The sequence below is a fragment of the Paenibacillus vandeheii genome (assembly GCF_030433635.1).
Lineage (GTDB): Bacteria > Bacillota > Bacilli > Paenibacillales > Paenibacillaceae > Paenibacillus > Paenibacillus vandeheii.
Window position 1 is genome coordinate 288357 of record NZ_JAROCD010000010.1, and the last position, 53458, is coordinate 341814.

A 53458-nucleotide genomic window follows, 5' to 3' on the forward strand; every position below is an offset into this window, starting at 1 on the left:
ATATTACACGGTAACGTAGAGTGCAGAACCAATTGAAGAAATAAAGACGCATAACGTAGAGGGCAGAAATAACCTGAAGAAGCGGAGCGTGCGCCTTTATCACAGGATTTTCCCCATTAAAGGGAAATTAAAAAAATCCGGGGATAACAGCGATCGGAAGGTTGTTCTGTCATCGAAGTGGAAGTATGCATACGATCAGAAGATGGTACTGTAATTGGAGTGGCCTAGTGTAAAGCAGGGTTGGCTTATTATAACTGCCACTGTACTCACAAAACGAAGGAGTGAATGGTGATGGCAAAAGGCAATGAACAGCCAGGATCTGGCACAGCAGTAGCGGGCGTAGCGGCGACAGGTGCAACAGCACAGACGGAAAGCTCTCTTTTCCCAACGTACGCGCGTTATCCAATCAGCTTGGTCAAGGGCAAAGGCAGCTGGCTATGGGATGATCAGGGCAATCGTTATCTTGATTTCATGTGCGGGTTGGCTGTAACGAGTCTGGGCCATGCGCCGGAGAAAGTCGGAGCCAAGCTGAAAGCGCAGATTGATGAGCTGTGGCATGTATCCAACCTGTTCCAGATTCCGGGTCAGGAAAAAGCAGCGGCTTTGTTAACAGCAAATACATGCGCAGACGCGGTGTTCTTTTGTAACAGTGGTGCAGAAGCGAATGAAGCGGCAATTAAACTGGCTCGTCGCTACCATCAGAAAGTGAAAGGCACAGGGCGGTATGAAGTTATTACCTTTGCCCAATCCTTCCATGGACGGACACTCGCAACCTTAACCGCAACGGGACAGGATAAGGTAAAAGAAGGATTTTTGCCATTGCCCGCCGGCTTCGTAACTGTACCATTGCATGATACAGCGGCACTCGAAGCGGCGATCGGACCCAATACAGCAGCAATTATGCTGGAGATGGTGCAAGCCGAGGGTGGCGTGCATCCGGTCAAACCAGAGTTTGTCCACCACGTTCGGAAACTTTGTGAAGAGCACGGACTGCTGTTGATCGTAGACGAGGTTCAGACAGGAATGGGACGTACAGGCAAACTGTTCGCGCATGAGCATTATGGCATTGAGCCTGATATTTTCACAGTAGCCAAAGGTATTGGTAGTGGATTCCCTGTAGGTGCGATGCTGGGTAAAGGTTATTTGAAAGATGCGTTTACTGCGGGTAGCCATGCAACGACGTTTGGCGGTACACCACTCGCTTCCTCGGTTGTCATTGCAACGATTGAAACGATGCTCGAAGATCAATTGCCAGAGCGTGCAGCTGAAATGGGCGAGTACCTGATGAACTCATTGCGGGAACGTATGGCAGGCAACTCATTTGTGAAAGAAGTTCGGGGGATGGGTCTGCTTGTTGGGATCGAATGTGCTGAAGCGGTGGGAGACATCGTGCTCGCTGGTCAGAAGCGAGGTATTCTCTTTGTTTCCGCAGGACCGAATGTCATTCGTCTGCTTCCAAACTTGTATGTGAGCAAGGAAGAGATCGATGAGGCGGTATCCTTGGTAGCAGCGTTAATTGAAGAGCATGTGGCGGCGAAGAACGCTTAATAAGACTTTATAAAACCTTTCTGACTCGGGGCCTTCACTGGCCTCGAAGCCAGAACAAGATGATGAATCCCTGTAGCCGCGCGGTAAACTAGCAGAAGATGAAAGTGAGCAGCCGGATGGCAAGTGCTCAACCTTCTACACTCTTCTGCCCATGCGGGTGCAGGGAACCGGAAATAAGGAGGACAAAATGAACATGACACAAGCACAACAGACGGAGAAGATCCAGAAGGTCGATCTTAGAGGCCGTGATTTTATTGAATTTACAGATTATACAGCGGAGGAAATTCGCTATTTGCTGGACCTTGCGATTGAGATTAAAGGCAAACAAAAAAACGGCGTACCGTATCAGCCGCTCCAAGGCAAAACGATCGGACTCATTTTTGAAAAATCATCTACGCGTACCCGTGTATCCTTTGAAGTCGGCATGTTCCAACTAGGTGGTCACGCGCTCTTCTTGAGCAAAAACGATATTCAACTCGGTCGTGGGGAAACGACACATGATACAGCTAAAGTCTTGTCACGTTACCTGGATGGCATCATGATTCGGACCTTTGGACACCATAATGTGACTGAACTGGCAGAACATGCGGATGTTCCAGTTATTAACGGCCTGAGTGATGCAGCGCATCCATGCCAGGTACTCGCGGACTTCCAAACCGTGCTGGAGCACAAAGGCAAGCTGGAAGGTCTGAAAATGGCTTATGTCGGAGATGGCAATAACATGGCGCATTCCCTGATGCTTGGTGCAGCCAAGATGGGTATGCATGTAGCAGTAGCGACTCCGGAAGGTTATGAGCCTGACAGCGCAGTGGTAGAGCAGGCGCGCAGCATTGCACAGGAGAGCGGTTCACAAGTGACTGTAACTTACAGTGCACAGGAAGCTGTGAAAGATGCAGATATCGTGTATACAGATGTATGGGCGAGCATGGGTTTTGAAGAGGAGCAGAAGATTCGTGAACAAGCATTCGCCGCGTATCAGGTGGATGAGGAACTGATGAAAGGCGCGAAGCCGGATTATATGTTCCTGCACTGCCTGCCAGCTCACCGTGGAGAAGAAGTGAGTGCCGGAGTTATTGACGGTCCAAACTCTCTGATCTTTGATCAGGCGGAGAACCGGCTGCATGCGCAGAAAGCATTGATGGCTGCGTTAATGAGTGAATAGACGCTGTTTGCCTGAATGGGTTGATTTTAGGCACAGATTTCGCGATGATAGATTAAGCAACTGAACTTGGGGAGGACCATTGAACATGGCTAAGGAAAAAATCGTACTCGCTTATTCTGGCGGGTTGGACACATCTGTAATTTTGAAATGGTTGAAAGAAACATATGATGCGGAGATTATCGCATTTACGGCGGATATCGGACAAAAGGATGAACTGGACGGCCTTGAGGAAAAAGCTCTCGCTACAGGCGCTTCCAAAGTGTACATCGACGATCTGCGCGACGAGTTCGCCAAAGATTTCATCTATCCAATGTTCCAGGCAGGCGCCCTTTATGAAGGACAGTACCTGCTTGGTACAAGTATCGCACGTCCGCTGATCGCTAAACGTATGGTTGATATCGCTCGTGCAGAAGGTGCTACAGCGATTGCTCACGGCGCTACGGGTAAAGGGAATGACCAGGTTCGTTTTGAGTTGAACGCAGCTGCGTTGACACCAGACATTCAAGTCATCGCACCTTGGCGTCTGGAAGAATTCCGCAACCAGTTCCCGGGACGTGCTGAGATGATTGCTTATGCTGAAAAACACGGCATTCCGGTAACCGCATCGGCGGCTAAACCATACTCCACAGACCGTAACCTGCTGCATATCAGCTATGAGAGCGGTGTGCTCGAAGACCCTTGGTTCGATCCAAGTACGGACGAGAACAAGGACATGTTCCTACTAAGCAGTGCACCTGAAGATGCACCGGATCAAGCGGAATATGTTGTACTTGATTTTGAACAAGGTAATTGTGTTGCACTGAATGGTGAGCGTTTAAGCCCACTGCAAGTGATGGAGCAACTGAACGAACTTGGTGGTAAACATGGTATCGGTCGTGTGGACATGGTTGAGAACCGCTTTGTTGGCATGAAGAGCCGCGGCGTATATGAGACACCGGGTGGAACCATTCTGTTCACGGCACACCGCAAAATGGAATCCATCACGATGGACCGTGAAGTCATGAACCTGCGTGATAGCCTGATCACACGTTACAGCACTCTCGTTTATAACGGTTTCTGGTTCGCACCGGAACGTCTGGCGCTGCAAGCACTGGTAACGGAAAGCCAGAAAAATGTAACAGGTACCGTTCGTGTGAAACTGTATAAAGGCAACATCATTGGCGCAGGTGTGAAAAGCCCTGTCAGCCTGTACAACCCGGATATTGCCACAATGGAAGCTGATCCAACACAAGCATACGATCAAGGGGATGCAACGGGCTTTATCCGCCTGAATGCATTGCGTTTGAAAGTAAACTCCGGTGTGGAGCAAAACAAAAACTAATTTCATCTGCATATAGAGCATCACGATTATAACTGACAAGGCGGGCCGTTCTTGCACATCTGGCAGGAGCGGCTTTGTCCATGAGCGAAAGGGGAGCACTCACTGTGAGCAAGCTGTGGGGAGGACGTTTTACCAAACAAACCAATCACCTGGTTGAGGAATACACAGCGTCAATCAATTTTGATAAAGCGTTGGCCGAGGAAGATATTCAAGGAAGTCTGGCTCATGTAACGATGCTGGGCAAATGCGGCATTCTTCCGGCAGAGGATGTAGAAACGATCAAGGAAGGTTTGATCACCGTTCTGCACAAAATCCGCGCAGGCGAAGTGGAATTCTCCGTATCGGATGAAGACATCCACATGAACATTGAGAAAAACCTGATCGATACCATCGGCCCTGTAGGTGGCAAATTACATACAGGACGCAGCCGGAATGATCAGGTAGCAACGGATATGCATTTGTACTTGCGTGAGCGCGTGGTTGGATTTGTTGGCATGCTGCACTCGTTGCAGGAAGCGCTGATCGGACAAGCCAAAGATAATCTCGATACGATCGTACCGGGATATACGCATCTTCAACGTGCACAACCGATTCTGTTCGCCCATCACCTGATGGCGTATGTATCGATGTTCCAACGGGATGCGGAGCGTCTTATGGACAGCTACAAACGCATTAACATTTTGCCACTGGGTGCAGGTGCCCTTGCAGGCACAACGTTCCCGATTGATCGTCATTTTGTGGCGGAACAACTGGGCTTCGACGGTGTCTACGAGAACAGTCTGGACGCGGTCAGCGACCGTGACTTTATCGTGGAGTTCCTGGCAGCCGCTTCGCTGATCATGACTCATTTGTCCCGTCTGAGCGAAGAGTTGGTCCTGTGGAGCAGCACGGAGTTTGGTTTTGTTGAATTGGACGACGCATTCTGCACCGGCAGCAGCATTATGCCACAGAAGAAAAACCCGGACGTTCCCGAACTCGTTCGTGGTAAAACAGGACGTGTGTACGGCAACCTGATCGGTTTGCTGACCGTGCTGAAATCTCTGCCGCTTGCTTACAACAAGGACATGCAGGAAGACAAGGAAGGCATGTTTGACACTGTGGCGACGCTGGAGGGTGCGCTTCAATTGTTCGCACCGATGATCGCAACGATGACGGTCAACAAAGGACGGATGCGTCAAGCGGTCAATCAGGATTTCTCGAACGCTACGGATATTGCGGACTTCCTCGTGGGCGAAGGTTTGCCGTTCCGCCAAGCGCATGAGGTTATCGGTAAAACCGTATTGTACTGTATCCAGAACGGCAAGTATCTGCTGGATCTGACAATGGATGAATTCCGTCAATTCTCTCCGCTGTTCGATGAGCGTATCTATGACGTGCTGCAACCGGAAGCGGTTGTAAATGCCCGTAATGTGTATGGCGGCACAGCTTCGAACCAGGTAGCTGAGGCGATTGCACGTAGTGAGAAGGTGCTTGAAATGACAGAGCAATGGATTACCAATCGAGGTTAATTTCACACCTCCTAGAGTAAAAAAGAGTATAAAACGTAAAAGCAGGCCAGAGGATTTCTTCTCAAAGGGCCTGCTTTTTGTGTATTACAGAGATCAGAAGCTTGTTCTGGTCATTGGAGTGCTGGTGTAAATATTCATTAGTTGAACTTACAGGACTTTTATAGTTATTCCTGCACATATCCATGTAAAATGCAGTAGCTTCATTTTAAATTTCTCGGCTAGCCTCGTTCAGGCAGAGGCAACCATTTCAATACATTCTGAATCTTCTTGTCCCAGTAGCCCCACTCATGTTCACCGGGTTCCTCCTCATAGGTCAATTGGAGATCAGTCTCGGAACAGGCTTCACGGAAGGACTGGTTCTGCTCATACAGGAAGTCTTCCGTACCACAGCATTGATAGAGCAATGGCAGAGGTCCACTGCTTGCTTGGTTCTCCTTCAGTAGTTGCAGCAGATCGTTCTCCGAGCCTGCAATCTTCGGCCCAAAGATACGTTCCATTTCGGCCCGCCAGAGTGGGCTGGAATTCATATTATCCAAATGCGCTACCATGTCGAGCGCTCCCGACAAACTTGCCGCGGCAGCGTATTGATCCGGTTTCCGAAGCGCAAGCTTGAATGCCCCGTAGCCACCCATGGACAACCCGGCTACATAGTTGTCTTCACGTTGGTGAGATAGTGGGAAGAAGGAACGCGCGAGTGAAGGCAGCTCTTCGCTAATGAACGTCCAATAACGTCCACCTTCAGCCATATCCGTATAGAAGCTGCGATGAACCTGAGGCATCACAACGGCAATACCAAGGTCGGCAACATATCGTTCGATGGATGTACGGCGCAGCCAGATGGAGTCATCGTCCGATAGACCGTGCAGCAGATACAGTGTCGGATGCAGTCCTTGGCCCGCTACGTTCTCCATGCCAATCTGATTGTGGGTTTGTTGTGGCAGGATAACATGCATGCTGGTGCTTAGACCAAGCGTGTCCGAGTAAAAATTACATTGAATAAGTGCCATGTGTTAAAGTAACCCCTTTCATAATTCATTGATGAAGGTCCTGAATTGAAATGAGAGGATGGATCTGGAGTGGAAATGGCTCCAAAGTGTCTCCAAAGTGTCTCCAAAGTGTCTCTAGTAAACAGGTTATACGTAAATCTCTGTGGACGCAATAACAAGATCCACTGTAGGAACAAAGAAAATAAGCGCTTCCAAAAGCATATGGATTTTTATGTGGGAGCAGTAGATATGAACAGAAATCGGAGATTCCATTCACCATGTTGTTCGCTCTCTTTACAGCGTAACAATGTTATGTTACACTGTTTTCAACGTGAAGGGGGACCATATATGACGGATGATTTGATCTCCAAAAAAGAATTGCTGGACCTGACGGGCATCTCCTACGGCCAGTTATACCGCTGGAAGCGGAAGAATCTCATTCCAGAGGAATGGTTTATTCGGAAGTCGTCCTATACCGGACAAGAGACTTTTTTTCCAAAGCAACAGATATTACTGCGGATTGACAAGATTCTCAATATGAAGGACGGATTGTCTCTGGATGAACTGGCAGACGTGTTTTCACCAACTTTGGGTGAAGTGGAAATGTCCGCTGAGCAGCTATTGGAGCGAAACATTGTTTCGAACATTTCGCTCGAGCTGTTGAATGAAGCAGGCCGGGAGCGGCCGCTGTATGCATTGGATCAGATCATGATGCTCTATGTCCTTGATAAGCTGCTAATGAGCGGGGATATTACCCGCCAGGAGGGTACAATGCTCATCGACGTCATGTCGGAGCATTACTATCGTTTCACAGGCAAACCAAGCGAGCTGGTGCTTATTCGCAAGATGGGTGTCCCTTTATTCATGCTGGTAACGGCAGGGACGGAGCTTTATTTTGACAATGGTGTGAAGGTTGTTCTTAGACAGCCCATGGGAACGTTTATGGAAGAGCTGAAACTCAAATTGGGATAAGGAGTGGGTCATATATGGAGGAACGTAATTTGCGAAACGATCTGAACGTAGCAGGTTTGAGCCAAACGGCAGGCGGGGAATTTCACCGGGTATCCATTGATGGCATGGCTAAGGTAAACGGTAACCTGGACTGTACCTCCCTTAATGTGAATGGAACATTGAAGATGCATGGAGCTTTGAGTGCAGAAAGTGCAACGATTAACGGCATGTGCACGCTGAACGGCCCTTTGAACAGTTCTCGTGTTCGTGTGGATGGCTTGACTACGATTAATGGAGACCTCCATAGCCCTGAGCTTGAAGTTAACGGGAAATGTACCGTACGCGGACGAGTGAATGGGGAACGAATCGATATTGGTGGCGTGATTGATATTGAAGGTGACGTACAATGTGAGTCCCTGAACGTACAGGGCAATATTAAAGTCAGTGGCTTCCTGAATGCGGGAACGGTTGAGATCAGGTTGCATACCTCCTCTTCGGCCAAAGAGATTGGTGGGGAGCGCATTGATATTCGTCGTAAGGAACAGACTGGTTTTTGGAAAAGTATTGGACTGGGCGGTACACCTTCATTCAAGACATCCTTGATTGAGGGGGATGAAATCGTGCTGGAAGATACCGAGGCAGACATTGTTCGTGGCAACAAGGTTCATATCGGTCGCGGATGTAACGTCAGAGTGGTCGAATATTCGGGTGAACTAGAGGTTGATCCAGATGCCAAGGTGGGCAGCAGTCAGCGAATTTAATTTTGAGTTGGAGTGAAAGGGATGTGACCGACATGAATAATCATTTTGCCAGTTCAATGGATAAAAAACATGACATTAGCATCATCGGCGACGGCAGTTCTTCTGGTGGTGTATACGGAAAGATTAAGGTAGTAGGGGATGCCTCGTTTAATGATAAACTGATCTGTGATCAATTCAAATGTACCGGTACATCGGTCATATACGGATCTCTTGAATCGACAGATATCAAAATTACGGGAACCCTTTCCCTGAAAGACCAGGCTGCTGCTGATAATGAAGATCAGGAGGGGCATTATGCTTCTAACTTGTATGCAAAATCTGAACATATGAAAGTGGTAGGGGAGCTTCATGTGTCAGGCGATTGTCAGGTGGAGGATATGAAGCTGAACGGCCGTTTTACGATAGCGGGTATGCTCAGCGCTGAACAAATGACACTCAAAATCATGGGTCCATCCGAGGTCAGGGAAATGGGCGGATCCATCATTTCAGTGAAGAGCGGCAAGGGCAGACTGTTCGAAGGTCTATTTTCGGGGCAGAAGTCAGTACTTAAGGCAGGGATGATCGAAGGCGACGATATCGAATTGGAGTATACAGAGGCAGAAGTTGTTCGAGGGGATAAAATAAAAATTGGCCCCGGCTGCCGGATCGGCACGGTGGAATACCGCTCTTCTCTGCATATTCATCCGCTATCGGAAGTTTTGGTGCAAAGCAATCGGTCCTTGGACTGATTATCCACCGTAACTTTTCGGATATACTAATTCAGTCATATGAATCGGTTGTGAATGGGAGAGATTGAGTAGAATGGCTACACGTAAAAATAATATTGGATTGGTGCTGGCAGGGCTGCTGCTGAGCATACTGATGGCTTCGATGGACAATACCATCGTGGCAACAGCTATGGGCGACATTGTCGGGAAGCTGGGTGGGCTCGACAAGTTCGTTTGGGTTACTTCTGCGTATATGGTAGCTGAGATGGCGGGTATGCCAATCTTCGGTAAGTTATCCGACATGTATGGAAGGAAGAAGTTTTTTGTTTTCGGAATACTGGTATTTATGCTTGGCTCCGCATTATGTGGAACGGCAACAACAATCGTCGAGCTGACGATGTACAGAGCTATTCAAGGTATTGGTGCAGGTGCACTGGTGCCGATTGCCTTTACGATTATGTTTGATGTGGTCGCACCAGAATCACGAGGCAAATTGGGCGGTTTGTTTGGAGCCGTGTTCGGCTTGTCCAGCGTATTTGGCCCACTGCTGGGTGCTTACATTACACAGTATGCGACATGGGAATGGGTATTCTATATCAATCTGCCGCTTGGTCTGATCGCGTTTGTGTTTATTGCATTCTTCTATAAGGAATCGCATCAGCATCAATCCCAACAGATTGACTGGCTGGGTGCAATCACACTGATTGGTGCGGTGGTCTGTCTTATCTTCGGGCTTGAACTGGGTGGCAAAACGTATGCTTGGGGCTCGTGGCAGATCCTCGGTTTGTTTGCCGGATTTGTGGTGCTTGCACTGCTATTCCTGTTTGCAGAAACGAAAGCCAAGGAACCGATCATCTCGTTCAGCATGTTCCGCAACCGGGTGTACTGGTCCAGTAACGTCATTGGCATGTTCAGTGGTGCTGCGTTTATTACCGCATCCGTGTACATTCCGATCTTCATTCAGGGTGTTCTTGGTGGCAAGGCGACCAATTCTGGTCTTGTGCTATTGCCTATGATGCTGGGCTCCGTTGTGACGGCTTCCTTGGGTGGGGTCCTGATGACCAAAATCAAATATCGCAGCATTATGATTCCTACGCTGGCCTTGCTGGTGGTTGGTCTTGGCTTGCTGACAACGCTGGATGAAAGTTCATCTTTATGGACGATACGTATATATATGGTGATGGTTGGTCTTGGTGTCGGAGCTTCATTCTCGGTACTCAGCAATGCAGCCATGAACGCGTTTGAACCGCAAAGACGCGGAGCAGCGAGCTCCACGCTTAACTTCCTGCGTTCGCTGGGGATGACGATGGGCATTACCATCTTTGGTATCGTGCAGAGCCAGGTGTTTACACGCAAAATGAATGATGCCCTCGCCGGATCAGCGGCGGAAGCGGGTGCTCCTGCAGGCGGCGTGCCTCAGGGAGTGGATCTGAGCGATCCACATGCGTTGCTGTCACCAGAGCTGAGAAAGGCGATTCCGCCTCAGGTGTTGGACGCCATTACGCACGCGCTGTCTTCATCCATCGTGCAGCTCTTTGCCTGGGCTGCGATCCCGGCTGCACTCGCGTTGATTGCTGCATTCTTCATGGGTAAAGAGAAGATGGTTATAGGCGAAGAGCAGGGAGAGTACACAGGCGGACATTAAAAAGGTCTGGTCTGATCCATACACAATATGAATCTGTAGAACAATCTATAGAACTAATTAAGACACATCTCTTAGGAGCCCCAGTATGGGAACGGGAGATGTGTCTTTTTCTGTTTGTTATTATTTTGCTGAGTTGGACCTATCCATGTGTATGTGTAGTGGCCCTCCAGTGGGAGAAAGTTTAAGGCTGCTTCGTGTCGCTGATCCCATCCTCTACAACAGAAGGCTCCTTGGGATCAGGGAGGTTGGTATGACCAGAGCGGGCAATCAGGCGGTTCTGGGCTTTGTACGTATCACGTGTAATGGTTTTGGATTCGACGACTTTGCCATCCACCCTTTTGGTGCGCAGTGTCTCCACAATATATCCGGGCTGACCATTCTGGAGCACCTGCTGGGCACCGTCAGGCAGCACATTGCTCGATACATATTTCACGGGAACACTTAACGTCTCAATCGTACGGGATTCCAGTGCATAACTGACGTTTTCCGGGAAGGTGCCGAAAAATTTAACTGTTAACCTCCCGCCCTCTACTTTGGCAAGAATGAGCAGGGACTTACCGGTATTGTTTTTGAACCGAAAATTGATCGAACCTGAGGCGAACGTGGCATCGAGTCCCTTTGGCAAATATTTGACGGGCAGGGAGTGATTGCGACGCTCTACAATGTCCAGTCCGGTTAAGAGAGCTGCATTATAGACTGTACTCGACACCTGGCAGATGCCGCCTCCAATGCCAGGGGTCAGCTGCCCGTTTACGATGACCGGGGCTTCCCGGAAACCGTAGTCTTCTTCGGCTTTACGGATGACCTTCTCATAATCAAATGTACCATTTGGCGGTAGAATCAAGCCGTTAACCGCTTGCGCTGCTGCGCTAACGTTATGTATCCGGCCTTCACTACTGTTTCCGAGGCCAGTGGAGAACTGAATGATTTTTCGATCAATTCCCTCCTGGCGCAGCGATTTAAGGGTCACTTCAGGTTGCAGCGTATAAAGTGGCAGCTGAATCAGTAGAGGGTTCGGCTTCACATCATGATCCAGTGCAGCGAAATCCCGGTGCAGTTTAGCCTGCATCAGGTTCCCGAGTTCATCCCAGGCGATTCGGCGGACGCCCTTTTCCGGGATGTATTGAACTTGATCACTTGCGGTAATGCGGCGGATAGCGTCCGCAGGTGAACCGAAGGTTTCCTTTTCCCAGGCAGGATTAAGTTGTTCTTGCAGTGATTTTGAATTATACGTCAGCTTCAGGGACCATTCCTTGGTGAAATGATATCGGGCGTAAGCGCGCTCCCACAGATTGCCTTCGTCCAGCTGCTGTACGGCAGCCCGGAAGTCGTCAGCGCTGTAATTTGCACCCGTCTGGGCGGCGGTGAACGTCATCATTTTGGCTGCCGGATCGTCCACCTCAAGAGTAACTGGCCACTCCTTCAGTTGTTTCAATCGCGCATCCAGTGCTTGCTGCACCTCCTTGCGATTCATACCTTCCAACGACCATTCCCCAACACGCACATCTTTCGGTAGAGCAGGCTGGTTCACGTACATATACAGCAATCCATAGGACGCGGAACCGATCAAGAGGATAGAGAACAGAATAATGACCGTCAAATGTATTTTTTTCATATCCGTACACTCCTTTGTACTTCTGTTGTTCCGCAATTCGTAACACTTTCCATATATATGATCCTATGATGGAAAACTTTCGGGTACTCAATAGGTAACAAATTTGTTACAATAAAACTCATATGAATCCAAGCTTCACCATCGAAAATAGGGCGAAATGGATTTCTCCTGATGAAATTCAGGTCTTTTTAAAGGAAATGCCGGGATTGTGTCGAAATGATAATGGCTAACTATGCAACGGGAAGTGATGATGTGATAGAAATGCAGGACGTGTGGAAGACCTACGCCAATGGTACCCACGCATTACAAGGGGTGTCGGTGAAGATCGACCGCAATGAATTTGTCTATATCGTCGGTCCGTCCGGCGCAGGCAAATCGACATTTATGAAATTGATGTACCGTGAAGAAGTTCCGACCAAAGGACAAATATCCATTAACGGATTTAATATCGGGAAGTTAAAGCCACGCAAAATTCCTTATGTACGCCGGAATATCGGCGTTGTGTTCCAGGATTTCAGGTTGCTGCCACGCATGACCGCATTTGAGAATGTGGCATTTGCCATGGAAGTTATCGAAGCGCCGAAGCGTCACATCAAGAAGCGAGTGATGGAAGTGCTTGATCTGGTAGGACTGCGCAGCAAGGCGAACCGTGAACCTTCGCAGTTATCGGGTGGGGAACAGCAGCGTATTGCCATCGCACGTGCCATCGTGAACAATCCGTCTGTTATTATCGCGGACGAGCCTACGGGGAACCTTGATCCGGAGACGTCATGGGGCATCATGCAGCTGCTGGATGAAATTAATTTTCGCGGGACAACCATTGTGATGGCGACCCACAACAAAGATATCGTGAATACGATGCGTAAACGGGTTATTGCGATTGAGCGCGGACAGATTGTACGGGATCAGATGAGAGGGGAATACGGATATGAATTTTAGTACTCTCTTGCGCCATTTGCGGGAGGGATTCAAAAATGTATTCCGCAACGGCTGGATGTCCGTAGCCTCCATCATGTCCATTATCGTGTCACTGCTTATTCTGGGTGTGTTCATGCTGCTGGTGCTCAACGTGAATTCCATGGCCAACCAGGTGGACAGCCAGGTCGAGATCAGTACGTATCTCGAACTGAACGTGGATGAGAACCTGCGTAACACGCTCGAGCAGGAAATCAGTGCCATGCCTGAAGTCAGTGAAATTCGTTTTGTCTCCAAAGAAGAAGGACTCAAGGAGTTCCGTGAACGTCTGGGAGCAAGTGCAGACAACGTGCTGAGCGGTTTCGATGTGGATAACAATCCACTGCCGGAGACGATTGAAGTAGAGGTCATTGAACCGGAAACCGTCACTTTTGTGGCGCAAAAAATCGAAGCATTGAACGATAAACACCCGGAGAAGCCGATCATGAAAGTGAACTACGGCAAAGAAACGGTGGAAGTGTTGTTCAAATTTACGAAACTTGTTCGGAATATCGGATTTATTTTTGTCGGGGGACTGGGTTTGATGTCCATGTTCCTGATCTCGAATACGATTCGCGTAACGATTCTGGCCCGGCGCCGGGAGATTGGTATTATGAAACTGGTTGGAGCCACCAACACGTTCATTCGCTGGCCTTTCTTTGTTGAAGGGGCATTGATTGGATTGATCGGTTCGGCGATTACGGTAGCGGTACTATTCTTCGGCTACAGCCGACTGATGGCAACAATTGGTCAGGATGTATTCATGCAGATGCTTAATCTGATTCCACTCGGCGATATTTGGCTGCTGTTTGGAACACTCTTGATTGGACTTGGTGTGCTGGTTGGTATTTTGGGAAGTACATTGTCCATCCGCAAGTCTCTTAACGTTTAATCGAAAAAGAATGGCAAAGCAGGTTCACAACAGAACGCTGTTTGACGATATGTAGTAAAGACGGAGTCTTTAAGTGTAAAGAAAGCAAAGAACATGCTGTTCACCACCTGTGCAGGTTGCTTTCTTGTGAAATCATAGGATGGGGGATCACATTTTGAAAAAAACAGCTTCGCTGCTGGCTTTAACGTTATTGGCCAGTTTGACGCTTCAACCTTCTGACGGATATGCCAAGAGTAGCATTAGCGACATTGATCAGCAGATTCAGCAACTGGAGAGCAAGGCGGCTTCGGCCAAAAAGGAGCAGCAAAAGGCTGCCAGCAACAAAAAGGAAGCCCAACATTACAAGAACAAGACCAATGCTTACTTGAAAGTGGTCATGGAGCAGATCAATGTGGTTAGTGATGAGCTGGCAAACGTATCCTTGCAGATTGAAAATACGGAAGAGGATCTCCGGACAACGAAAAAAGATCTGCAAGCCGCAGAAGAACGTATCGTTGCAAGAGAGAAATTGCTTGAATCTCGTGTACGGCTGATGTATACAGACGGTGCCGTTTCATATCTCGATGTGTTGTTAACTTCAACAAGCTTCACTGATTTCCTGACTCGTGCCGATTCATTGAAAACGATTGTGGATCAGGATCAGCATCTGCTGGATGAACACAAAAAGGACAAGCAGCTCGTTGTGGACAAAAAGGCAGAACTGGACGTGCAATATGCAGAAGCTAAGAGTCTGTATGCGCAGAAGAAACAGCGCAAGTCCCAATTGAACGAGAAGGAACAGGAGAAGCAAGTGCTTCTCGCTTCCTATGATGCTAAAATTGAAGAATCGGAAGAGCTGACGCAAGAACAGGAAGACGTATTGATGCAGATTGCAAGCAAGCGTTCAGCCCTTCTCCAAGAGAAAAATAAATTGCGTGAACAGCAAGCGGCCGCGGCCGCCAAAGCAAAAGCTGCAGCAGCTGCACGTGCGGCGGCAGCTGCGAAGGCGCCGACCAAGGTCAGCACAGGCAGCAGTGAGACCAGTGAGACCACGTATTCAGCGGGTAATGGCATTTTCTCCAGACCTGTATCCGGTGGACGTATTTCTTCTCCATTCGGTCGCCGTACACACCCTATTACGGGGGAAGTGGGAAAAATGCATAATGGTGTTGATTTCGCTGTTCCTGTGGGTACCTCAGTTCATGCTGCATCAGGCGGTATCGTAATCATGGCTGAGTGGTACACTGGATACGGCTATACCGTTATTGTAGACCATGGTGGCGGTCTTTGGACATTGTATGGTCACCTGCGTGAAGGCGGATTTAAGGTGAGCAAGGGAGATACGGTCAGCAAAGGCGATCTTATTGCCGAATCAGGCAATACTGGCAACTCTACAGGACCTCACTTGCACTTTGAAGTTCGGGATAATGGTACGGCAGTCAACCCAATGAATTATCTATAATAGATGGACTGCAAGGGAATGGAATAAACATATTCCGTACAAGCTAGGCATATACTAAGCTGGCATGTTCAGGGAATGTTTTACGGAACAATTGAATTTGACACGCTTCAATACTAAAGGCGGTGACAAACGGATGATGAAGAAAAGATCGGCCCTGCTGCTTGTCATTGTAGCCCTTCTTGGAGGCAGCCTGCTTACGCTGGTGCTAATGAGTTCCCCAGGCCTAGCAAAGACGGCACCTGGTGAAGGATTGCTTGCCAGTGTAACTGGCACGGCACAGCAGAAGAACGATTTAAAGAAGATTGAAACCGCGATGGATTTGATCTCAAGCAACTATTATAAAGACGTGGATCGAACCAAACTCATTGATGGTGCGATCAACGGCATGATGGAATCCCTTGGTGATCCGTACTCCAACTATATGGGACAGGAAACAGCAGCCCAGTTCGAGGAGTCGATTGAAGGTTCGTTTACCGGAATCGGTGCAGAGGTATCCTCTCAAGACGGGAATGTCGTCGTGGTATCGCCGATCAAAGGATCACCTGCCGAAAAAGCGGGTATTCGTGCGAAAGACATGATCATGTCCGTGAATGGTGAATCCCTGCAAGGTTTGGAACTGAACAAAGCCGTTAACAAAATCAGAGGTCCAAAAGGCAGTGAAGCGAAGGTGCAGGTTAAACGTGCCGGATCTTCCGAGCTAATTGAATTTGTCATCGTGCGTGCTGATATTGATTTGGAAACGGTCTACGCCCACATGGAGGATAACGGTGTTGGTGTGATTAGCATCACTCAATTCTCGCTGAATACTGGCGATCGCTTTAAGGAAGAACTGGCGAAGCTGGAGAAGCAGAACATGAAGGGCCTGATCATTGATGTACGGAATGACCCGGGTGGTGTTTTGCAGGTCGTTATTGATATTGCAGAACAATTTGTTCCAAAAGGCAAGGTTATTGTTCAAGTCGAAGACAAGAACGGTAAAAAGGAACAAAGCAAATCAAACGGATCAGGTAAATCCTATCCAATTACGGTTTTGATGAACAAGGGCAGCGCGAGTGCGTCAGAAATTTTGGCTGGTGCATTGCAACAGTCGGCAGGCGCAACGTTGGTTGGAGAAAACTCCTTTGGTAAAGGAACCGTACAGACGAGTTATGATAAGCAGATGGGTGATGGCAGCTTGCTGAAAATCACCATCGCGAAATGGCTGACTCCGAATGGTGACTGGATTCATGAAAAAGGCATCAAACCGGATATTGCGGTGAACCAGCCGGATTACTTCTCGGTGGCACCAATCAATAAAGAAAAATTACCTTTGAAATACGACAGCAATAGCACGGATGTGAAAAGTGCGCAGACGATGCTGAGAGGACTTGACTTCAAGCCGGATCGTGTGGACGGATACTATGACCAGAAGACGGAAGAAGCGGTCAAAGCATTCCAGAAACAAAAAGGCATTCAGGCAACAGGCCAGATTGACGAGAAAACCGCGGAATCACTGGAAGCGGCTCTGATTGAACGCATTGCCAATCCTCAATATGATGCACAGCTGAAGCGCGCGATTGAAAATGTCTCAAAGGATATTTCATCCGCTGTGTCGAAACCATAAAGAAGGCTGATTTTCAGCCTTCTTTTTTTCTGAACCGGCTGAAGGAGAGGAGTGACCATCCACAATGGAATGGGCTTGGCCATGGTTAACTACATTAGGGGAAGCATTGTTGCAGTTGTTTATTCAGCCGTTTTATTATATTGCGGTAATCTTGATTGCGCTAGTTTATCATCGTCAACTATTGCAGGAACGTAAATTGTTTCACGTTCGTCTGCAAAGCTCGATAACACAGACTATTCGTGCAGTGCTTGGAGGTATTCTGATCGGTGTAATGGTCTCCATCGTGTCGCTGTTTCTCGGGGCACATCTTACACTGGGCAGCCTCATCTGTATATGGGCAGCAACGTTATTTCTGGCCTTATTCCGTATCCGATACTTATGTTTTGCTTATGCTGCAGGTTTGCTTGGTGTGTTGCAGTTTGGTTTAAATATGGCTTCGGGCTGGCAGCCCGTAGGATGGATAGGAACTATCACTGAAGCCTTACGTGAGCTGGATATGCCTGCACTTCTTGTGCTCGCAGCTGTATTACATATCGGTGAAGCACTGATGGTACGTATGCAAGGGGTATCCATGGCATCGCCTTTGCTCTTTGAAGGTAAACGCGGCAAGCTCGTTGGAGGATACCAGTTGCAGCATTTCTGGCCGATTCCGTTACTGATTCTTGTTCCGGTTACGGGCGGGGCAGCATTACCATGGACCGCCTTAATCAGCGGAGGAAATGGCTACATGCTGGTTGCACTGCCGATTATGCTTGGATTCGGAGAAGTTACTCAAAGTATGCTCCCGGGAAAAAAAGTTCAGATTTCCGCAAAGCGATTGCTGTTATATGGGACAGGGCTGCTTGTGCTCAGCCTTCTGGCTGCGTGGTGGTCTCCACTCATGATTGTTGCAGCCTTGGCTGCTTTCATTGGACATGAGTTCCTGGTGTGGTATAGTGGTTTCGAAGAACAAAACCGCAGCCCACTGTTTGTTCACCCTGAGCACGGCTTGAAGGTGCTGGGTGTCATTCCCGATAGTCCTGCAGAAGACCTGGGGATTGAAGCAGGGGAGACCCTGTACAAGGTGAATGGCGTGCTGGTACATTCGCCTGAGCAATTACATCGCGCCTTGCGCATGAATCCGGCTTTTTGCAAGCTGGAGGTACGCAATCATCAGGGAGAGAGCAAGTTCATGCAACGAGCGATCTATGAAGGCGAGCATCATCAACTTGGCGTCCTCATGGCTCCGGACAATCATGAAGCCTGGGCGCTCCGGTTGCGTCCGCTAACCCTGTTTCATATTGTAACTCTCAAGTTGTTTGCAAGACGTCGGAAAGACAAGCATGAGGTTGAAGCTCCACTGGCACTGCCGCCAGCTCCTGTGGGAGAGCAAAGGTCGATAGAGATGTAATAATTAAAGGGTATTTCCTCCGCCTAATCAGGCAGGGGAGATACCCTTTTTGCTACTTATTTTTCAACATGAAAATGGCGATTTGAGTCCGATCACGCAAACTAAGCTTGCCGAGAATATCAGTAACATAGTTTTTGACCGTACCTTCGCTCAGAAATAGCTTTGCAGCGATTTCTTTATTAGACAGTCCTTCCGAGATAGCCTCTGCAACAGCTAGTTCCATACGAGTTAGGCCGTAAGAGTCAATGGGTTCATGGGTCTGAGCCGACGCAGCAGGGCGGAGCAGAGTCGCGAGCTTACGAGCAATATCAGGATGAATCAACATATCCCCGTTATGTACAGTCTTGATGCCTTGAATGATTCGGTCAGGTGGCACATTTTTGAGCAAATAACCGCTGGCCCCGTTTTGCAAAGCCTGAATAATATACTCATCATCGTCAAACGTGGTAAGCATCAGTACACGCACGTCAGGGAAGCGTGTCTTAACGATTCGGGTACCTTCGACTCCGTCACCATCGGGCATGCGAATATCCATAAGTACAACGTCGGCAGGTGTTCCTGACTCCAGCAGTTCGAGAGCTTCTCGTCCGTTTGAAGCTGTACCTGTAACGATAATACCGGGATCGAGTCCGAGCAGGACTTTAAGACTTTCACGGATAAAGGAATCATCATCTGCAAGGATCAGCCGAATGGACTGAGGTTGGACAGAATGGCCCGAGTTATTTAATTCATTCAGGTCAGACATGAGCAAATCACTTCCTTTTTCAGATCAGTTCAGCTTTGTTCGTTATGGGCAGACGTGTAATCACCGTATAGGGATAGTCCGACTTGATTTCCAGTTTCCCTCCAACCAACTGCGTGCGTAGACGCATTCCTTCAAGCCCCATGCCGAGCCCTGTAAACGCTGCTTTTACACTCGGGTTAGCAAGAGATCCATGGCTTCCTTTTGTTTGTACCTTCGCGGAAAGGGGATTTCCCTTCCCATCATTGCTGATAGACATACAGATCTCTCCTTCTCCAAATTCCAATTCCACCGTAATCGTAGTGGCATTTCCATGACGGAGGGCATTGGTCAGGGTCTCTTTGGCATTTTTGTACAAGACGATCTGTATGCTGGGATAGAGTACATGTGAATGCCCACGCACTTCGTAACGCGTCTTCACACCCGTTTCCCGGCCAACGTCTTCCAGCAGACGATCTAGGGCGTAGGCATCGGATATATAAGAGTTTGGCCGCAATTTGTGGAGCGTGGTTCGCATGTCATCCATACTGGCGGCCAATTGATCCCGAATCTGTCTCACCATTTCCGTGCCCTGTTCCGGATGTATAGGGAGGGTCAGAAGGGCTGCGTCAGACATCATTTTGGTGCGAATCAGGCGGTGACCAATGTCATCATGAAGCTGCCGGGATATTCGGGTACGCTCCTCAACCTGTGCAGCTCCTTCAAGTTGCTTCGTGAATTGCAGCAATTGCTCTCGTGCGTCCTGAAGCTCGTAATGTTTACTGCGCAGCTCATCATACACCTGTTCAAGCTGTTCCCGGCTGCTCACAGTTCTAGACCCTTGCCAAGAGAGTGTTGCGGTGATGAGCAGGAGCAAGTTACCTGCAACCCGAGCCATTGTCTCTTGGGTGAAGGTAAAAGGAAAGGCAGTGTTTGTGTGAAGTATAAGCCATGCATGAAGCCCCTGTGGTGGAGCGTAATACCAATGTAACGCGATATTGCTGGCGATAAGCTGAATTACGAGCATTAACCAGCGCTGGGCCCCATCCAGTCTGTACATGTACACATAAAGCGCAGATAAGGAGAGGAAAAACATAAATGGGCCATATAGAGCAATCAGCCAGCAGCTGAAAAGGATTTCGGCCACAAGCAGCAAACGCTGCATACCTGAACGGGTGAAGTCCTTCCACACCGCGAGTCCAAGTGCAATGATAATATACAGCGTATAGATATCTTCTTGTTCCAGGGGCAGCACCAGAATATACAGGACCGAGGGAACTAGAAGTAAACCGTACTGCAACAACCGCATCGGCATATGTCAGAGACATCCTTTATTTTAGAAGTGAAGGTATACCTTCCGGTAATCTATGTCGATTATATCATAGGCAGTTTCCCCATCCGAAGATGACTTAAGTCACCTTTGTTTCATGACCTTTCGTACCTTCGCAGAAGATCACAATTCGTTACAATACAGATATATAATTCTTGGCAAGAAGCTGGACGGAAGAGGAGTGTATAATCTATGGCTATGCTTGAGGTGGATCATGTAGTAAAACGATACGGCAGCAAGCTCTCGGTGGATCATTTAAATCTGAGTGTCGGTAAAGGCGAAATTTTTGGATTGCTTGGACCCAATGGAGCAGGGAAAAGTACCACTATTAGCATGATTGCCGGTCTTTTAAAGATTGATCAAGGTGAAATTCGGTTGGATGGCATATCGTTCAAGGAACGGCCGCTTGAAGTGAAACGCAAAATCGGGCTGGTACCACAGGATCTGGCTTTATACGAAACGATGACCGCTGCGGAGAATGTAACATTTTTTGCCCGGTTGTACGGACTTCGTGGAAAGATGCTTAAAGAAAGAGTGCAGGAATCCCTCGAATTTGTAGGTTTGCAGGACAAAGCGAAGGATGCCCCATCCACGTTCTCTGGCGGGATGAAACGCAGGCTGAACATTGCGTGTGCCATTATGCATCGCCCGGATTTAATCATCATGGATGAACCGACAGTGGGTATTGACCCGCAATCGCGCAATCATATTTTGGAGTCTGTCCGCACGCTTAATCAGATGGGATCAACCATCATTTATACAAGTCATTACATGGAGGAAGTAGCTGCAATCAGCCACCGGGTAGCGATTATGGATCAGGGACATATCATTGCCTGCGGCACCGAAGCAGAGCTGAGAGAACGGGTTGCATCCGAGGAAAAAATCGTTCTGACCACTTTGGGCGTCGGTCCCGCTGTTGTGGAGGAGTTAAAGCTTCACCCCCGTGTGCGGGCGGTAGAAGTATCAGACAATATATTGACCATTACGCTGCCATCCGCCCAGCAGGATCTCCAGGATATGCTTTTCATTTGCAGCAAACATGAAATCTCCATCCAATCGCTCAAGGTCGAAGAGCCTGATCTGGAAACGTTGTTCCTCAATCTGACCGGACGTACGCTTCGGGACTAGGAGGATCTCAGATGAATATATGGCATATTTGCATCTTTGAGCTGAGACGGATTCTGAAAATCCGCTCGGTTCTGCTGAATCTGTTTATTCTGCCGCTGCTGCTAATCTTTATATTGGGTACTGCACTTTCCAGTACAATGGGCACGACAAAAGAAGCAATTCCTGACCCAGTGAGAGTAGGAATCATTCAGGCTGAAGAAAATTCCGGTTCCGGTGCGATCAGCGAAGCTTTGAATACATTTGTGACATCCCCGGCGGTAGCCGACATGATGAAGGTGCAGAACATTTCTACGGAAGAAGAGGCTGTAAGTGCACTGCGACGTGGTGACCTGGATTTTGCCGTAATAGTCCCATCCAATCTGGAGGAGCAGATCATGAATGGGGAAGAGGCGAGGTTGCAATGGATACTTGGGAGAGATGGCACGCTCAATGTCGTGGGTGAAACATTGTTTACCCGGTTTACGGATGAACTGAACAGGCAGGTCGCTATGGTAACCGTATTTGGTCCCGAAGTGGTCGCTGCCATGGCTTCCTCTTCTGAATCAGATGCTGCCAATTCCTCCTATATTGCTATAAGCAGCCCCGGAAAGGCCGGGACATCATACAGTGCCTCCCAATATTATGCAGCTTCTATGCTGGCTATGTTCATGCTATATTCTGGACTCACGACAAGCAACAGCCTCTTCGGCGAGCGTGATAAAAAAACGTTAACCCGTCTGCAGGCTGCCCCAATAGGCAATGGCGTTATCTTTGCAGGGAAAATTGCAGGCAACAGCCTGCTTGCCTTTATGCAGGCCGTTATTATTGTACTGATGACACACTGGTTATACGGCGTGAATTGGGGTACACATCCATGGCTGCTTGTTTTGATCTGTGTGCTGATCACGCTGGCTTCCATGACTCTCGGCGTGATTGTCGCCCTGGTCTGCAAAAATGCTGCATCGGCAAGTGCTGCTCTACAAGGCATAATCATTACGATGACGTTTATCAGTGGTGGCTTCACACCCATAGCGTCCGATTTTGTACAGCAGATCAGCGAATTTACGGTAAATCATTGGGCTCTTCAGAGTTTTTTGCAAATGATGCTTGATGCTTCACTAAGTCAGATTATGTACAATATCATGATGCTTGGTACGGTAGGTGCAGTATTATTGGTACTTGCGGCATTGATCTACAGAAAGGCGGGATACCGCTATGAATAGTCTGAATATTGCCTGGTTAATGATTAGACGCACACTTGGACGTAAGTGGGGCTTCATCACATTTCTCCTTCTTCCTTGTTTAGTCGTCACAGGGGCAGTTTCGATATTTGGGGGGCAGCATGAAACGCGTGTAATCATTCCCTATATAAACGAGGATCATGGTGCGGCAGGTGCGATGATTGTGGATGAACTTGCCCGCAAGGAGGAGTATCTGCTCAAGCCAATGGAAGATGTAGCGGAGCTTAAGGAAGCCATCGCCGAGCAAAAGGGGAGTTCCGGCATCATCATTCCGGCGCATTATACCGATGATCTGCTACAGGGCAAGCAAACGAAAGTACAACTGGTAGAACTCCGTGTAAGTGAAAGTTCCTATACATTACGAGCCGCGGTTGAAGGTTTGGCAGCAGGGCTGAAACAGTCTGCAACAGCAGTGTTGACTACAACAGGTAGTCCTGCTGGTGCGGCCCCTGATCCTGTATTAAACCAGGAGAAATTTGAACAGTTACTACAGGAAACGAGCAAACATCAAATTTCGGGTGAAGCAACCGATCTTCAAATTTATCCGAAACCGGGTCTGAACAATGTGACGGGATTTACAATCATGTTTATGATGGGTTTGCTTACAAGTGCAGTAGCCGTCATAATGGAGGACCGCAGGCAGCGTACGATGGCACGAGTCTACACAGCTCCGGTCCACGCCTATGAAATCGCGCTGGGTAATTTTCTGGGAAGTTTTGCGATCGGTTTGATCCAAATTGTCTTAGTGCTGGGGATTAGCCGATGGGTGCTTCATTACGATGCGGGAATTCCATTTGGTATCCATCTTCTCATCCTGGCCGCGTTTATGCTGGTTTCGATGGGGATTGCGAGTACGGTTGCCGGATTGATTCGTGAATCCAAAAATGCAAACATGCTGAATTCACTAATCATCACACCGACGTGTATGATTGGCGGCTGTTTCTGGCCACTGTCAATCATGCCGGATTATATGCAGAAACTCGCTAATTTTGTTCCTCAGAAATGGGCGATCCAGGCGGTTGAAACGATCTCCGCTGGCGGTACGTTATCGGATATTGCCCTGCCGCTGCTGATTCTGTTTGGGATGGCAGCCATCTTGCTGACGGTGGGTTCTGCGATTCTTCGTCCAAGTCAGCCAGGCGTGGATGCATAATGTATGAAATCGGTTGTACGTTGAAGGTGATCCATCAGGTGCCATTACCATAAAACGAAGAAAACAAATGATCTGCTGTTTAGTAATAGGAGATAGAAGTAAAAATAAAAGCACGTTCTGCTGAATCGAATTCAGTAAAACGTGCTTTTTATAATAGTGCTAGGATGTTTCATACGAAATGTTGGCGATTATGGCTGGAGTTGACGCAAGACGGTAATTTCCACACGTCTATTTTTTTGCCGTCCTGCTGCGGTGGTATTATCCCCAGTTGGGCGGGTGTCAGCGTATCCGGCATATTGAAAACCGTCAGGGTCAAGCTTTTCTTTGTCGATAAAAAATCGCAATACAGACAGTGCGCGTTCACCGGAAAGCTCCCAATTGTCTTTATAGGTAGCATTCGCCCCGACAGGAACGTTATCCGTATGGCCTTCAATGCTGACAACGGTGCTCAGATCACGGAACAGGCTTGCTAATTTGCTCAGCGTGGGGGCAGCATCGCTTTTGAGGGCTGCTTGTCCCTGATCAAACAGGAAGCGGTCACTGAGTGTAATGGAGATGCCTTGAGGCTTGTCCGCAACAAAAATCTGATTTTCCAGTTTGTTGTCCTCGATATACTGAGTAATTACATTGAAGAGATTTTGCAGTTCCAGTTCCTGTGATCTGAATTGCTCTTCCCGCTCCGTAAGTGGCTGATTATCATCTTCTGACGTACCTGTCTCGGAGCCGGAAGAAGATCCTTCGCCTTCTCCGGGTTCTTCTCCCTGAATCTGGGAAGGTGGATTTTTGGTAATAGCTTGTCCCGCTGTACCGGCAATCCCTTCACCTTGGTCAAGCAGGGAATTGGATTGGTTAAATGTATTTTGCAACGATTGAGTAACCACATCGTATTTACCAGAATCCAGATGGCTCATCGCATACATGATCACAAAAAAGATCAGCAGCAGGGTAATGAGATCGGCATAGGTAATCATCCAGCGATCTCGATGATCTCCAGGTTCACGTTTTCCGCGCCGTTTACTGCGCCGACTCATCCAATCCCTCCTTCACTAAAGGACGTGTAATCTGGCGGTGAGTGAGTGTGAAGGACTCCAGCCGTTTACGCACGAGTTGGGGGTTCTCCCCGTTCTGGATAGAAAGTACTCCTTCGAGCAGCATTTCCATCGTCTGAATTTCGTCTGCGCCACGGGATTTAATTTTGGACGCAATGGGTAAAAAGATAAGATTGGCACTGGCGACCCCGTACAGTGTTGCGGTAAAGGCAACAGCAATCGCTGGTCCGAGTCCTGTAGGATCGGTCAGACTGCCAAGTACCTGAATAAGTCCCATTACGGTACCAATGATCCCCATCGTTGGAGCATAGCCGCCTGCTGATTCAAAGATTTTGGCATATCCATCATATTTTTGTTCGACGGAATCAATCTCCATCTCCATGATCTGGCGAACAACATCCTGATCTGTGCCATCGACAACCATCTGAATACCATCTTGCAAAAATGGATGCGGATGGTCCATCACTTTTCGTTCCAGTGCAAGTACGCCTGAGCGGCGAGCAATTGAAGACATATCTACAAGTTCTTCAACCCACTGGCTTGAGTCATTGTTATTACGCCCAAAGGCCATGCGGAGGGCAGCAGGAATCGTACGCAGCCGATGTGAAGGGAAACTGGCAACGACTGCAGCAATCGTTCCACCAAATACAATTAGAGCAGCCGTCTTTTGCATCAGACCGGATAATTGGCCGCCTTCCCATAAAAAACCACTAATGACTGCGGCAATCCCGGCAATAATGCCGATAAGTGTCGCAATATCCATAAATTAACCCACTCCTATCTTTACTTCGCGATTGCATCACTTGCATAGACTTGGTATAATTAAACGGGAACAAATATTCCTATTACTATAAGTTTTCCCATATGTAAATTCGGGGAACTTCGACAATATATAGTGACTATTATTTTAGACGATAGGGTGAGATACGGCAATGAGCGATATTATAATGAGCGACAAAACGTTCGAAATCGAGTCAGAGTTTTCTCCCCAAGGTGATCAGCCTGTAGCCATTGAAGAGTTGGTGAAGGGTGTTCAGGAGGGGAAGAGATACCAGACGCTGCTGGGTGCAACCGGTACGGGTAAGACATTCACGATTGCACAGACGATTGCCAAGCTGCAACGTCCCACGCTGGTTATTGCCCACAATAAAACGCTGGCAGCACAGCTTGCAAGTGAGTTCAAAGACTTTTTTCCAAATAACATGGTTGAGTATTTTGTCAGTTACTACGATTACTTTCAGCCAGAGGCCTATATTCCTTCCTCGGATACGTATATCGAGAAGGATTCAAGTATTAATGAAGAGATCGATAAGTTGCGCCATGCGGCTACGAGTTCATTGTTTGAACGCAGGGATGTCATTATTGTAGCGAGTGTATCCTGCATCTATGGTTTGGGTTCGCCGCATTCGTATTCCAGCATGCTTCTGTCCTTGCGGGTAGGCATGGAGAAACCGCGCAATCAGATTTTGTCTCGTCTGGTAGAGATTCAATATCAGCGAAATGACATTAACTTTGTGCGTGGCACGTTCCGCGTTCGTGGCGACGTTATCGAGATTTTCCCGGCATCAAAGGGTGAACATGCCATTCGGGTGGAATTGTTCGGGGATGAGATTGAGAAAATTACGGAGATTGACGTGTTAACCGGAGAACTGGTTGGCGAACGTGAACATATCGCTATTTTCCCGGCATCTCACTTCGTAACCCAAGAAGAAACGATGCGCGTCGCGCTGGTAAACATTGAGCGTGAACTGGAAGAGCGCCTCGAAGTGTTGAGAGAACAAGGTAAATTGCTGGAGGCTCAGCGACTGGAGCAGCGTACACGGTACGATATCGAGATGATGAAGGAAGTCGGGTTCTGTTCAGGAATTGAGAACTATTCCGGACCACTGACGTTCCGCGAACGTGGCGATACACCGTACACATTGATGGACTATTTCCCGGATGACATGTTGATTGTGGTCGATGAGTCCCACGTGACTCTGCCACAGATCCGTGCGATGTATAACGGTGACCAAGCACGGAAGACCGTACTGGTGGATCACGGTTTCCGTCTGCCATCTGCGCTGGATAACCGTCCGCTCAAATTCGAAGAGTTCGAGGGAAAGATGAATCAGATCATCTATGTATCTGCAACACCGGGTCCCTACGAGATTGAGCATACGGATACGATGGTACAACAGATCATTCGTCCAACCGGTCTGCTTGATCCAATTATTGAACTGCGTCCAACGAAGGGTCAGATCGATGACCTGATCAGCGAGATTAACGACCGGATTGCGAAAGACGAGCGGGTCCTGATCACCACATTAACGAAGAAGATGTCCGAGGATCTAACGGATTATCTGAAGGAGATCGGAATCAAGGTGCGTTATTTGCACTCCGAGATTAAGACGTTAGAGCGTATGGCGATACTGCGTGATCTCAGGCTGGGGGTTTTCCATGTACTGATCGGGATCAACTTGCTGAGGGAAGGTCTGGATCTTCCAGAAGTTTCTCTGGTAGCCATTTTGGATGCCGACAAGGAAGGCTTCCTGCGTTCTGAACGTTCACTGATCCAAACAATTGGCCGGGCGGCACGGAACAGCGAAGGTCGAGTTATTCTGTACGGTGACAAAGTGACGGATTCGATGGATAAGGCGATTAAGGAAACGGAACGCCGCCGCGCAATCCAGATTGAATATAACGAAAAGCATGGCATTACACCACAGACGATTCGGAAAAAAGTGCGTGATGTGATTGAAGCAACCAAAGTTGCGGAATCCAAAAAAGACTATCTTACAGGCGCTGCCGAGAAGATGTCGAAGAAGGACCGTCAGGCGCTTATTCAACGCCTCGAGGTAGAGATGAAGGATGCAGCCAAAAACTTGCAGTTTGAGCGTGCGGCTGAGCTTCGCGATGCATTGTTGGAACTGCGCGCGGAATAGCTCGTAAGGGCAGGTTGTTTAGAGATAAGTAGAGGCACAGATAGTGAATATTTGCTGCAAGGATAGATCTTCAACAAGAGAACGGCCGCGTGGCCGTTCTCTTGTTGAGTAAGGAAATCAGTAATCTATCGATAATTAGACATGTTGAAATCATAAAATCAGGTCTATACTGATAGAGAAGTTGAAATTGGTTAAAAGGTTTATAGGGAAAGCATTTGGAAGTTGTGTCCTTGGGAGCCGAGCCGAAGGCAATGGCGACCTCTCGCGAGCGAAGCGAAGCCGTGAGCGTTCCGGTGTTGAAGGGGAGCCGAGCCGAAGGCAATGGCGACCTTTCGCGAACGAGGCGGAGCCGTGAGCGTCCCGGTGTTGAAGGGGAGCCGAGCCAAAGGCAATGGCGACCTTCCGCGAACGAGGCGGAGCCGTGAGCGTCCCGGGTTAAAGGGGAGCCGAGCCGAAGGCAATGGCGACCTTTCGCGAGCGAGGCGGAGCCGTGAGCGTCCTCTCGTGGTAGAGCAGCCGTCCAGGATACCGGCAAGAGCCGGAATCCTGGACGAAGCTGCGGGCACACAACAACCATTCACATAGCAAGACCCGACCATTCACCACGCACCGCCTGTTTCGGGTGTCCAGAGGGCTGCGCCCTCTGGGGCCCTCCCTTGGAAGGGAGGGTTTGGGAGGGATCGAAAAGCATTACAACATTGAGAGGATGAATACCATTGGCGAGCGAGAACATTGTCATCAAAGGCGCGCGAGCGCATAACCTCAAAAACATTGATATCACCATCCCGCGTGACCGTTTTGTCGTATTGACTGGTCTGAGTGGCTCAGGCAAGTCCTCGCTGGCTTTTGATACAATCTATGCCGAAGGACAACGACGTTACGTGGAATCATTATCGGCATATGCACGACAGTTTCTGGGGCAAATGGAGAAACCGGATGTCGATTCCATTGAAGGATTGTCGCCGGCTATTTCCATAGATCAGAAAACGACAAGTCGTAACCCGCGTTCTACCGTCGGAACCGTTACGGAAATCTATGATTACCTGCGTCTGTTATTTGCACGTGTGGGACATCCCCATTGTCCGGATCATGGCGTGGAGATCACCTCCCAGACCGTAGAGCAGATGGTAGACCGCGTGATGCAATATCCTGAACGGACCCGGCTGCAGATTTTGGCACCGATCGTTTCAGGCCGTAAGGGTGAACACAAAAGTGTGTTTTCCGATATTTCCAAACAAGGCTTTGTCCGTGTTCGGGTGAACGGGGAATTACGTGACCTGTCTGAAGATATCCAATTGGAAAAGAACAAGAAACACACGATTGAAGTCGTCGTTGACCGGATCGTGATTAAGGAAGATGTGCAATCACGTTTGGCCGATTCGATTGAGACTGCACTAAATCTGTCCGGTGGACAGCTGCTGGTAGATATTATGGGTGAGGAAGAACTGCGTTTCAGTTCCAATTTTGCCTGCCCAGTGTGCGGATTTAGCATTGAAGAGCTGGCGCCACGGATGTTTTCTTTCAACAGTCCATTTGGGGCTTGTCCCGATTGTGATGGATTGGGCGTTAAAATGATCGTTGACCCGGACCTATTAGTACCGGATCGCAGTAAAACGATTGAAGAGGGTGCATTTGATGCATGGACAGGCGGTACATCCACCTATTATCCGCAATTCCTGAAGTCGGTATGTGAACACTTCAACATCCCGCAGAATGTGCCTGTAGAAGATCTTCCTGCAGATCAGATGAACAAGCTGCTGCAGGGTACAGGTACGGAGAAAGTTCGTTTCCGGTACGAGAATGACTTTGGGCAACGGAAAGAAGCAATGGTTACCTTTGAAGGTATTGTGAATAACTTGGAGCGTCGTTACCGTGAGACAGCATCCGAAGGTATCCGAGAATTCATTGAAGGTTATATGAGTGCGAAGCCGTGTGGTTCTTGCAAAGGGCACAGACTGAAGCGTGAGAGTCTTGCTGTTACGATTAACGATCACAATATGGCGTATGTGACAAGCTTGTCCATTGGAGAAGCAGGTCGTTTCTTCGACTCACTGCAATTGAGTGAAAAAGAGCAAACCATTGCCAAACTGATTTTAAAAGAAATCAACAGCCGTCTTGGCTTCCTGGTAAACGTAGGTCTGGATTATCTGACCCTTAGCCGTGCTGCCGGAACGTTGTCCGGTGGTGAAGCCCAACGGATCAGGCTAGCGACACAAATTGGTTCCAGTCTGATGGGTGTACTGTACATTCTGGACGAGCCAAGTATAGGTCTGCATCAACGGGATAATGATCGTCTAATTTCTACACTCGCTCATATGCGGGATATCGGTAACACACTGATCGTGGTTGAACATGATGAAGATACGATGCTTGCTGCCGACTATATCATCGATATTGGTCCGGGTGCAGGTATCCACGGCGGCACTGTGATGTCCCAGGGAACACCGGAAGAAATCATGAATGACGAGAACTCGTTAACAGGTCAATATCTGAGTGGGCGTAAGTTTATTCCGGTACGTACCGAGCGCCGTAGTGTCGGGGACCGCTGGCTGGAAGTGCGCGGAGCGAAGGAAAACAACCTGAAAAACCTGAATGTAAAAATTCCGGTGGGTGTATTCACGGCTGTAACGGGTGTATCCGGCTCAGGTAAATCGACACTAATTAATGAGATTTTGTATAAAACGCTGGCTCGCGACTTGAACCGCGCACGGGTGCGTCCAGGTCAGCACAAAGAGATTCGGGGTCTGGAGCATATCGATAAGGTCATTGATATTGACCAGTCGCCAATCGGACGCACACCACGTTCCAACCCGGCTACCTATACGGGCGTCTTTGATGACATCCGTGATCTGTTTGCACAGACCAATGAAGCCAAAGTGCGCGGATACAAAAAAGGCCGGTTCAGTTTCAATATTAAAGGTGGACGTTGTGAAGCTTGTCGCGGGGACGGCATTATCAAGATCGAAATGCACTTCCTGCCAGATGTCTATGTCCCTTGCGAGGTCTGCAAAGGCAAACGGTACAATCGCGAAACCCTTGAAGTCAAATACAAAAATAAAAATATTGCAGATGTGCTGGGAATGACAGTAGAGGATGCAACACAATTCTTCGAGAACATCCCTAAAATTCATCGCAAAATGCAAACCTTGCTTGACGTGGGGCTAGGCTACATTAACATTGGGCAGCCTGCAACAACCTTGTCCGGTGGTGAAGCACAACGTGTGAAACTTGCTTCTGAGCTGTATCGTCGCAGTACGGGTAAAACCATCTACATTCTGGATGAGCCAACCACAGGTCTGCACGTCGATGATATTGATCGCCTGCTGACCGTATTGCATCGTCTGGTGGATTCCGGAGAGTCAGTACTGGTGATCGAGCATAATCTGGATGTAATCAAAACAGCCGATTATGTCATTGATCTGGGTCCTGAGGGCGGAAGCGGTGGTGGAACCATTGTTGCGACAGGTACGCCAGAGGATATTATTAAAGTGGAAGCTTCTTATACAGGCAAGTACTTGAAGCCAGTATTGGAGCGGGATACAGAACGAAGCAAGACGCTACAATTGACGGAGTAATGCTGCCCAAGGCTATCCTGAGAAAGTGGACATGGATCTACCTTTTCAGAATAGTCATCTGTGGTGGTTCATTCAAACTAGCTGCAAAGCTATGTAGTATGGCTATAGGAATAAAATATTCCTAACCCTTCTTATTGCGAAGTGTGAGGCATCCATGTATCATCTGATGTTCTCGTCTTCCCAAGAGAAGGGTTTTCTGATATTGTGGCGTTTGGCCAATCTCAATATGACATGGGTGAAAGTGTTTACATATGCGATAGAGCAAGCCTTCCATCAATCTACTGCCAAACTGGATTTTTTTCATTTTTCTGGATGATAGGGCTTGCATTACAAGCAGGGTACAGATAACATAGAGGAAGATATTAGGGTATGCGTTAGCATTCTGTATTTTGCATCACTTGAATCGGTACTGGATACAAGCTGTAAATGATAGCCTCATTTCAATTTACATCCTGCTGATTGGAATTCAATGATTGGGTTGTGCAAAATGCATGTTCAACTATGGTGAGGAGGTCTGTCTATCCATGCTGTTTGCAGAAGCTGCCACGGCGAGTACTTCAAATTTTAATGCGTTTGATATTTTTGTCATCTTATTTACGATCCTGATTTTTATCGGAGTGGTACGCCTGATTCGAGCACCGAAGAAAAATTTGTTTGCTATCGGATTTGCAGTAGTCAGTCTGCTGGTATTTCTGTTAACCGACTATGCCATGATTACCGGTTGGTTTGGTTCGTAGAGACACCGCTGAACTTTATTTGAAAACAGCAAATAGAAGAACAGACAAACACTTTCCAAGGGAGTTTAGGAGGGTGTTTTTTTGTGTTTACAGAATGTGTGGAAATATGCGGGTTTTCTCTGTTAAAAAATAGGGCTTGAAGCGATTGTACAGGAATAATTTGTATGTTAAATTGAAGGATACCGGTATTGCAGATGGTAGAGAAAGAGATTCAGCAATGAGTCATATGGTTCGGTTGCATAACGGAAGATATATAGAGAGGGTTAGGTGAGAGAATGAGAGTGTTGGGGAAAAAGGGCGTAGCCACGCTGATGGCTGCTGTACTCTCGATCAGTGTTGCAGCAACGGCTGGCGCAGCGGAGTCTTCATCAGGAATGCAAGCCAAAGTGGTAGATGGACAAGTATATGTTAGTTCAACGGATTTGGTCAAAGCACTCGGAGGAAGTGGGCAATATGATGCCAAATCCGGAACGTTTCAGTATAAGGGCAGTGAAGCAGTCCCGAAAGTAATTGAAAAAGTATCCCCGTCTGTTGTAGGCATCATCGGCAAATCTACCGAATCACAGGATGGCGTCACATCCGATCGCTATAATTTAGCTCATGGTACTGGCGTGATCATCCGCTCCAACGGCTGGATTGTGACGAATGCCCATGTGGTTGATGGGTTAACCAATCCGCTGGTTGTGACGACCGATGGCAATACATATAAAATCACCAAAACATACAGTGACCCGTTAAGCGATATCGCTCTGATCAAAATTAATGCCAAGTCTCTTAAGCCGGCGACCTTCGCCAAAGCTTCACAGACAACCGTTGGAGAAACCGTTATTGCTATCGGTACACCGATCTCCTTCTCTTTACGTAACTCGGCGACAGTAGGCGTAATCAGTGGTCTTAATCGGGGAGTGGAGGCCACCTATCGATTGATTCAAACAGATACCGCCATAAACCCAGGCAACAGCGGCGGACCGCTGGTCAACCTCAAAGGCGAAGTCGTTGGTATTAACTCTATGAAATTTTCAGCAGTGGGTATCGAGAGCATGGGATTTTCGATTCCAGTAGATACCGTTCAATATATTATCAATCAGTTCTTTGAATACGGGAAAATTAAGCGTGCAAGCCTTGGCCTGCAACTGGAAGAGAGCTGGTCAGCGATTGTGGGCCTGCCTACAGATGATCCTTTGACGATTACCGGCGTATTGTCAGCCCAAGCGAAGAAAGCGAAAATCAAAGAGGGGGATGTGTTATACAGTGTGGCAGGCACACGTGTGTCCTCTGTGGTGGATATTAATGAGCTGCTCAAAAAGTATGTACCAGGACAGAAGGTCAAACTGGTAATGCAAACGGAAGGCGATATTGTCACTCGTACGGTGGTCCTTGCTGATCGAGCGGATATCCAAGACGATGAAGATGAGCAGTTCGCTGTAGATGAAGACCAATAAAGCCCGGCGAGCAATCCGGATCCAGAGAGGACGAATGAACGGAATGAAGAAATCTTTTTTACGTGTGCTGAGCACAGGTATGTTAGCCGGGATGCTGAGTATTGGAGCGGCATTGCCTGCATGGGCATCCGATCTTACGACAAGCGAGCTGCGGATCACCGCAGGTAGTACGAGTGCCTACATCAACGGCAGCAAGCAGACAATTGCTAAACCATATAAATTCAAAGGGGTTACGATGGTTCCCGTCGGTGTATTCAAGAAGGCTTTTGGCAGCGAAATCCGACTGGAAAAGAATGATGTGGTCAAAGTCAAAGAAGGTCCGCATACCATCACTTTAACGATTGGCAGTTCGATTGCCTGGGTGGATGGTGTCAAAAAAGAGATGAGCGCAGCCCCAAAAATGATGAATGGGGTGCTCATGGTGCCACTCCGCCCGGTAGCTGCCGGGATTGGCGCTACACTTGCCCCAAGCAGCTCAGGAGAGATGGTCATTCGTTTATTGCAAACGGATGGATCAACGGATGACGACGAGGGCAGCATTAATCTGGATGAAGGCAAAACAAGAATTGGTAACAGTTATTATGGCTGGTCCATGAATTATCCATCCGACCTCATGATTCTGCAAACGGGTGAGCAGGAGCGCATGATGACTTTTGGCGCAGAGGACAGCAGTTATTATCTTGAAGTGTATGTGAGTGACCAGGATGTCAATCTGGATTCGGATGATTTGTTACAGCAACTTGTTCAGGAAGCCAAGGAGGCCGGAGATACAGTGCTTGATCGGGAATCGATTGCCAAAGGGAAAACCCCTTATGCCCGGATAGTGGTTAAAGATGCGGACGGTGTTTTATGGGAAATGCGTCAATATATCAAGGATGGTCGCCAATATGATGTATACCTCGCGGATTATGGAGCTCTGAATTACAAGGATCTGGGCAAACGTGCAGCGCTGCTCAACTCATTCCAACCTACGTATGTTCAGTCGGATCGTACGATTAAGGATCTTTCAACCGTGGATGAGGGTATGCGCTCTACCTGGAATGACGATTATGGCATTGAATTGAAGATTCCAGCAGGCTGGTCTATGGACAACACCCAGATGATTTACGAAGCCAAGGATGGTGCATATCTGCAACTTCGTGTTACATCTGCACCGAAGGGTGCGACAGTCCAGGAGTGGAGCGGCCAACTGGATAAGTGGATGCGAGAGACGTTCACGCCTGAAAGTTATGAGCCGATCGGTTCGTATACGATGGATGTATCAGGCGAGACTGCCGAGGTGAATGAATTCCGTTATAACTTTGGCGATGGATGGCAGACGGAGTTCGATGTTCTTTTGCAAAAAAACGGGTATCGTTACTATGCAGAGTATACGTTCCCTGAGGAGCAGACGAAGGACCGGGAATGGTTTAAGAGTATCATGAAGAGTGTTGAGATTGATTTTGATACGGTAGCCGATAATTTCGGACAGCTGGATGAAGACCCGTATTTGACAGATAAAACAAAATCCGTGACACGAACATCCAAACGTTATCATTACAGTGTGGATATTCCACGTTACTGGACGCCGTACAATGATCGATTCGAATATTCTCCCGTCGTGTATACCTTCACAGGGGGGCAATTCTCCATTGCCGCGAGTGAGGACAAATCCATTGAAATGACCGTCAGTCAACTTCGAGAGGCATATGCGGAAGCAACCAAAACACGTAAAAACTTCAAATTGATTAGCAGTGAGGAGATGACTTTTGCGGGGGTGCCTGCGTTTTCCTTCATCTATCATGAAGTGGACAATGGTGTGCCATATACCGGACGTCAGATTGTGTTTGAACAGAACGGAACGACGTATACGATAACAAGTGGGCTGAATGACGCCAACAAGACGGAAGTCCAGGCAGCAGCGCTGGAAAAAGCCGTGAACTCATTTACATTTATTAAATAATGCAAAATGCTGAAATAACAGAGATGCATGTTGCCGGAGGGTCATAAGACCTTCCGGTTTATTTGGTTTCTATATAAGAAAATTGGACATTTATACTGGAACGAAGAGTGCAGAACCGATCTGAAGAAGCGAAGCTACAAGCTTTCTGAAGGAAAGCTGCATCGGAAGCATAAGCTACGCGTTTATCGAGCGATCGGAAGATGGTACTGCAATCGGAGTGTCTAGTGTAAAGTTTAATGGAAATGAAAATGATAAACGGTTTTTTCAGGAAAGCATAGAAGAGTCGTTGCAGAAGTGGTACACTATACTAGTTCAGGAGTTATGACTGCTGTTCTGAAAAATAAGAATGACTGTAGGCTTGGGAATCAGGCAATACAGACATAATGTATAGATATAGCGATACAGTGACAATGCAGGCGTATAGAATTAAGGTGCAAGATTTAGCGTACAGGGTACAGGGATGAAATCCGGCTATGCCGGTTATGGGGAGGATACACATGAAAACAGCAACAATACGAAGAGAAGACGTTGAGCTTCTGGCACCCGCAGGTGACTGGGACTGTATGCGTTCGGCGGTAGCCAACGGCGCGGATGCGATTTTCTTCGGAGTCGAAAAATTTAATGCACGGGCACGGGCGAACAATTTCCGTATGGACGAGCTGCCGGAGATTATGGCGTTTTTGCACAGTTATGGCGTAAAAGGTTTTTTGACCTTTAATATATTGATTTTTGAAAATGAATTGACGGATGCCAAAGAACTGATCGATGCTTGTGTCGATGCAGGTGTGGACGCCGTGATTGTACAGGATTTGGGCTTGGTCAAAATGATCCGCGAGATCTCACCGGACTTCCCGATTCATGGTTCAACCCAAATGACGATTACGTCACCGGAAGCGGTGGAGTTTACGAAGCCGTTTGATATGGAACGTGTCGTGCTTGGACGGGAGAACAACCTGAAGCAGATTCAGAAGATCGGAGAACAGGCGAAGTTGCCAATGGAAGTATTCGTGCACGGTGCGCTGTGTGTGTCCTATTCCGGGCAATGTTTGACTTCTGAAATGTGGGGCGGACGCTCCGCCAACCGTGGGGAATGTGCACAGGCTTGTCGTCTGCCTTACGACCTGATGGTGGATGGTGAGCATAAACCAATGGGCGATGTGGCGTATCTGCTGTCTCCGAAGGATCTGGCTGCGATTGACTTGATGCCTGAACTGATCGAAGCGGGCGTAACTTCCTTCAAAATCGAAGGACGTCTCAAAACGCCGGAATACGTGGCCAACGTGGTTAGTAAATACCGCAAAGCGATCGACCGTTACTTTGATGGAGATAATACGCCTCCAAGTAAAGAAGAGGTTCGTGAATTGCAGCAGAGCTTCTCGCGTGGATTCACGCACGGTTTCCTGGACGGAACGAACAATAAACAACTGGTTGACGGTACGTTCCCGAAAAGCCGTGGCGTCTATCTGGGTCGTGTAGACCAAGTATTACGTGATGGTGTTGTCCTGAAGCTCGATGCACCAGTTAAACGTGGAGACGGAATCGTATTTGATGCCGGAGATCCGACGAAGAAGGAAGAAGGCGGACGTGTCTACGATGTACGTCGCAAAGGCGTGAAGCTTGAAGGCGAAGCGGAGGAAGGTTGGATCGTGGACGTCGTACCAGGCCGTAGTGACGTAGACCTGCGTCGCGTGAAAGTTGGCGACAAAGTATGGAAAACGAATGATCCGGCACTGGACAAACGTCTTCGTCAAAGCTTTGAAACCGAGAAGCCTTATCGTATCTTCCCGGTAAACGTGAAAGTCATCGGCAGCCCGGGGCAGCCGCTTAGCACCTGGTGGACGGACGTGCAAAAGGGTACGACGGTCCGTGTGAATTCCGAGATGGAACTGGATATTGCCCAGAAGCGTCCTATGACGCACGAACTGCTCGAAGAGCAATTCGGACGTCTGGGCGGCACTGTGTTCCAGCTGGAAGAGCTGGACGTCAACCTGCACGGTGACGTCATCATTCCGATGCGCGAGTTGAATAACATTCGCCGTCAGGCGGTGGAACAACTCGCGGGCGAGCGCCCTAAACCGCCCGTCTACGTGAAACGGGCGGTGGAAGTCTACGGCGATGCGGTTAAGCCGGCATCGCCAGTGGCTCGCGGTCAAGCGGAGCTGACCGCGCTCTGCCGCAGCCTGCCACAAGTAGAGGCAGCGCTGGAAGCAGGCGTCGGCATGATTTACGCCGACTTCGAATTTATCAAGCAGTTCCCGGCAGCGGTGGAAGCTGTGCGTGCCGCAGGCCGCAAGATTGCGTTGGCAACACCACGCATTCATATGCCTGGGGAGAACGGATATCACAACAACATTCTGCGTTTGCAGCCGGATGCTGTGCTTGTACGAAATACAGGTGCACTGTACTTCTACCTGCGTCATCGGATGGAGAACCCGGATGCGAAGCACCCGGAATTGATCGGTGACTTCTCCCTGAACATCGCCAATCACAAGGCAGTGGAATTGTTCCTGGAAGCAGGCTGTGACTGGATTACGCCTTCTTATGACCTGAACATTCAGCAAATGGTTGATTTGCTGGGACACTCCCGTACAAGTCAGACGGAAGTCGTCATTCATCAGCATCTGCCGATGTTCCATACAGAACATTGTGTGTACTGTACGTTTATGAGTGAAGGAACGGACTACACCAACTGCGGACGTCCTTGTGAGGAACAACGTGCATCGCTGCAAGACCGAATCGGCATGTCCCACCCGGTACGTGTGGATGAAGGCTGCCGCAATACCGTTTATAATGCGGTGGAGCAATCTGGTGCTGAATATCTGACCAACTTTATGGATCTGGGTGTATCCCGCTACCGTGTGGAATTCTTGGAGGAAACTCCAGAGCAGGTGCGCGAGGTTATTGATCTGTACAATCGTGCTCTGCGTGGTGAGATCAGTGGTACACAAGTATGGAAAACACTGAAAGCTACCAACCAGCTTGGCGTAACACGTGGTCAACTGGTGAAATAATAGACCGAAACCGTAACAAACAGCAACAGGCATGAAGTATGAAGCAACCCCAATCTCTGCTTTACGGAGCTCTTGGGGTTTTTTCTATAAAAGGGACCAGGGATAAGATGACTTCGATTCAGACTTTAATAAGTCTTCGTTCAAGGTGGTACGGATAAGGAGGGTTAGACAAGTGGCGTCATTCACCATGATGGATATCAAATTGCTGTGCGGGGTCACGGCATTCAAGCGTGGAGAAGATTATAAATTATCCGGAAGAGTTACCAATATGGTCGTTAGTGAGGATGAGTGTCATTACGATGCTGTTGTTAGAGGGACCAAACGATACAAAGTAACCGTAGACTTGGATGATGTGGGAGAGATTGAAGCAACTTGCAACTGTCCGGCTTACGGTAACTATTATGACTATTGCAAGCATGTCGCGGCTGTACTGCTGGCAATCCACGAACGGGTAGAAGAACTGGGAGACCACTCGGCGAACAATGAGGAGGGCAAGAAAGCCAGAAAGGCTGATAACGGGAAACGGCAAGAATCATCTCAATTTGATTCCCGGCGGGGTGCTACCTCTGGTTCAGGCTCTATTTCCAAAGTGGGTACACTGATTGAGGAAAGTCATTGGGAGCGTCCCGATTCATCTTTCGATCCAGGGCCGCATTTTGAAGCTGCTTCGAAATCCACGGTGTCTTCATTCTCCCAGGCAGGCCGTCCAAGCTCGGCCCCTGGATGGGGAAGATCAGCAGATAAACCTTCGTACCGCACAGCGGATCAGATTCTTTCCATGTTTGCCAAAGAACGTAGTCCCTTGCATGCAAATGACCGTAAATACACCGCGCCTGTAACCCGCTCCCCACTAAGGGAAGAGCTGCAGCTTCAATTTATATGCAAGCTTGTGCAGGTCCACAAAGGCGGAGCCAAACTCGCGCTTGAACTGAAGGTAGGCAATAAACGCCTGTATGTAGTTCAGAAAGTAAAACAATTCCTGAACTGCATTGAGAATGGTGAGCCGATGTCGTTTACCAAGCTGTTTTTCTACGATCCTTCAATGCATTATTTTAGTACCCAGGATCAGGCGATCCTGTCTATGCTGATTCGGATGAGGCAGAGTGAGGAAGCTTACCGCGAATCCATCTCGGGTTACCTGGGTGCTTCAGACGGAAGAGATATATTGATTGCTCCTCTGGTCTGGAAGCCTCTACTGGATTTGCTGCTTCAGGCAGATAGCCGGATGGAGGGAACGGGGTTAGCCAATGGACCGCTCACTTTGGGTGAGGGGGCACTGCCTTTATTTTACCGTATTGCACAGGGTACTAATGAAGGATATCAGCTAGAAGTTTCCGGATTGCGTGAGCTAATTCTTCTTCCAGCCTATGATGCTGCCGTGGTGGAAGGGCAATTGCATATGTTGGAGCCGATGCAGATGCGAAGTCTGGAGGATTTAAGCAGCGCGCTCACTTCTTATGGAATTAAGGAGAGTATCGATATTTCTGCTCAGCAAGTGGATGAATTCGTGCAGCATGTAGTGCCGGAACTGCGTACACTTGGACATCTGTCCATCGATTCCCAGGTGAGAGAACGAATCGCAGAGCCGGAGCTTGCGCCAAAGTTGTATATCGATTTCTACCGGGAACGGATTACTGCGCGTCTGGAGTTTGATTATGGTGTAATGGTGATTAATCCGCTGGCCGAGTATTTGATCGATGAGGAAGAGAAGAAGGTGATTTTGGTACGTGACCGTCATGCGGAGCGTAACCTGATCGATCGACTAGATCGCTCTTTCCTGGAACGGGATGGCAGTGTATGGGCGAGTGAACGAGAAGATGCGATATATGATGTGATGTATCATTTGCTGCCTGAGCTTGAGAAACAAGTGGATATCTATATTCCGAATGCCGTGAAGGCCATGGTGCAATCCTATCCGACACCTCCGAAAGTCCGGGCAGATCTGGGTAAAGGGTTGGACTGGCTGGAGATCTCATTCGAGATGGAAGGTGTAGACGAGCAGGAGCTTCAGGAAATCATGCGCAGCATTGTGGAAAAGAAACCGTATTTCCGCTTGCCCAGCGGTGTATTTCTCTCTCTCGAAAATGAAGGAGCGGACAGCTTCGCACACATGGCGGATTCGCTTGGAGTTGCTTCGGGCGACATCAAGAGTAGTCATATTCGCCTGCCGGCAGTTCGGGCTCTGCAGCTCCCCGGCCGGGACGAGGTTTCGGGCCATGTGAAGTGGGGAGGTTCCCTGAAACGTTTCCTGGATGACCTTCGTGATCCCGAGCGGATGGATTTTGCACTGCCAGATGCGCTTGCTCCTGTGCTGCGTGATTATCAGGCTAGTGGATACCAGTGGCTGCGCACACTCGCATTTTACCGATTTGGCGGCATTCTGGCAGATGATATGGGACTTGGTAAAACGCTGCAAAGTATCGCCTATATCGCGGCAGAACTGAAAGAAAAGCTGATTTCAAACGGAGATTATGACGGCGCAGATGTCCATGGGAAGAACGGATTACGGGGAGAGGGAGTTTCAGGTGCTGCTTATTCTGGGATTGATTCTGTAACTGGGCTGCCATTGAATGAGGCATCTTTGGAGGGGGTTGGGAGTCTCTTTACTGCCTCAGGTACATTAAAGGATGGATTATCGATCCAAAGCCGCCCTAATCATCCTCCGGTACTCGTCGTTGCACCAGCTTCATTAACATACAACTGGGCGAATGAATTTGCCCGATTTGCTCCGCATTTGCGAGTACTGATTGCAGCAGGGCAAAAAGATGAACGAGCCAGTATGCTCGAAGGCATGGATGACGCAGATGTTATTGTGACTTCCTACCCGCTATTGCGCCGTGATCTGGACACATATCTCGGAAGAACGTTTCATACGCTTATTTTGGATGAAGCCCAGGCAATCAAGAATTCTTCTTCGCAAACGGCTCAGGCTGTTAAACAGATTCAGGCACCACGTCGCTTCGCACTTACAGGAACTCCTGTGGAGAACTCACTGGATGAGCTGTGGTCGATCTTTGAAGCGGTATTCCCGGGGTTGTTCCCTAGCTATCGCAGATTCCGGGATCTGCCTCCTGAGCGCATTGCCCGGATGGTCCGTCCGTTTATTCTCCGTCGTCTGAAGAAAGATGTGCTGGAAGAACTGCCGGATCGTATTGAAACCGTACAGCGCTCCGAGCTGAAGGATGAACAGAAGAAACTGTATGCGGCCTATCTGTCACAGCTTCAGGATGAGACATCCAAGGATATGGAAGAGAACGGCTTTCAGAAGAACCGTATCAAAATACTGGCTGGCATTACACGCCTGCGCCAGTTGTGCTGTCATCCCGCTCTCTTTGTGGAGGGTTATCAGGGAGATTCCGGGAAAATGGAGCAGCTGCTGGAGACGGTTCAGGATTGTCTGGCTGCTGGCAAACGTATCCTCATCTTCTCTCAGTTTGCAAGCATGCTGAATCTGATCCGACAGACGCTCGCTGCACAGGGGAGAGATTTGTTCTATCTGGATGGTCAGACACCTGCACAGAGTCGGGTAGAGATGTGCCGCAGATTCAACGAGGGCGAAGCCGAATTGTTCCTGATCTCGTTGAAGGCTGGTGGTACCGGATTGAACTTAACGGGTGCAGATACTGTTATTTTATATGACCTTTGGTGGAATCCTGCCGTGGAAGAACAGGCCATCGGACGCGCCCATCGCATGGGGCAGAAACAAGTCGTACAGGTTATCCGTCTCGTGACGGAAGGTACGATCGAAGAGAAGATTCTGGAGCTGCAACAGCGCAAAAAAGATCTGATTGCCGAAGTGATCGAACCAGGAGATCGAGGATCGACTACCTTATCCGAGCAGGATATTCGGGAGCTGTTAATGGTATAATGAAGTCCAATCATATTGGAGTTTGCCATCATTAAATATATTAAATGATGACTCTAGCAAAGGAGTGGGGCTCAGCGTGCGTATTCGCAAAGCAATTATTCCAGCGGCCGGGCTCGGTACCCGGTTTCTGCCTGCCACGAAGGCGATGCCGAAGGAAATGCTGCCTATCGTCGATAAGCCGACGATTCAATACATTATTGAAGAAGCTGTGGCTTCAGGCATTGAGGATATCATTATCGTAACAGGTAAAGGTAAACGGGCCATCGAGGATCATTTTGACTATTCATTCGAGCTGGAGCAGAACCTGGCTGGTAAACAGAAGTGGGATCTGCTGAATGAAGTTCGCAAGCCCTCCGAAATGGCAGACATCCATTATATTCGTCAAAAGGAACCAAAGGGCCTTGGACACGCCATCTGGTGTGCTCGCAAGTTTATCGGAAATGAACCATTTGCCGTCCTGCTGGGAGACGACATTGTGGAGTCCAATCATCCCTGTCTTCAGCAGATGATCGAAGTCTATGATGAATTGCAATCACCGATCGTAGGTGTACAGCCAGTCGATTGGAGCGAAGTGTCGCGTTACGGGATTGTGGACGGGGAATTAGTCTCTCGCACTGAAGATCGTGTATACCGCGCCCGTCGTTTGATTGAGAAACCGAAGACGGAAGAATCACCTTCCAATCTGGCTATTATGGGTCGTTATATTCTGACGCCGGATATCTTCGATATCCTGGGTCAGCAGTCTGCTGGGGTAGGTGGAGAAATCCAGTTAACGGATGCCCTGTCCCGTTTGAATGATCAGCGGCAGATTTTGGCCTATCACTTTGACGGCCTGCGTCATGATGTTGGAGAGAAGCTTGGTTTTATTGAAACCACGATTCATTATGCCCTTCAGCGCCCGGATTTGCGTGATGATTTGTTGAAGTATTTGGAGCAGATTGTACAGAACAAATAGAGGAGTCGATAGAATTAAGCCCAGCCGAAAATTAAACGCGGCTGGGTTTTGATTATTTTATAGAACAACGTATTGAAATATCATGATATAACCAGGCCAATGAACGATCACTTGCCTGATGCCCTACATATACATAGTTATTATGAAGAAATGCTGTTATTAGCAAAAACGGAGGGGTAACATGAAGGTGATTCCGCTGTTTATGGATGGCGCAGCTATATTGGAACCCAAGGTTTATGGCGATCATCGGGGATATTTCATGGAAAGTTACAATGAGCGTGTTCTGTATGAGAATGGTATACATCATGTGTTCGTTCAGGACAATCAATCCCTGTCCGCCGAAGCTGGAGTTCTTCGCGGACTTCATTACCAGCTTCAGCCGAGAGCCCAGACGAAGTTAGTCAGAGTTATATCCGGAGCTATTTATGATGTTATTGTAGATATTCGTACCTCATCACCAACCTTTGGACAGTGGAAAAGTGTCATTCTCAGTGAGTATAATCAGCGGCAGTTGCTTGTCCCTCAAGGTTTTGCTCATGGATTCTGTACACTGGTGCCACATACACAGGTGACATACAAGGTGGATGCATACTATTCCCCTGAACATGACCGGGGAATTTTGTGGAATGATCCTGCACTCGCGATTGATTGGCCTGTTACGGCTCCTACTTTATCAGAGAAAGACCAAAAGCATCCGTTACTCAAAGATGCAGAACTAAACTTTGACTAACAAAAAGACTTCTCAGGTACTTCTGTATCTGGAGGCAGAAGGAGAGAGACGGCATGAAACTACTCGTTACTGGTGGAGCTGGATTCATCGGCAGCAACTTTGTGATGTATATGCTTCGTGAGCATCCTGATTATGAAATTGTTAACGTGGATTCCCTAACTTATGCAGGCAATCTGGAGAATTTGCAATCCGTGGAATCCAATCCTCAATACACGTTTATCCGAGCGGATATCACTGACGTACAGCAGATGGAACAAATCATCTCCAAAGGGATTGACGTAGTGGTTAATTTTGCAGCTGAATCTCATGTGGATCGCAGCATTCTCTCCCCAGATATTTTTGTGCGTACCAATGTACTTGGGACTCAGGTTCTGCTGGATGCGGCGATGAAATATCAAGTTACCAAATACGTTCAGGTATCTACAGACGAAGTATATGGCTCACTCGGCACCACAGGTTTGTTTACAGAAGAGACACCTTTGATGCCGAATAGTCCATACTCTGCCAGTAAAGCTGGTGGAGATTTGCTTGTAAGAGCGTATCATGAAACCTTTGGCTTGCCTGTAAACATTACACGTTGTTCAAACAATTATGGACCTTTTCAATTTCCAGAGAAGCTCATTCCTTTAATTATATCCCGCGCTTTAAATGATGAGGCTATTCCTGTCTATGGCGATGGACTGAATATTCGTGATTGGCTTTATGTAGAGGATCATTGCAGTGCTATCGATTTGGTCATTCACAAAGGCAAGATCGGAGAGGTTTACAACATCGGGGGAAATAATGAGCGGACCAATCTATATATTGTTGAGACTATTCTAAAACAACTGGGCAAGCCGGCCAATTTGATTCAATATGTTCAGGATCGGCCGGGGCATGACCGGCGTTACGGAATTGACCCGACCAAGTTGGGTACAGAGCTTGGGTGGAAGCCTGTGCACAATTTTGAGACAGGGATTAAGGAAACCATTCAGTGGTATCTGAACCATCAAGATTGGTGGACACGAATTCAATCAGGGACGTATCAGGATTATGTTCAACTTCAGTATGGTAAGCGAATGGGTGATTCCACAGAATGAAGTATAGAGTACTGGTAACGGGAGCTGCGGGACAGCTCGGATACGATGTTGTGAAAACATTTCAAGCAGGTGGTCATGATGTAATGGCCTGTGACAGGGATCAGTTGGACATTACCGATCAACAGCAATGCAGAGTTACCATTAACACATTCCAGCCTCACATCATCGTTCATTGTGCAGCCTATACAGCCGTCGATTTGGCCGAGACAGATGAGGATATGGCATACACAGTCAATGTAACAGGCACTAGAAATATAGCAGTCGCTGCGGAGAAAGTGAAAGCCAAGCTAATTTATATTAGTACGGATTATGTATTTGATGGCACAGCAACGAGACCTTATCAGGAATTTGATGTAACAAATCCGCAGACTGTGTATGGCAAGTCTAAGCTTGCGGGAGAGAGACTGGTTGAGGGGCTCTGTACGCGATGGTTTATTATCCGGACATCATGGGTATTTGGAGTACACGGTAGCAATTTTGTCAAAACCATGCTGGAGCTTCTGGAGAAGCGTCCCCGACTTCAGGTGGTTCAGGATCAACAAGGATCACCCACATATACTGTGGATTTAGCTAGACTCGTAAGTGAGCTTTCTTTAACTGAAAAATACGGTATCTACCATGCCTCTAATTCGGGAACCAGCACATGGTATGAGTTTGCTCAGGCCATCGCAGAAGAAGCAGCTAAGCAATCCCGTTTCAAACAAAGCGCTGTTCTTGAGCCCTGTACCACCGAGCAATTTCCGCGTCCTGCTCCTCGCCCTCAATATTCCGTAATGGATCATCTCGCTATTCGTACAAATGGTCTGCAACCTATGAGAGCTTGGAGAGAGGCTTTGATCGCATTTCTGAATGAATTAAGTGTAGAGCAAGCCGATTAGGTAGGGCTTCTTTTTCATCCGAAATACTGTATCCCTAGATTCAACAGCCGCCTTCGGGCGGCTTTTTGTTTTACACCTCTCCAATCAGGGTAGTTAGCTATCAAAAAGGAAATACCGCACATGCTTCGTCATATCATGATTATCATACTCTTTTCTTCCCTACCACCCTACTAAGGATGTGAACGCCATATGAAACGAATTGCAGCCGTCATTACACTACTCATCGTAACCGTGGGCACACTCTTTTTTGCCTATGACAGTCAGAGCGAGGAGCAGCACGATGGATTTACGGCCTATCGATTGATTGCCCATGCGATGGGCAGCATCCGTGAGCAGCCTTACACCAATGCCTATGAGGCGATGATTGCCAATTATGAGAAGGGCACACGTGTGTTTGAGATCGACTTTATGCTGACCTCGGATCGTAAAGCGGTAGCCAGACATGAATGGACCGCCAACATGAGCAAAATGCTGGGACAGGACGAGGAGTTACCCGAAGACAAACAGGCTGGGGCGCTGACACATGATGAATTTATGAATACGCCCATTCTGGGCAAGTACCAACCCATGGATGCCGACGGCATTATGGACGTATTGGCCAAGTACCCGGATATGTATATCGTGACCGATACCAAAGAACAGAAGGATGAGGATATTCAACAGGTGCTGAAATCACTCGTGGACGCAGCCAAGAAACATGATCCGACAATCCTTAATCGGGTTGTTGTGCAGATCTATAACGAGCCGATGCTCGAAACCGTGAAAGCAATCTACGCTTTTCCTTCTATTATCTATACTCTTTATGCGACGCAGGATACGGAATCCCAGGTTGTTGATTTTGTACAAAAGAATGACATCGATGCCGTAACCATGCCGGAATATAAAGTAAACCAGAATTTCGTTGCCAAGCTGAAGCAGGCAGGAGCTGTTACCTACGTGCACACCATTAATGACACCGACCAGGTGGCGAACTATGAAAAATGGGGTGTGTATGGCGTGTATTCGGATGTATTGACGGAGCAGGAATTGGATGATATGAACACACGTTTTGCCTGGAAGCCTTGAGATATTATATTTTGATTCAAATGGATACAGTGCTCCTACGAAAGAATGTTGAGCTCTACTCATGATATTGATGTTCGTAGTGGCACCTGCACCTGGTACCTAACTTGAATTCTTCTGTAGCATCGCAATCTTATCTTTTAAAATTACAGGCTTCTCCTGCAATTCCAGGGAAAAGTCTGTGATTTTTTGTTCCCCTTTTTATACGAACATTGACACTCACTCCCTGCTGACTTAGACTTAGTTTACAAGCTTTTTAGGATGCAGAAGAACCTCTGGAGGAATGTTCGTTGATAGACATGATTAAGCAGTGGAGACATGTATTTAAGCTCGACCCGGACCGGGAAATAACGGATGAAGCACTCGACCTGATCTGCATGTCGGGGACCGATGCCATTATGGTAGGCGGATCTTCGGGAATTACCTATGATAACACGGTGGAGCTGATGTCCCGAGTACGTCGCTACGAGCTGCCCTGTGTGCTGGAAGTATCCGATCTGGAGGCCGTTGTGCCCGGTTTTGACGGATATCTGATTCCGATGGTACTGAATGCAACGGATAGCCAATGGATCATTGGACAACACCAGCAAGCCATTGAGCGTTACGGTTATCTGATTCCATGGGATCTGCTTATTGCAGAAGGCTATATTGTCCTTAATGCCGACTCCACTGTTGCCCGAATGACAGGAGCGGATACGGAATTGACAACTGATGCTGCGGTTGCTTACGCCCAGGCTGCGGAACGTCTGCTTAACCTGCCTATCGTATACATGGAGTACAGTGGAACGTTTGGAGATATGGAACTGGTTGGAGAGACACACAGACAACTCACTAAGGCACATCTTATCTATGGCGGCGGAATTGATAGTTCGGAGAAAGCTGGACAAGCCGCTCAAGTCGCAGATACCGTTGTGGTTGGCAACGTTGTGTACAGTGATTTGAACAAAGCGCTGGAGACGGTCCAAGCTGTGAAACAATCCGTTTAATCGGTTTAGTTTACCATTCCCCCAATTTACCCTCCTGATCTGTTAAAATAGAACTTTGACCTTACTCATTAAACAATTTACATTAGCGCAATGTTGTTTACACGAGAACGGATATGGCAGAACCAATTTAGAAGGAATGAAGTGTTCTCTCTCAACAACATGATAGAAGATAGTAATTTCAGTTCAACTTTAATCTCAACTTTAATCTCAACTACCTTATAAATATAAGCTAAACTAATTTTACACGAGAACGAAGAGGACAGAAATAAGCTGGAGAAGCGGAGCGGTCGCCTTTATTACCGGATTTAAACCTTTTAAAAAATGAATTAATAAAATACGGGAATAACAGCGATCGGAAGATTATTCTGTCATCGTAGTGACGAGTGTAACCCTTAGTCCTACTTATATAGATCAACCAACGAAAGGAGCATGCATGCATGCAACCTGTAAATATACATGATGCCGTTGCACGGCTTAATACCCCTCAACGGCAAGCCGTCGAGGCGACGGATGGACCGCTGCTGATTATGGCCGGAGCGGGTAGTGGCAAGACCCGGGTGCTCACACACCGGATTGCTTATCTGATTGCAACACGGAAAGCACCGCCATGGGGCATTTTGGCTATTACTTTTACGAACAAAGCGGCACGCGAGATGCAAGACCGGGTATCCCAACTGGTTGGCGGCTCTCAGGGCCGTGATATTTGGGTTTCGACGTTTCACTCCATGTGCGTGCGTATTCTGCGCCGTGACATTGAACGTATCGGTTTCACCTCCAATTTCAGCATTTTGGACTCATCTGACCAATTATCTGTAATTCGTAGTTGTATGAAAGACCAGAACATTGATACCAAGAAATTTGAACCGAAAGCTGTTCAATCGATGATGAGCACCGCGAAGAATGAATTGATCAGTCCGGAGCAATATGAGAAGCAGGCTGCTGACTATTTCGAAGGCATTGTGGCGAAGGTATATAAGATGTATCAGAAAAAACTCAGAGCCAACAACTCGCTCGACTTTGACGATCTCATCATGGCGACCATTCAACTTTTCAAAGAGGTACCGGAAGTTCTCGACTTTTACCAAAAGAAATTCCAGTACATTCACGTGGATGAGTATCAGGATACCAACCGCGCGCAATACATGCTTTGCCGCATGCTCGCTGATAGTCATCACCGTATCTGCGTCGTAGGGGATAGTGACCAATCGATCTATCGCTGGCGTGGAGCGGATATCAGCAACATCCTGAATTTTGAGAAAGACTACCCTGAGGCTAATACGATTTTGCTGGAGCAAAACTATCGTTCCACTTCAAATATCCTGAATGCAGCGAATGAGGTAATCGGCCTGAATACTGGGCGCAAACCGAAGAAGCTGTGGACGGACAAAGAGGGTGGCTCAAAGATCAAGGTGTACCGTGCGGATTCCGAACATGATGAGGGGTATTTTGTAACCTCCGAGATTAGTAAAAACGTGAAGAACGGCAAATCCTATCAGAATCACGCCATTTTGTATCGTACGAACGCCCAGTCCCGGGTTATAGAGGAAATTTTGATCAAGTCTGATATTCCATATCAGATTGTTGGCGGCATCAAGTTCTATGATCGTAAAGAGATCAAGGACATTCTGGCGTATCTGCGCCTGCTTTCCAATCCAGACGATGACATCAGTCTTACCCGAATTATTAATGTACCGAAGCGCAGCATCGGAGATACAACGGTAGCCAAGTTGGCAGCTGCGGCAGGAGAACGGGGGATTTCGATATTCCGTGTGCTTCAGGTCGTGGACGATCTCGGTTTTGCCGGTCGAACGCGGAATGCGCTGGTGGAGTTCTATGACATGATCGCTGCGCTGCATCAGATGGTAGAATATCTGTCTGTAACCGAACTGACCGAGAAGATTCTCGAGATGAGCCAGTACCGTCTTGAGATGCAAAATGAAAACACACTCGAATCCCGTGCACGGCTCGAAAACATCGATGAGTTCCTATCCGTTACAATGGAATTTGAGAAAAATAATGAAGACAAAACGCTCGTTTCGTTCCTCACCGATCTCGCACTAATTGCGGACATCGACAGCATGAACGATGATGAAGAGGATCAGAGTGACGCAGTTACCCTGATGACGATGCACAGTGCCAAAGGTCTGGAATTCCCCGTCGTCTTTATCGTGGGTATGGAGGAAGGCGTCTTCCCGCACAGCCGGGCCTTTATGGATAACGAGGAGCTGGAGGAAGAACGCAGACTGGCTTATGTGGGCATTACGCGTGCGGAAGAACAACTCTTTCTGTCTTGTGCACAGATGCGGACCTTGTTCGGACGCACAACGGCGAACCCGCCTTCACGCTTCCTGGACGAAATTCCGGATGAGCTAAAAGAGGATACCTCAATGGCTCGTGACCGTTACCGTCGTGGTAGCGGCGCAGGTGGATCATATGGTGGCCGTGGGCTTGGGGCAAGTGGAGGGAGCAACTTTGGTGGCGGCAATACAGCCAAGCTTTTCGATCAACAAAGCAGAAGTGGTTCCTCTGCTACTACATCCACGCCAACTTCGCGTGTGACTACAAGTACCTCCCGTTCCACATTTGCTGCGCCATCATCTGCTTCAAAATCCGTAGCTTCCAATGGTGAAGCAGGATTCAAAGCCGGAGATAAAGTACAACACGGTAAATGGGGAACAGGTACCATTGTTGGGGTGAAAGGCTCGGGTAATGACACGGAGCTTCAGATCGCATTCCCGGCCCCGGTTGGTCTAAAACGTCTGCTTGCAGGCTTTGCTCCCATTACAAAAGTAGAATAAATTAAGAACGAAACTTCAATAATGCACAATAACTAAGAGGGCAGAAATAACTTGAAGAAGTGAAGCGTTCGCCTTTATCCCCGAATTTCCCCCTTTAAAACGAATTAAAGAAATTTGGGGATAACAGCGATCGGAGAGTTGTTCTGCCATCTTAGTTCAAGTGCAAATTTGAGTGTTCGTTCTACATAGATCCAAATTTTATTTACGGAGGGATGGCCCTATATGGACCCGATGCACCGGATGGAGCAACTCGTAACCGAGCTGAACCAGCATAATTATCAGTACTACACGATGGATCAGCCTCAGATCAGCGACAAGGAGTATGATCTTCTGTACGACGAACTGGTTACGCTGGAACAGGAGAGTGGCATGGTTTTGCCTGATTCTCCGACACAGCGTGTGGGTGGTGAACTGCTCAAAGGTTTTACACCGCATCGCCATTTATCCTCATTGTGGAGCTTGGACAAAGCCCAGAATATTGAGCAGCTGCGGAGCTGGAATACGCGTGTGCTCAAGCTGGTCAATGATTACAACACCAAAAATCCGGACAATCCGTTACCTGAACCCGGCTATGTCATTGAACTGAAGTTTGACGGTCTGACCCTGAATCTAACGTACACGAACGGAGAGTTGGTTCAAGCCTCTACCCGTGGGAACGGAACCGTAGGTGAGGGGATTTTGGCTCAGGTAAGAACGATTAAGTCTGTCCCGCTCAAAATCCCTTATACTGGTGGCACGATTGAAGTCCAGGGTGAAGGCATAATGAACCTGTCTGTGTTGAACCGATATAATGAAACGGCAGCAGAGCCGCTTAAAAATGCCCGTAATGCTGCAGCAGGAGCGCTGCGTAACCTGAATCCAAAGACAACCGCTGAGCGGCGGCTGAACGCCTATTTCTATAATGTAGGTTATTCGGATGATATTCAGTTTGCCAACCATCAGGAGATGATGGATTTTCTCCGTGAAAATCGATTCAAAGTCAATCCATCGATTACGTATTTCCATGAGTTTGATGATGTGATGGAGCAGCTTGCAGCGATACAGGAGAGCCGTGGCCAACTGGACTATCTGATTGATGGAGCTGTTATCAAAATTACAGACATGCGCACCCGTGAGGCACTGGGTTACACAGACAAATTCCCTCGTTGGGCGGTGGCGTACAAGTTTGAGGCCGAAGAGACTACGACTGTTCTGAACTCTGTTGTTTGGAATGTGGGTCGTACCGGCAAAGTGACTCCGCTTGCGCGGGTAGAACCGGTTGAGCTGGCTGGGGTAACGGTACAGAACTGCACATTGAATAACGTCGGTGACATTGAGCGGAAAAATCTGAAGTTTGCTTTGGGCACACGTGTCTTTATCCGTCGCTCCAATGATGTCATTCCTGAAATTCTGGGCAAAGTGACTGAAGAGAGTGATGGCGAGGAGATTGTGTTCCCTGAGCAATGTCCGGCATGTGGATTCCCGCTGGAACAGCGTGGAGCGCATTTGTTCTGTAACAACAAGCTGGCGTGCAAACCGCAGACCGTAGCCCGTATTTCTCATTTTGCTTCCCGTGATGCCATGGATATTGAGACGTTCAGCGAGAAAACGGCGATTCAGCTGTACGACGAATTGAACGTGCGTGAGCCCGCTGACCTGTATACGTTGCAATTCGATGATTTGGTTAAGCTGGAGCGGTTTGGTGAAAAGAAAGCAAACAACCTTATTGCTGCCCTGGAGCAGAGCAAGGATCGGGACCTCGCTTCGTTCCTATATTCACTGGGTATTCCGAATACAGGCAAATCAACTACACGAATGCTGGCTGATCATTACCGCGACCTGCATGCCATTATGAATGCTACGGCAGAGGAGCTCGTTGAACTTCCAGACGTCGGTGGTATTGTAGCCGAGAGCATTGTGACTTTCTTTGCAGATCCATTTACACAGGCGGCGATTGAGAAAATGCTGAATTTGGGTGTGAAAGCCCAGGCGCCTGAGGCACCAGCAGCGATTGTGGAAGATTCCTTCTTCAGTGGCAAAACGGTCGTGCTGACCGGAACGCTGCATCAACTGACGCGGGAAGAGGCAACGCAACGACTGGAAGCGCTTGGAGCGAAGGTAACGGGCAGTGTTTCCAAAAAGACAGACCTTGTTATTGCCGGAGAGAAGGCAGGCTCCAAACTGGCCAAAGCTCACGATCTCGGCATTCCTACCATTGAGGATGAGGATGAACTCGTACGTCTTTTGAATCAACAGGGATAAATCCTGAATGTGAAGTATGACTTGGTGATTTAGAACTCTTTGTCATCCAAGTGAATAATAAATGACATAAAGGGGCTGTCCCATAAGTCATAAAATTGGCTAGGGACAGCCCTGTTTTCCAAATTGTAAAACAAAAAGAAACCGT

38 protein-coding genes and 1 pseudogene are annotated in these 53458 nt (G+C 48.1%); 33 read left to right on the forward strand and 6 right to left on the reverse strand.

The window, feature by feature from the left end:
* Positions 1–291 precede the first annotated feature (291 nt).
* The 4 genes from P5G61_RS21110 to argH all read left to right on the forward strand — a co-directional run bounded on the left by P5G61_RS21110 (position 292) and on the right by argH (position 5539).
* Positions 292–1548, forward strand: coding sequence for an aspartate aminotransferase family protein (locus tag P5G61_RS21110; RefSeq protein ID WP_301248369.1), 1257 nt, complete (start codon positions 292–294; stop codon positions 1546–1548).
* Between the two features lie 193 nt (positions 1549–1741).
* Entirely contained in the window at positions 1742–2710 is a 969-nt protein-coding gene (argF, locus tag P5G61_RS21115; protein WP_301248370.1) for an ornithine carbamoyltransferase, read from the forward strand.
* Positions 2711–2795: 85 nt separating this feature from the next.
* Complete coding sequence (locus P5G61_RS21120; protein WP_079350374.1) at positions 2796–4031, forward strand: argininosuccinate synthase; 1236 nt, start codon at positions 2796–2798, stop codon at positions 4029–4031.
* A 104-nt stretch (positions 4032–4135) separates the two neighbouring features.
* Positions 4136–5539 carry an argininosuccinate lyase gene (gene argH / locus P5G61_RS21125; RefSeq protein ID WP_301248426.1) on the forward strand — a complete coding sequence of 468 codons (1404 nt, stop codon included), beginning with the start codon at positions 4136–4138 and terminating at the stop codon, positions 5537–5539.
* 218 nt (positions 5540–5757) lie between these two features.
* On the opposite strand, the gene P5G61_RS21130 is transcribed toward argH, so the two are convergent.
* Positions 5758–6546, reverse strand: a complete 789-nt coding sequence (locus tag P5G61_RS21130; RefSeq protein ID WP_301248372.1) for an alpha/beta hydrolase — start codon at positions 6544–6546, stop codon at positions 5758–5760.
* Positions 6547–6873: 327 nt separating this feature from the next.
* Here P5G61_RS21130 and P5G61_RS21135 point away from each other — a divergent pair, with 327 nt between their 5' ends.
* The 4 genes from P5G61_RS21135 (at position 6874) to P5G61_RS21150 (ending at position 10589) form a co-directional block, all read left to right on the forward strand.
* Complete coding sequence (locus P5G61_RS21135) at positions 6874–7497, forward strand: YhbD family protein (protein ID WP_301248374.1); 624 nt, start codon at positions 6874–6876, stop codon at positions 7495–7497.
* 14 nt (positions 7498–7511) lie between these two features.
* Positions 7512–8237: a polymer-forming cytoskeletal protein gene (locus P5G61_RS21140; protein WP_301248376.1), complete on the forward strand. Its 726-nt coding sequence runs from the start codon at positions 7512–7514 to the stop codon at positions 8235–8237.
* 32 nt (positions 8238–8269) lie between these two features.
* The gene (locus P5G61_RS21145) at positions 8270–8965 is read left to right on the forward strand and encodes a hypothetical protein (RefSeq protein ID WP_301248378.1); all 696 of its coding nucleotides are present in this window, start codon (positions 8270–8272) and stop codon (positions 8963–8965) included.
* 73 nt (positions 8966–9038) lie between these two features.
* Positions 9039–10589 carry an MDR family MFS transporter gene (locus P5G61_RS21150; protein WP_301248379.1) on the forward strand — a complete coding sequence of 517 codons (1551 nt, stop codon included), beginning with the start codon at positions 9039–9041 and terminating at the stop codon, positions 10587–10589.
* A gap of 181 nt (positions 10590–10770) precedes the next feature.
* Here the strand turns inward: P5G61_RS21150 and P5G61_RS21155 are convergent, their stop codons facing one another.
* Positions 10771–12204 carry a VanW family protein gene (locus tag P5G61_RS21155; protein WP_301248380.1) on the reverse strand — a complete coding sequence of 478 codons (1434 nt, stop codon included), beginning with the start codon at positions 12202–12204 and terminating at the stop codon, positions 10771–10773.
* Between the two features lie 252 nt (positions 12205–12456).
* Between P5G61_RS21155 and ftsE the strand changes: the two genes are divergently transcribed.
* From ftsE to P5G61_RS21180, 5 genes are all read left to right on the forward strand, one after another.
* Positions 12457–13143 (forward strand): cell division ATP-binding protein FtsE, encoded by a 687-nt coding sequence (gene ftsE, locus P5G61_RS21160; protein WP_024631580.1) that lies wholly within the window; start codon positions 12457–12459, stop codon positions 13141–13143.
* Positions 13133–14050, forward strand: coding sequence for a permease-like cell division protein FtsX (gene ftsX / locus P5G61_RS21165; RefSeq protein ID WP_079350381.1), 918 nt, complete (start codon positions 13133–13135; stop codon positions 14048–14050). The genes ftsE and ftsX overlap by 11 nt, the downstream gene beginning before the upstream one ends.
* Positions 14051–14204: 154 nt before the next feature.
* Positions 14205–15491 (forward strand): murein hydrolase activator EnvC family protein, encoded by a 1287-nt coding sequence (locus P5G61_RS21170; RefSeq protein WP_301248382.1) that lies wholly within the window; start codon positions 14205–14207, stop codon positions 15489–15491.
* Positions 15492–15624: 133 nt separating this feature from the next.
* Entirely contained in the window at positions 15625–17094 is a 1470-nt protein-coding gene (locus P5G61_RS21175; RefSeq protein WP_079350383.1) for a S41 family peptidase, read from the forward strand.
* A 64-nt stretch (positions 17095–17158) separates the two neighbouring features.
* Positions 17159–18484 (forward strand): PDZ domain-containing protein, encoded by a 1326-nt coding sequence (locus tag P5G61_RS21180; RefSeq protein ID WP_301248384.1) that lies wholly within the window; start codon positions 17159–17161, stop codon positions 18482–18484.
* 52 nt (positions 18485–18536) lie between these two features.
* Here P5G61_RS21180 and P5G61_RS21185 read toward each other — a convergent pair whose 3' ends face one another.
* Together P5G61_RS21185 and P5G61_RS21190 are read right to left on the reverse strand one after the other, a co-directional pair.
* Entirely contained in the window at positions 18537–19229 is a 693-nt protein-coding gene (locus P5G61_RS21185) for a response regulator (protein WP_301248385.1), read from the reverse strand.
* Between the two features lie 19 nt (positions 19230–19248).
* Positions 19249–20520, reverse strand: a complete 1272-nt coding sequence (locus tag P5G61_RS21190) for a sensor histidine kinase (RefSeq protein WP_301248386.1) — start codon at positions 20518–20520, stop codon at positions 19249–19251.
* Positions 20521–20727: 207 nt separating this feature from the next.
* Here P5G61_RS21190 and P5G61_RS21195 point away from each other — a divergent pair, with 207 nt between their 5' ends.
* The 3 genes from P5G61_RS21195 to P5G61_RS21205 are packed head-to-tail and all read left to right on the forward strand — an operon-like array spanning position 20728 to position 24036.
* Positions 20728–21663, forward strand: coding sequence for an ABC transporter ATP-binding protein (locus P5G61_RS21195; protein ID WP_301248387.1), 936 nt, complete (start codon positions 20728–20730; stop codon positions 21661–21663).
* An 11-nt stretch (positions 21664–21674) separates the two neighbouring features.
* Positions 21675–22865 (forward strand): ABC transporter permease, encoded by a 1191-nt coding sequence (locus tag P5G61_RS21200; protein WP_301248389.1) that lies wholly within the window; start codon positions 21675–21677, stop codon positions 22863–22865.
* On the forward strand, positions 22858–24036 hold the full coding sequence (locus P5G61_RS21205) for an ABC transporter permease (RefSeq protein WP_301248391.1): 1179 nt from the start codon (positions 22858–22860) through the stop codon (positions 24034–24036). Before P5G61_RS21200 ends, P5G61_RS21205 begins: the two co-directional genes overlap by 8 nt.
* A gap of 188 nt (positions 24037–24224) precedes the next feature.
* On the opposite strand, the gene P5G61_RS21210 is transcribed toward P5G61_RS21205, so the two are convergent.
* The gene (locus P5G61_RS21210; protein WP_079350024.1) at positions 24225–25067 is read right to left on the reverse strand and encodes a flagellar motor protein MotB; all 843 of its coding nucleotides are present in this window, start codon (positions 25065–25067) and stop codon (positions 24225–24227) included.
* A complete protein-coding gene (locus P5G61_RS21215; protein ID WP_301248393.1) occupies positions 25051–25848 on the reverse strand; it encodes a flagellar motor protein in 798 nt (265 codons plus the stop codon). Before P5G61_RS21215 ends, P5G61_RS21210 begins: the two co-directional genes overlap by 17 nt.
* A gap of 169 nt (positions 25849–26017) precedes the next feature.
* Here P5G61_RS21215 and uvrB point away from each other — a divergent pair, with 169 nt between their 5' ends.
* The 17 genes and pseudogenes from uvrB to ligA all read left to right on the forward strand — a co-directional run bounded on the left by uvrB (position 26018) and on the right by ligA (position 53313).
* Complete coding sequence (uvrB, locus tag P5G61_RS21220; protein WP_301248394.1) at positions 26018–28009, forward strand: excinuclease ABC subunit UvrB; 1992 nt, start codon at positions 26018–26020, stop codon at positions 28007–28009.
* Positions 28010–28330: 321 nt separating this feature from the next.
* Positions 28331–28594 (forward strand): hypothetical protein, encoded by a 264-nt coding sequence (locus tag P5G61_RS21225; protein ID WP_301248396.1) that lies wholly within the window; start codon positions 28331–28333, stop codon positions 28592–28594.
* Between the two features lie 131 nt (positions 28595–28725).
* Positions 28726–31584: an excinuclease ABC subunit UvrA gene (gene uvrA / locus P5G61_RS21230; protein WP_301248398.1), complete on the forward strand. Its 2859-nt coding sequence runs from the start codon at positions 28726–28728 to the stop codon at positions 31582–31584.
* Positions 31585–32108: 524 nt separating this feature from the next.
* Entirely contained in the window at positions 32109–32321 is a 213-nt protein-coding gene (locus P5G61_RS21235) for a hypothetical protein (RefSeq protein WP_024631564.1), read from the forward strand.
* A 275-nt stretch (positions 32322–32596) separates the two neighbouring features.
* Positions 32597–33763: a S1C family serine protease gene (locus P5G61_RS21240; RefSeq protein ID WP_301248400.1), complete on the forward strand. Its 1167-nt coding sequence runs from the start codon at positions 32597–32599 to the stop codon at positions 33761–33763.
* A gap of 43 nt (positions 33764–33806) precedes the next feature.
* On the forward strand, positions 33807–35705 hold the full coding sequence (locus P5G61_RS21245; RefSeq protein WP_363325758.1) for a stalk domain-containing protein: 1899 nt from the start codon (positions 33807–33809) through the stop codon (positions 35703–35705).
* Positions 35706–36202: 497 nt separating this feature from the next.
* Complete coding sequence (locus tag P5G61_RS21250; RefSeq protein ID WP_301248401.1) at positions 36203–38716, forward strand: U32 family peptidase; 2514 nt, start codon at positions 36203–36205, stop codon at positions 38714–38716.
* 268 nt (positions 38717–38984) lie between these two features.
* Positions 38985–39146 (forward strand): annotated as a pseudogene (locus tag P5G61_RS32075) (SWIM zinc finger family protein); the annotation flags it as partial.
* A 663-nt stretch (positions 39147–39809) separates the two neighbouring features.
* Positions 39810–42584 carry a DEAD/DEAH box helicase gene (locus P5G61_RS21255; protein WP_435874258.1) on the forward strand — a complete coding sequence of 925 codons (2775 nt, stop codon included), beginning with the start codon at positions 39810–39812 and terminating at the stop codon, positions 42582–42584.
* 76 nt (positions 42585–42660) lie between these two features.
* Positions 42661–43539, forward strand: a complete 879-nt coding sequence (gene galU, locus P5G61_RS21260) for a UTP--glucose-1-phosphate uridylyltransferase GalU (protein WP_110000885.1) — start codon at positions 42661–42663, stop codon at positions 43537–43539.
* A 181-nt stretch (positions 43540–43720) separates the two neighbouring features.
* The gene (rfbC, locus tag P5G61_RS21265; RefSeq protein ID WP_301248404.1) at positions 43721–44269 is read left to right on the forward strand and encodes a dTDP-4-dehydrorhamnose 3,5-epimerase; all 549 of its coding nucleotides are present in this window, start codon (positions 43721–43723) and stop codon (positions 44267–44269) included.
* Between the two features lie 53 nt (positions 44270–44322).
* Entirely contained in the window at positions 44323–45348 is a 1026-nt protein-coding gene (gene rfbB, locus P5G61_RS21270) for a dTDP-glucose 4,6-dehydratase (protein WP_301248407.1), read from the forward strand.
* Positions 45345–46226: a dTDP-4-dehydrorhamnose reductase gene (gene rfbD, locus P5G61_RS21275; RefSeq protein ID WP_301248408.1), complete on the forward strand. Its 882-nt coding sequence runs from the start codon at positions 45345–45347 to the stop codon at positions 46224–46226. Before rfbB ends, rfbD begins: the two co-directional genes overlap by 4 nt.
* Positions 46227–46415: 189 nt before the next feature.
* On the forward strand, positions 46416–47291 hold the full coding sequence (locus P5G61_RS21280; RefSeq protein WP_301248409.1) for a phosphatidylinositol-specific phospholipase C/glycerophosphodiester phosphodiesterase family protein: 876 nt from the start codon (positions 46416–46418) through the stop codon (positions 47289–47291).
* A gap of 296 nt (positions 47292–47587) precedes the next feature.
* Positions 47588–48274 (forward strand): heptaprenylglyceryl phosphate synthase, encoded by a 687-nt coding sequence (gene pcrB / locus P5G61_RS21285; protein ID WP_435874259.1) that lies wholly within the window; start codon positions 47588–47590, stop codon positions 48272–48274.
* 437 nt (positions 48275–48711) lie between these two features.
* On the forward strand, positions 48712–51072 hold the full coding sequence (gene pcrA / locus P5G61_RS21290) for a DNA helicase PcrA (RefSeq protein ID WP_301248412.1): 2361 nt from the start codon (positions 48712–48714) through the stop codon (positions 51070–51072).
* Positions 51073–51294: 222 nt separating this feature from the next.
* Positions 51295–53313 (forward strand): NAD-dependent DNA ligase LigA, encoded by a 2019-nt coding sequence (gene ligA, locus P5G61_RS21295; RefSeq protein ID WP_301248413.1) that lies wholly within the window; start codon positions 51295–51297, stop codon positions 53311–53313.
* The last annotated feature ends 145 nt before the right edge of the window (positions 53314–53458 follow it).

Excerpts from the sequence above, each read along its gene's own strand:
- P5G61_RS21110 (WP_301248369.1), top strand. The coding sequence starts at position 292 with ATGGCAAAAGGCAATGAACAGCCAGGATCTGGCACAGCAGTAGCGGGC.
- argF (WP_301248370.1), top strand. The coding sequence starts at position 1,742 with ATGACACAAGCACAACAGACGGAGAAGATCCAGAAGGTCGATCTTAGA.
- P5G61_RS21120 (WP_079350374.1), top strand. The coding sequence starts at position 2,796 with ATGGCTAAGGAAAAAATCGTACTCGCTTATTCTGGCGGGTTGGACACA.
- P5G61_RS21130 (WP_301248372.1), bottom strand. The coding sequence starts at position 6,546 with ATGGCACTTATTCAATGTAATTTTTACTCGGACACGCTTGGTCTAAGC.
- P5G61_RS21135 (WP_301248374.1), top strand. The coding sequence starts at position 6,874 with ATGACGGATGATTTGATCTCCAAAAAAGAATTGCTGGACCTGACGGGC.
- P5G61_RS21140 (WP_301248376.1), top strand. The coding sequence starts at position 7,512 with ATGGAGGAACGTAATTTGCGAAACGATCTGAACGTAGCAGGTTTGAGC.
- P5G61_RS21145 (WP_301248378.1), top strand. The coding sequence starts at position 8,270 with ATGAATAATCATTTTGCCAGTTCAATGGATAAAAAACATGACATTAGC.
- P5G61_RS21150 (WP_301248379.1), top strand. The coding sequence starts at position 9,039 with ATGGCTACACGTAAAAATAATATTGGATTGGTGCTGGCAGGGCTGCTG.
- P5G61_RS21155 (WP_301248380.1), bottom strand. The coding sequence starts at position 12,204 with ATGAAAAAAATACATTTGACGGTCATTATTCTGTTCTCTATCCTCTTG.
- ftsX (WP_079350381.1), top strand. The coding sequence starts at position 13,133 with ATGAATTTTAGTACTCTCTTGCGCCATTTGCGGGAGGGATTCAAAAAT.
- P5G61_RS21175 (WP_079350383.1), top strand. The coding sequence starts at position 15,625 with ATGATGAAGAAAAGATCGGCCCTGCTGCTTGTCATTGTAGCCCTTCTT.
- P5G61_RS21180 (WP_301248384.1), top strand. The coding sequence starts at position 17,159 with ATGGAATGGGCTTGGCCATGGTTAACTACATTAGGGGAAGCATTGTTG.
- P5G61_RS21185 (WP_301248385.1), bottom strand. The coding sequence starts at position 19,229 with ATGTCTGACCTGAATGAATTAAATAACTCGGGCCATTCTGTCCAACCT.
- P5G61_RS21190 (WP_301248386.1), bottom strand. The coding sequence starts at position 20,520 with ATGCCGATGCGGTTGTTGCAGTACGGTTTACTTCTAGTTCCCTCGGTC.
- P5G61_RS21195 (WP_301248387.1), top strand. The coding sequence starts at position 20,728 with ATGGCTATGCTTGAGGTGGATCATGTAGTAAAACGATACGGCAGCAAG.
- P5G61_RS21200 (WP_301248389.1), top strand. The coding sequence starts at position 21,675 with ATGAATATATGGCATATTTGCATCTTTGAGCTGAGACGGATTCTGAAA.
- P5G61_RS21205 (WP_301248391.1), top strand. The coding sequence starts at position 22,858 with ATGAATAGTCTGAATATTGCCTGGTTAATGATTAGACGCACACTTGGA.
- P5G61_RS21210 (WP_079350024.1), bottom strand. The coding sequence starts at position 25,067 with ATGAGTCGGCGCAGTAAACGGCGCGGAAAACGTGAACCTGGAGATCAT.
- P5G61_RS21215 (WP_301248393.1), bottom strand. The coding sequence starts at position 25,848 with ATGGATATTGCGACACTTATCGGCATTATTGCCGGGATTGCCGCAGTC.
- uvrB (WP_301248394.1), top strand. The coding sequence starts at position 26,018 with ATGAGCGATATTATAATGAGCGACAAAACGTTCGAAATCGAGTCAGAG.
- P5G61_RS21225 (WP_301248396.1), top strand. The coding sequence starts at position 28,331 with ATGGCGACCTTTCGCGAACGAGGCGGAGCCGTGAGCGTCCCGGTGTTG.
- P5G61_RS21235 (WP_024631564.1), top strand. The coding sequence starts at position 32,109 with ATGCTGTTTGCAGAAGCTGCCACGGCGAGTACTTCAAATTTTAATGCG.
- P5G61_RS21240 (WP_301248400.1), top strand. The coding sequence starts at position 32,597 with ATGAGAGTGTTGGGGAAAAAGGGCGTAGCCACGCTGATGGCTGCTGTA.
- P5G61_RS21245 (WP_363325758.1), top strand. The coding sequence starts at position 33,807 with ATGAAGAAATCTTTTTTACGTGTGCTGAGCACAGGTATGTTAGCCGGG.
- P5G61_RS21250 (WP_301248401.1), top strand. The coding sequence starts at position 36,203 with ATGAAAACAGCAACAATACGAAGAGAAGACGTTGAGCTTCTGGCACCC.
- P5G61_RS21255 (WP_435874258.1), top strand. The coding sequence starts at position 39,810 with ATGAGGCAGAGTGAGGAAGCTTACCGCGAATCCATCTCGGGTTACCTG.
- rfbC (WP_301248404.1), top strand. The coding sequence starts at position 43,721 with ATGAAGGTGATTCCGCTGTTTATGGATGGCGCAGCTATATTGGAACCC.
- rfbB (WP_301248407.1), top strand. The coding sequence starts at position 44,323 with ATGAAACTACTCGTTACTGGTGGAGCTGGATTCATCGGCAGCAACTTT.
- rfbD (WP_301248408.1), top strand. The coding sequence starts at position 45,345 with ATGAAGTATAGAGTACTGGTAACGGGAGCTGCGGGACAGCTCGGATAC.
- P5G61_RS21280 (WP_301248409.1), top strand. The coding sequence starts at position 46,416 with ATGAAACGAATTGCAGCCGTCATTACACTACTCATCGTAACCGTGGGC.
- pcrB (WP_435874259.1), top strand. The coding sequence starts at position 47,588 with ATGATTAAGCAGTGGAGACATGTATTTAAGCTCGACCCGGACCGGGAA.
- pcrA (WP_301248412.1), top strand. The coding sequence starts at position 48,712 with ATGCAACCTGTAAATATACATGATGCCGTTGCACGGCTTAATACCCCT.
- ligA (WP_301248413.1), top strand. The coding sequence starts at position 51,295 with ATGGACCCGATGCACCGGATGGAGCAACTCGTAACCGAGCTGAACCAG.